At 67.1% G+C, this 57,671-nt stretch carries 43 protein-coding genes (1 of these 43 only partly in view); 17 read left to right on the plus strand and 26 right to left on the minus strand.

Annotated features, from left to right (window positions below; translation table 11 throughout):
- From HHL15_RS17055 to HHL15_RS17070, 4 genes are all read right to left on the minus strand, one after another.
- Positions 1-281, minus strand: partial view of a hypothetical protein gene (locus HHL15_RS17055; RefSeq protein ID WP_169147004.1) — the 5' portion only. 58 nt of this gene lie to the left of the window's left edge; 281 of the gene's 339 nt are visible here — the first part of the coding sequence; the start codon lies at positions 279-281; its stop codon lies beyond the left edge, outside the window.
- A 90-nt stretch (positions 282-371) separates the two neighbouring features.
- Positions 372-3,434, minus strand: a complete 3,063-nt coding sequence (locus HHL15_RS17060; RefSeq protein ID WP_169147005.1) for an efflux RND transporter permease subunit — start codon at positions 3,432-3,434, stop codon at positions 372-374.
- A complete protein-coding gene (locus HHL15_RS17065) occupies positions 3,434-4,567 on the minus strand; it encodes an efflux RND transporter periplasmic adaptor subunit (RefSeq protein WP_169147006.1) in 1,134 nt (377 codons plus the stop codon). The genes HHL15_RS17060 and HHL15_RS17065 overlap by 1 nt, the downstream gene beginning before the upstream one ends.
- A gap of 84 nt (positions 4,568-4,651) precedes the next feature.
- Positions 4,652-5,269, minus strand: a complete 618-nt coding sequence (locus tag HHL15_RS17070) for a TetR/AcrR family transcriptional regulator (RefSeq protein ID WP_169147007.1) — start codon at positions 5,267-5,269, stop codon at positions 4,652-4,654.
- Between the two features lie 91 nt (positions 5,270-5,360).
- Here HHL15_RS17070 and HHL15_RS17075 point away from each other — a divergent pair, with 91 nt between their 5' ends.
- The 3 genes from HHL15_RS17075 to HHL15_RS17085 all read left to right on the plus strand — a co-directional run bounded on the left by HHL15_RS17075 (position 5,361) and on the right by HHL15_RS17085 (position 8,388).
- On the plus strand, positions 5,361-6,851 hold the full coding sequence (locus tag HHL15_RS17075) for an efflux transporter outer membrane subunit (protein WP_169147008.1): 1,491 nt from the start codon (positions 5,361-5,363) through the stop codon (positions 6,849-6,851).
- A gap of 5 nt (positions 6,852-6,856) precedes the next feature.
- Positions 6,857-7,642, plus strand: coding sequence for an SDR family NAD(P)-dependent oxidoreductase (locus tag HHL15_RS17080; protein ID WP_169147009.1), 786 nt, complete (start codon positions 6,857-6,859; stop codon positions 7,640-7,642).
- 152 nt (positions 7,643-7,794) lie between these two features.
- Positions 7,795-8,388: an HD domain-containing protein gene (locus HHL15_RS17085; protein ID WP_169147010.1), complete on the plus strand. Its 594-nt coding sequence runs from the start codon at positions 7,795-7,797 to the stop codon at positions 8,386-8,388.
- Here HHL15_RS17085 and map read toward each other — a convergent pair.
- From map to HHL15_RS17105, 4 genes are all read right to left on the minus strand, one after another.
- The gene (gene map / locus HHL15_RS17090; RefSeq protein ID WP_169147011.1) at positions 8,374-9,180 is read right to left on the minus strand and encodes a type I methionyl aminopeptidase; all 807 of its coding nucleotides are present in this window, start codon (positions 9,178-9,180) and stop codon (positions 8,374-8,376) included. The two genes, HHL15_RS17085 and map, sit on opposite strands and share 15 nt — an antisense overlap.
- Positions 9,180-9,434 (minus strand): ParD-like family protein, encoded by a 255-nt coding sequence (locus tag HHL15_RS17095; protein WP_169147012.1) that lies wholly within the window; start codon positions 9,432-9,434, stop codon positions 9,180-9,182. Before HHL15_RS17095 ends, map begins: the two co-directional genes overlap by 1 nt.
- A gap of 115 nt (positions 9,435-9,549) precedes the next feature.
- On the minus strand, positions 9,550-11,205 hold the full coding sequence (locus tag HHL15_RS17100) for a flavin-containing monooxygenase (RefSeq protein WP_169147013.1): 1,656 nt from the start codon (positions 11,203-11,205) through the stop codon (positions 9,550-9,552).
- A gap of 281 nt (positions 11,206-11,486) precedes the next feature.
- On the minus strand, positions 11,487-13,196 hold the full coding sequence (locus HHL15_RS17105; RefSeq protein ID WP_169147014.1) for a sigma-54-dependent Fis family transcriptional regulator: 1,710 nt from the start codon (positions 13,194-13,196) through the stop codon (positions 11,487-11,489).
- A gap of 224 nt (positions 13,197-13,420) precedes the next feature.
- Here HHL15_RS17105 and HHL15_RS17110 point away from each other — a divergent pair, with 224 nt between their 5' ends.
- The 4 genes from HHL15_RS17110 to HHL15_RS17125 all read left to right on the plus strand — a co-directional run bounded on the left by HHL15_RS17110 (position 13,421) and on the right by HHL15_RS17125 (position 17,412).
- Positions 13,421-14,356, plus strand: coding sequence for an alpha/beta hydrolase (locus tag HHL15_RS17110; RefSeq protein WP_169147015.1), 936 nt, complete (start codon positions 13,421-13,423; stop codon positions 14,354-14,356).
- A 105-nt stretch (positions 14,357-14,461) separates the two neighbouring features.
- On the plus strand, positions 14,462-15,376 hold the full coding sequence (locus HHL15_RS17115) for a SphA family protein (RefSeq protein ID WP_169147016.1): 915 nt from the start codon (positions 14,462-14,464) through the stop codon (positions 15,374-15,376).
- A 378-nt stretch (positions 15,377-15,754) separates the two neighbouring features.
- Complete coding sequence (locus HHL15_RS17120) at positions 15,755-16,567, plus strand: amino acid kinase family protein (RefSeq protein ID WP_169147017.1); 813 nt, start codon at positions 15,755-15,757, stop codon at positions 16,565-16,567.
- An 11-nt stretch (positions 16,568-16,578) separates the two neighbouring features.
- Positions 16,579-17,412, plus strand: coding sequence for an amino acid kinase family protein (locus tag HHL15_RS17125; protein WP_169147018.1), 834 nt, complete (start codon positions 16,579-16,581; stop codon positions 17,410-17,412).
- 67 nt (positions 17,413-17,479) lie between these two features.
- Here the strand turns inward: HHL15_RS17125 and HHL15_RS17130 are convergent, their stop codons facing one another.
- The 7 genes from HHL15_RS17130 to HHL15_RS17160 form a co-directional block, all read right to left on the minus strand.
- On the minus strand, positions 17,480-18,931 hold the full coding sequence (locus HHL15_RS17130) for an O-linked N-acetylglucosamine transferase, SPINDLY family protein (RefSeq protein WP_169147019.1): 1,452 nt from the start codon (positions 18,929-18,931) through the stop codon (positions 17,480-17,482).
- Positions 18,932-18,979: 48 nt separating this feature from the next.
- A complete protein-coding gene (locus HHL15_RS17135) occupies positions 18,980-20,650 on the minus strand; it encodes a sigma-54-dependent Fis family transcriptional regulator (protein ID WP_169147020.1) in 1,671 nt (556 codons plus the stop codon).
- A 98-nt stretch (positions 20,651-20,748) separates the two neighbouring features.
- Entirely contained in the window at positions 20,749-21,765 is a 1,017-nt protein-coding gene (locus tag HHL15_RS17140) for a universal stress protein (protein WP_169147021.1), read from the minus strand.
- 9 nt (positions 21,766-21,774) lie between these two features.
- Positions 21,775-24,174 carry an efflux RND transporter permease subunit gene (locus HHL15_RS17145; RefSeq protein WP_169147022.1) on the minus strand — a complete coding sequence of 800 codons (2,400 nt, stop codon included), beginning with the start codon at positions 24,172-24,174 and terminating at the stop codon, positions 21,775-21,777.
- Entirely contained in the window at positions 24,171-25,346 is a 1,176-nt protein-coding gene (locus HHL15_RS17150; protein ID WP_169147023.1) for a WD40/YVTN/BNR-like repeat-containing protein, read from the minus strand. Before HHL15_RS17150 ends, HHL15_RS17145 begins: the two co-directional genes overlap by 4 nt.
- A gap of 171 nt (positions 25,347-25,517) precedes the next feature.
- Positions 25,518-26,867: a DUF1329 domain-containing protein gene (locus HHL15_RS17155; protein WP_169147024.1), complete on the minus strand. Its 1,350-nt coding sequence runs from the start codon at positions 26,865-26,867 to the stop codon at positions 25,518-25,520.
- A gap of 38 nt (positions 26,868-26,905) precedes the next feature.
- Positions 26,906-28,582 (minus strand): DUF1302 domain-containing protein, encoded by a 1,677-nt coding sequence (locus HHL15_RS17160; protein WP_169147059.1) that lies wholly within the window; start codon positions 28,580-28,582, stop codon positions 26,906-26,908.
- A 191-nt stretch (positions 28,583-28,773) separates the two neighbouring features.
- Here HHL15_RS17160 and HHL15_RS17165 point away from each other — a divergent pair, with 191 nt between their 5' ends.
- On the plus strand, positions 28,774-29,676 hold the full coding sequence (locus HHL15_RS17165; protein WP_169147025.1) for a LysR substrate-binding domain-containing protein: 903 nt from the start codon (positions 28,774-28,776) through the stop codon (positions 29,674-29,676).
- Between the two features lie 44 nt (positions 29,677-29,720).
- On the opposite strand, the gene HHL15_RS17170 is transcribed toward HHL15_RS17165, so the two are convergent.
- Positions 29,721-31,862: a PAS domain-containing hybrid sensor histidine kinase/response regulator gene (locus HHL15_RS17170; RefSeq protein WP_169147026.1), complete on the minus strand. Its 2,142-nt coding sequence runs from the start codon at positions 31,860-31,862 to the stop codon at positions 29,721-29,723.
- Positions 31,863-33,247: 1,385 nt separating this feature from the next.
- Between HHL15_RS17170 and HHL15_RS17175 the strand changes: the two genes are divergently transcribed.
- From HHL15_RS17175 to HHL15_RS17190, 4 genes are all read left to right on the plus strand, one after another.
- Complete coding sequence (locus HHL15_RS17175) at positions 33,248-35,746, plus strand: alkaline phosphatase D family protein (protein ID WP_169147027.1); 2,499 nt, start codon at positions 33,248-33,250, stop codon at positions 35,744-35,746.
- 231 nt (positions 35,747-35,977) lie between these two features.
- Positions 35,978-36,523 (plus strand): hypothetical protein, encoded by a 546-nt coding sequence (locus tag HHL15_RS17180; protein WP_169147028.1) that lies wholly within the window; start codon positions 35,978-35,980, stop codon positions 36,521-36,523.
- Positions 36,524-36,548: 25 nt separating this feature from the next.
- Positions 36,549-37,196, plus strand: a complete 648-nt coding sequence (locus tag HHL15_RS17185; protein WP_169147029.1) for a lysozyme inhibitor LprI family protein — start codon at positions 36,549-36,551, stop codon at positions 37,194-37,196.
- Positions 37,197-37,295: 99 nt separating this feature from the next.
- Positions 37,296-39,125 (plus strand): ExeM/NucH family extracellular endonuclease, encoded by a 1,830-nt coding sequence (locus tag HHL15_RS17190; RefSeq protein ID WP_169147030.1) that lies wholly within the window; start codon positions 37,296-37,298, stop codon positions 39,123-39,125.
- A gap of 12 nt (positions 39,126-39,137) precedes the next feature.
- Here the strand turns inward: HHL15_RS17190 and HHL15_RS17195 are convergent, their stop codons facing one another.
- A complete protein-coding gene (locus tag HHL15_RS17195; protein WP_169147031.1) occupies positions 39,138-39,575 on the minus strand; it encodes an RrF2 family transcriptional regulator in 438 nt (145 codons plus the stop codon).
- A 135-nt stretch (positions 39,576-39,710) separates the two neighbouring features.
- Between HHL15_RS17195 and HHL15_RS17200 the strand changes: the two genes are divergently transcribed.
- From HHL15_RS17200 to HHL15_RS17210, 3 genes are all read left to right on the plus strand, one after another.
- On the plus strand, positions 39,711-39,965 hold the full coding sequence (locus HHL15_RS17200; protein WP_235943457.1) for a hypothetical protein: 255 nt from the start codon (positions 39,711-39,713) through the stop codon (positions 39,963-39,965).
- Between the two features lie 42 nt (positions 39,966-40,007).
- Complete coding sequence (locus tag HHL15_RS17205) at positions 40,008-41,204, plus strand: globin domain-containing protein (RefSeq protein ID WP_169147032.1); 1,197 nt, start codon at positions 40,008-40,010, stop codon at positions 41,202-41,204.
- 134 nt (positions 41,205-41,338) lie between these two features.
- Positions 41,339-44,002 (plus strand): bifunctional acetate--CoA ligase family protein/GNAT family N-acetyltransferase, encoded by a 2,664-nt coding sequence (locus HHL15_RS17210; protein WP_169147033.1) that lies wholly within the window; start codon positions 41,339-41,341, stop codon positions 44,000-44,002.
- Positions 44,003-44,020: 18 nt separating this feature from the next.
- Here the strand turns inward: HHL15_RS17210 and HHL15_RS17215 are convergent, their stop codons facing one another.
- The gene (locus HHL15_RS17215; RefSeq protein WP_169147034.1) at positions 44,021-45,646 is read right to left on the minus strand and encodes a potassium channel family protein; all 1,626 of its coding nucleotides are present in this window, start codon (positions 45,644-45,646) and stop codon (positions 44,021-44,023) included.
- Positions 45,647-46,011: 365 nt separating this feature from the next.
- Between HHL15_RS17215 and HHL15_RS17220 the strand changes: the two genes are divergently transcribed.
- A complete protein-coding gene (locus HHL15_RS17220) occupies positions 46,012-47,910 on the plus strand; it encodes an IPTL-CTERM sorting domain-containing protein (protein WP_169147035.1) in 1,899 nt (632 codons plus the stop codon).
- A gap of 232 nt (positions 47,911-48,142) precedes the next feature.
- Here HHL15_RS17220 and HHL15_RS17225 read toward each other — a convergent pair whose 3' ends face one another.
- The 7 genes from HHL15_RS17225 to antA form a co-directional block, all read right to left on the minus strand.
- A complete protein-coding gene (locus HHL15_RS17225; RefSeq protein WP_169147036.1) occupies positions 48,143-49,087 on the minus strand; it encodes a SphA family protein in 945 nt (314 codons plus the stop codon).
- A gap of 44 nt (positions 49,088-49,131) precedes the next feature.
- On the minus strand, positions 49,132-49,668 hold the full coding sequence (locus HHL15_RS17230) for a flavin reductase family protein (protein ID WP_169147037.1): 537 nt from the start codon (positions 49,666-49,668) through the stop codon (positions 49,132-49,134).
- Between the two features lie 20 nt (positions 49,669-49,688).
- Positions 49,689-50,927, minus strand: a complete 1,239-nt coding sequence (locus HHL15_RS17235; protein WP_169147038.1) for a styrene monooxygenase/indole monooxygenase family protein — start codon at positions 50,925-50,927, stop codon at positions 49,689-49,691.
- Between the two features lie 98 nt (positions 50,928-51,025).
- Complete coding sequence (locus HHL15_RS17240; RefSeq protein ID WP_235943458.1) at positions 51,026-51,811, minus strand: SDR family oxidoreductase; 786 nt, start codon at positions 51,809-51,811, stop codon at positions 51,026-51,028.
- An 8-nt stretch (positions 51,812-51,819) separates the two neighbouring features.
- Positions 51,820-53,064, minus strand: coding sequence for a dienelactone hydrolase family protein (locus tag HHL15_RS17245; RefSeq protein ID WP_169147039.1), 1,245 nt, complete (start codon positions 53,062-53,064; stop codon positions 51,820-51,822).
- A gap of 112 nt (positions 53,065-53,176) precedes the next feature.
- Positions 53,177-53,668 (minus strand): anthranilate 1,2-dioxygenase small subunit, encoded by a 492-nt coding sequence (gene antB, locus HHL15_RS17250; protein WP_169147040.1) that lies wholly within the window; start codon positions 53,666-53,668, stop codon positions 53,177-53,179.
- Positions 53,665-55,083 carry an anthranilate 1,2-dioxygenase large subunit gene (gene antA / locus HHL15_RS17255; protein ID WP_169147041.1) on the minus strand — a complete coding sequence of 473 codons (1,419 nt, stop codon included), beginning with the start codon at positions 55,081-55,083 and terminating at the stop codon, positions 53,665-53,667. Before antA ends, antB begins: the two co-directional genes overlap by 4 nt.
- 209 nt (positions 55,084-55,292) lie before the next feature.
- Here antA and HHL15_RS17260 point away from each other — a divergent pair, with 209 nt between their 5' ends.
- Entirely contained in the window at positions 55,293-56,273 is a 981-nt protein-coding gene (locus HHL15_RS17260; protein ID WP_169147042.1) for an AraC family transcriptional regulator, read from the plus strand.
- 91 nt (positions 56,274-56,364) lie between these two features.
- On the opposite strand, the gene HHL15_RS17265 is transcribed toward HHL15_RS17260, so the two are convergent.
- Positions 56,365-57,390: an AraC family transcriptional regulator gene (locus HHL15_RS17265; protein WP_169147043.1), complete on the minus strand. Its 1,026-nt coding sequence runs from the start codon at positions 57,388-57,390 to the stop codon at positions 56,365-56,367.
- Between the last annotated feature and the right edge of the window lie 281 nt (positions 57,391-57,671).

Raw genomic sequence — 57,671 nt, forward strand, 5'->3', positions numbered from 1 at the left:
CCACCACGTCCTTTGACGTGGAGTAGTTGAGGCATGGAAGCCGCAGGCCACCGGTCGTCATGCATCATAGTGCTGGCCTGTTGGTGTGGATTGACTGGAGCAGGCGTTTCCGCCACGTGCTGCGATACCGTCGCATATACGATTGAAGGGACGATCATCTCCCGTGCCCGTTGGTGCGGATCGCCGCTTTCTGAGGCGCGGGCTATGCTTGCCGAATTGAGGCCTGCCAAAATGAGAAGGCCGATTGCACTTCTGTTCAGGGTGCTTTGATTAATATCCATTTCGATTCCTTTCTGAGAAATGAATCTGATCGAGATTCGGTTGATTGGGGGGGAGTAACGCGATATGAGTGGGGCGGGGGCACGCGCCAATCAGTGGTGCGCGTGAACGGGCCTGATCTTGAACCAGATGGAATACATGGCCGGCAGGAACACGAGCGTCAGGATCGTCCCGGCAAAGGTGCCACCTATCAGCGTATAGGCCAGCGTTCCCCAGAAAACCGAATGGGTGAGCGGGATGAACGCCAGCATCGCGGCGAGCGCGGTCAGGATGACCGGACGGGCACGCTGCACGGTGGCCTCGACGACGGCGTTGAAAGGCGCCAATCCCTCCTTCTCGTTGCTGCGGATCTGACCGATCAGGATCAGCGTGTTGCGCATCAGGATCCCGGATAGCGCGATCAGACCGACCAGCGCGTTGATACCGAACGGCTGCTGGAACAGCAGCAGGGTAGGCACGACGCCGATCAAGCCGAGCGGTGCGGTGGCGAATACCATCATCATCGCGGAGATCGAGCGGACCTGAAAAATGATCGTGATCAGGGTCAGGGCGATCATGATCGGGAACAGCGGCGCCAGGGCGCGGTTGGCCTTGCCGGATTCCTCGATGGAGCCTGCCATTTCGATCCGGTAGCCGGCCGGCAGTCTGGCAGCGATGGGCTGAATATCCTGCCACACGGCGCTGGATACATCCGGCGGCTGCAGGCCCTCGGCAATATCACCGCGCACGGTGATCGTCGGCGTGCGATCGCGGCGACGCAGGATGGGGTCTTCCATCCGCACGTCCACGCTGCCGACCTGCGACAGCGGAATCCGCTGGCCGGTGGCGCCGACCAGGTTGAAGTCGGCAATTCGGCCCGGATCAAGCCGCTTGCTTCCAGCCGATCTGGCCGTGATCTGGACCGAACGAATGTCTTCGCGCACATCGGTGACCGGGACGCCGTTCAACAGGAACTGAAGTTGCTGGGCCACATCGGTGGACGTCAAGCCGATGCTCTGCAGGCGATCCTGGTCGAGCGAAAAATGGAGTGTGGGCACGCGCTCGCCCCAGTCGGTGTTGACCGTTCTCATCTGGGCAGACGCCTGCATGACGCCACGCACCTCTCCCGCGATGTCACGCAGCTTGTCCGGATCCGGCCCCATCACGCGATAGGCCACGGGAAATGGCGAAGGCGGGCCGAACACGATCTGGGTCACGCGCACCCGCGCCTCGGGTGCCAACCCGTCGGCCACCGCCTGGCGCAGTCTGGACTTGAGGGCTTCCCGTTCCTTTTCATCCCCTGTGAGGATCACGATCTTGGCGAACGACGGATCGGGCAGTTCAGGTGACATCGCCAGGAAGAAGCGTGGAGCACCCTGGCCGATGTAGGACGTCACGACCCTGGCTTCCTGCTGCAGCGCAAGCCAGGCTTCGACCTTCGCCGTCGCCGTACTGGTTTGCTCGATTGAGGTGCCATACGGCATCTGCACCTCGACAAGGACTTCCGGCCGGTCCGAGGTCGGGAAGAACTGCTTGTTAACCACGCCCATGCCCAGGATCGCGACCACGAAAGCGCCGATCACGCTCGCCGCGACCAGCCATTTGCGCCGGATCACCCATTCCAGCAGCCGGCGGAAGCGCTCGTAGTTGGGCGTAGCGTAGATTGCCCCGTGCCCGCCCTCGTGCTTCTCGAAGTTCGGGAGCAGCTTCACGCCCAGGTAGGGTGTGAACACGACAGCAACGATCCACGATGCGATCAGGGCAATGCCGACGATCCAGAACATGTTGCTGGTGTACTCGCCGGCGGTCGACTTGGCGAAGCCATTCGGCATGAAGCCGATCGACGTCACCAACGTTCCGGCAAGCATGGGGGCGGCGGTGTGGCTCCAGGCATAGGCCGCGGCGCGGATGCGGTCGTAGCCCTCCTCCATCTTCACGACCATCATCTCGATGGCGATGATCGCGTCGTCGACCAGCAGCCCCAAGGCCAGGATCAAGGAGCCCAGCGTGATCCGGTCGAAGTTCTTGCCGGTGGCCGCCATGATGATGAAGACCACGGCCAGGGTCAGGGGCACCGCTGCCGCGACCACGATGCCGGCGCGCCAGCCCATGCTGAGGAAGCCGACCAGCATCACCACACCGAGGGCAACCAGGAACTTGACCATGAATTCGCCGACGGCGGAGTGGATATTGACCGACTGGTCCGTCACTTTGGCGAGGCTCATGCCGAGCGGCATCCCGGCGTTGATCATCGCCGCTTCCGCCTCCAGCGCCTGGCCGAGATCGAGGCCGTTCCACCCCTCTCGCATGACCACGCCGAGCAGCAAGGCCGGTTCGCCGTTGTTGCGGATCAGGAAGGTGGCCGGATCCTCGTAGCCCCGCTTCACCTCGGCGATGTCGCCGAGCTTCAGCGTACGGCCCCGCGCTGCGACCGGCGTATTGCGGATCGCCTCCAGATCGTCGATCGCGCCTTCCAGCCGGATGAAGACCTGCGGGCCCTTGGCTTCGATCGAACCGGCGGGCGTCATGACATTGCGGCTGTTGAGCGCGGCAAAGAGGTCGCGCGGGGACACGCCCAGCGTGGCGAGGCGGTCATGGGAGAACTCAACGAAGATCCGCTCGGCCTGCTCGCCGATGATGTTGACCTTCTTGACGCCGGGCACGTGCAACAAGCGCTGGCGCATGACCTCTGCATCACGCACCAGGTGCCGATGCGGCTCGCCCCTGGCTTTCAAGGCATACAGCGCAAAGGTCACGTCGGCATATTCGTCATTCACCATCGGACCGATGACGCCACGCGGCAGCCTGGCAGCTTCGTCGCCGAGTTTCTTGCGGGCTTGATAGAACTGCTCGGGGACCTCGGCGGGCGGTGCGCTATCGATGAGGTACACGGTGGTAAAAGCCAGCCCCGGTCGCGTGAAAGTCTCTGTCCGGTCATACCAGCGCAGTTCCTGCATGCGCTTTTCCAGGGGTTCCGCGACCAGTTCCTCCATCTCCTTGGCGGTCGCCCCGGGCCAGGCGGTGATCACGGTCATCTGCTTGATGGTAAAGGCGGGGTCCTCAGCCCGGCCCAGGGTCAGGAAGGCCACGACGCCGGCGATGAAGATCGCCAGCATCAAGAACAAGGTGACTGAGCGCTCGCGTACCGCGAGGGCAGAGAGGTTGAAGCCACTCATTACCGTTCCCCGCCGGTGGCCGCAGCCCTTGATGCGGCACGGCTATCAACCAGTCGAACCTGCTCGCCTTCGTGCAGCAGATGGGCACCGAGGACGACGACACGATCGCCCGCCGCAAGGCCACCGGCGATCGCCGCGGATTCGCCGCTGAGGCCTGCCACCTGCACGGCGCGCCAGGTAACCTGGGGCTCCTGCCCTTGACCCTCCTGCCCTTTGACCAGCCAGACGCCGGGCCCCTTGCCCAGATCGAAGAGCGCGCCGATCGGAACCTGCAGCGTCGGGCTGGAGCGGCTGCTTTGAATTTCGACGGAGACGGTCGAGCCGAGCGGTGCGTCAGCCAGGCGGCCATCCAGTACGTAGCGCGCCTCGAAGGTGCGTGTCTGAGGATTTGCGGCATCCGACAACTGACGCAGTTTCGCGGCGCCCGTCAACCCGCTGCCATACAAGGTCGCGCGCCCCGCAGAGCCGATCGCCGGACGCAGGCTTTCGGGGAGGGCAATGAGCGCTTCTCGACGCCCGGCATGCGCCACACGAACGACGACCTGGCCCGCACTGATGACCTGGCCCGGCTCGGCCATGGTGTCTACCACGACACCGTCCGAATCGGCGAGCAGGACGGCGTAGCCCGTTTCGTTGCGGGCAACGTCGGCCTGGGCCTGGGCCGCCCTGAGCTCCGCTCGCGCTGAATCGGCGGCCGCCTTGATCTTGTCGTAGGTCGAGGCCGACACCGCCCCGGCCGAAACAAGATCGCGGTATCTCGACTCATCCTCTGCAGTCTGCCGCGCGCGCGCCGTGGCGGCGGCAACGGCCTCATCGTGGGCACGCGTGGCGAGCCTCAAGTCGGTGGGGTCGATGCGCATCAGCGCCTGGCCGCGCTTGACGGCCTGCCCGGCATCGACCATGCGCTCCAGGATCTTGCCGGGAACGCGAAAACCCAAGTCGCTTTGCACCCGCGCCGCGACGATGCCGCTGAACGCGCGCTCGGTTTGGGCGGTGGTTGCCACCGGCGCGACCCCTACGAGGGGAGCCTGGGTCCGCGGATCGATTGAAGAAGTGGCGTCGCTGCACGCAGCCAGAACAAGGGGCAGCACACCGACGACGGCCAGGAAGGGAATATTGCGGCGCTGAAACATGACGACCTCCGAAAACGCGAAGGCCTTCATCCTCTATCTAGTGACCATTTCTGTCAATAGTCACAAATATAATCGTTACCCCACCTAGGGCGCCAGGCTGCGCAGGACCAGGTTGGAAAGCTGTACCGGCGCCTCCTCGGCCACATCGAGGTTGTACTGGAGCAGGAGCGGATTCACATAGGGCTTCATGACGAGATCTATCACGTGCACCGTTTCGTCAAGCGGGGTCTTGCGTTCGAACTCGCCGCTCTCCCGTCCTTCGCGAACCACCTCCGTCAGGATCTGCCGAATGCGCTCGCAGTAGGCCTGGGCAGACGGCCACCCCTCCCCGGCGGAGTACGCGGCGATGTCGTACAGCTTGCGATCGTTGAAGAACAGACTGACGCCTGTCGACGCCAAGGTCTTGAACATTCTGCGGAATTTTTCCGTCGGCGTGGTCGCGCCGGCCACCGCTTCTTCGACCGCCGCGACGATGGCGCTCAAGGTCTTGCTGCAGATGGCCTCGCCGATCGCCTGCTTGGAATCGAAGAATTTGTAGATATAAGCCTTGGAAAAGCCGATCGCCTTGGCCAGATCGGAGACCGTGGTCTTCTCGTAGCCGTAATGGCTGAAGTGCGTTTCAGCCGCCTCTACGATCTGGTCTCTGACGTTGTGGTCGGCAGGGCCGCGCATCTGGGGAATGGAAGACTCGATTTCGTTCATGAAAAACAATGCCTCGTATTTTACAGCTTGACAACAAGTGACCAAATTAGATTATAGTCACAACAACAATTCAATTTTCAGAGAGTTCTTCATGTTAGCCCATCCCCGCTCTGCAGCCCTTCTTATGACCGTTGGCGTTTTGTCGGGCTGCGCTGCTGGCCCCGACTACCGGCCGCCCTTGATCGAGCTGACATCCACCTTTCTCGGGCAGAAGGGCGTCGAGCAACGTCCGGTGCGAGGCAGGGCGGACCTCGGGCGCTGGTGGGCCGCCTTCGACGATGAATTGCTCGCGCACTACGTCTCCCTGGCCCTCGAACAGAATCTGGACATCGCTCAAGCGGCGGCGCGCGTCGCCCAATCTCGTGCGTCATTGCGCTACGCCGATGCAGCGTTGCTTCCCTCGGGCAAGGTGAGTGCGAGCGCTGGGCGGGGCTACCAGTCGGTCGAGACCCCGCTGGGGCAGGTGCTCAACGCCACGCCCGGCTTCGACCACTGGGGCAGCGCCTACGAGGCCAATCTCGGGGCGAGTTGGGAAATCGACTTGTTCGGCGGTCTGCAGCGCGGGCGGGAGGCTGCCCGTGCGGAATACGAGGCCTCCGAAGCCGGCGCCGAGGCGACACGGCTGACCATTGCCGCGCAGACCGCGGACGTGTACGTCACGATCCGGGGCCTGCAGGCGCGCATCGCGATTGCCCAACAGCAGGTGGAGACCCGACGCCGCTTGCTCGCCATGCTCCAACTCCAGTACGAGAAGGGGATCGCCGCCGAACTCCAGAGGAATCAGGCCGAGGGTTCCCTCACCCAGGCCGAGGCGCAGATCCCCATCCTCGAAGCCGGCCTCGATTCGGCGATGAACGCGCTGGACGTGCTGCTCGGCGTGCAGCCGGGAACCCACCGCATGGAACTGGCTCCGGTGAGGCCGATCCCCGCCGCGCCTGCCCTTGCCGAAACCGGCACACCGGGCGAGATGCTCCGGCGCCGGCCCGACCTCATTGCCGCCGAACGGCGCCTGGCTGTAGCCAATGCGCGCATCGGAGGGGCGGTCTCGGAGTACTACCCCAAGTTCTCGCTCAGCGCCCTGCTGGGCAGCGCCACCGCGATCTCGAGTGGCAAGCTCTTTACCGACGGCGCGAGCCAGGCCCAGGGCGTCCTCGGCTTGCGCTGGCGGCTGTTCGATTTCGGCCGCGTCGATGCGCAGATCGCGGCCGCACAGGGCCAGGAGGCGGAAGCCCTGGCGGCCTATCGGCTGGCGGTGTTGCGGGCAACCGAGGATGTCGAAAACGCCTTCTCCGCCCTCGTCAAACGCGAGGCCCAGGTCGACATCCTGACGCGAGGTGAATTCGCGCTCGCCAGAGCGCGCGAGAACTCGTTTGCGGCCTACCGGGGCGGTGTCGTCAGCCTGATCGAGGTGCTCGATGCCGACAGCAACCTCCTGCAGGCGCGCGACGCGAAGGCACAGGCGCAAACAGAGGCTGCCCGCGCCGCCATTGCCTCCTTCCGAGCCCTGGGCGGCGGATGGGATGCCCGGGATGCAGGCAACAAGCGCGTTTACAGCGCTCTTTCCACCACCAACCACAGGTAAGCAAAATGGCCACAACAGATCATTCATGGGTGCTCATCACGGGCGCCTCGAGCGGCTTCGGCGAAGAGTTCGCTCGCCAATATGCCGAGCAAGGCCACTCATTGGTCCTGGTGGCGCGCAGGCTGGACCGGTTGCAAGCACTCGCCGAGACGCTGTGCCGGCAGCATCGTGTCGAGGTCATCGTGGAACAGGTCGATCTCTCGGACATTGAAGCCGTCGTCCAACTGCATCGTCGTCTAGGTGAGAGAGGTATTGCAGTCGACATCCTGATCAACAACGCCGGCCATGGGCTGCAAGGCCCGTTCGTGGATAGTCCGCTGGACGCGGCGCAGGCAGTGGTGCAACTGGATGTGGCGAGCCTGACCGCGGTTACCCATGTCTTTGCACAGGACATGCGGGCGCGAGGACGCGGGAAGATCCTGCTGGTGGCCAGCCTGCTGGCCTACCAGGGCGTACAGAACTTCGCCGTCTATGCAGCCGCCAAGGCCTACGTATTACGTCTGGGCGAAGCACTTCATCGCGAACTCAAGCGCAATGGCGTCACCGTGACGACGCTCTGCCCCGGCATGTCGGATACCGGCTTCGCTGCCGCGGCGCAGCAAAAGATCACGCCCGCGTTAAAGCTGTTGATGATGCAGCCGGCCCCCGTCGTGCGCGCCGGTATCCGTGCCTTACAGGCCGCACGCATCAGCGTCGTTCCGGGGTGGGCGAACAAGGCCCTCGTGATCCTCACGTGGGCCACGCCTCGCTGGCTGCACCAGGCCTTTTTGTCGCACGCCATGAATGGATGACCGCAGGGCGCCGGCCAGGAGCTACCGTTCAAGGACAATCAGAGGCTAATGGGCGGCTTACCACCCGATTGGCGCCCGACTCCGGCTTTCAGGCCACACCAGCCCATTCTGCTAGACTCACCGGCCCCTCAATCCTCAAGAGCCCCCGCAAAGTGACCCCGTCCACCCTCGAACGGCAACTGGCTTTCCTCAGGGAAATCGATCGACTCAAGAGTGTCGTGCGCCTGTCCCCGCTCATCGACGGCTCGCGCCGCGAGAACAGTGCCGAGCATTCATGGCATCTTGCGATGTACGCCCTGGTGCTGGCCGAACATGCCGCCGGGACGGTGGACGTGCAGCGGGTGGTGAAGATGCTGTTGATCCACGACATCGTCGAGATCGACGCGGGTGATGTGCCCTTCCATGTGCCGGCAACCCACGCCGGGCAGGACGAGCGGGAGCGGCTGGCGGCCGAGCGGCTGTTCGGGCTGTTGCCGGAGGCGCAGGCGGCGGAGTTCCGCGAGCTGTGGTTCGAGTTCGAGGCCGCCGAAAGTGACGACGCGAAGTTTGCCAAGGCCCTCGACCGCTTCCAGCCCATGCTGCACAACGCTGCCACCGACGGCGGCACCTGGGTGGAATGCGCGGTGACGCTCGAGCAGGTCACCACCCGTTGCCGGCCGCCGATCGAGCGCGGAGCCCCTGCCCTGTGGGAGGCTGCGGCCGGGATGGCCGAGGCGCACTACCGGAAGCACTCACCGCAGGATTGATGGCGAGGGCGCAGCGGCACCCGAACCTGCTGATCGCAAGGTAAGCACCTCGCATCCCGCGGGCGTCACCGCGACCATGTGCTCCCATTGGGCGGACAGGGACCTGTCCTTTGTCACGACGGTCCATCCGTCGGGCAGTTGCCGGGTTTCACGCTTGCCGGCGTTGAGCATCGGCTCGATGGTGAAGATCATCCCCGGCTCCAGCTTCACCCCTTCCCCGCGCCGCCCGAAATGCAGTACTTGCGGTGCGTCGTGGTAGCGCCGGCCGATGCCATGCCCGCAGTATTCGCGCACCACGCTGAAGTGTTCCCGGTGCGCAACCGACTGGATGGCGTGCCCCACATCGCCGAGCGTCGCCCCGGGCCTGACCTGCCCGATCCCGGCCAGCAGTGCTTCGTAGGCCGTCTCCACCAGGCGCCGGGCCAGGATGCCCGGCTCGCCGACAAAGTACATGCGGCTGGTGTCGCCGAACCAGCCATCCTTGATGACGGCAACGTCGATGTTGATGATGTCGCCCTTCTTCAGGATCTTGTCGGGCGAGGGGATGCCGTGGCACACCACCTGATTGACGGAGGTGAGGATGGTCCTGGGATAGCCGTGGTAGCCCACGTTGGCTGGAATGGCGCCCTGGACATTGACGATGTGGTCGTGGCAGATCAGGTCGAGTGCTTCTGTGCTCACCCCCGGCACCACGTGGGCCTCGATCATGTCGAGGACCTCTGCGGCAAGCCGGCCGGCCCGTCGCGCCATCCCGATGTCTTCGGCGGAATTGATCGGAACGCCGTGCGCCATCACGGCTTCCCGGCCAGGGATGCGCCGGGCTTGCCGAACTCGCCGCTGACGGCCATGGCGATGTCCAGGCCCCCGGCAAGTTCGGCGCGGATCAACAGCTGGCAGATCTCCCGGTGATTCAACTCCGGATGCATCTCGGTCAGCATGCCGACCCGCATCCAGTGCTCTGCCTGTGCATTGATGGACCTGCTGAGTGCGTTCCCCGCCACGCGCAGATTCTCGTGCATCAGATCTGATATTTTTACGATACCCATCAACAAACTCCACATGAAACGTATACAAATCATATACGATTCATGTAGTCAAACGCTATCCGGGCAGAGGATCCCGGCGAGCGCTTTGCCTGGGTCCGTTGCCAGGCAGACCGGATCAGGACGACGGCGTCAGGGTGAAGCCCGCGTAATCCTCCGCGGCGCAGCGGCTGATGACCTCCTTGTAGTGCTTGCCGCCACCGAGATAGACCATGAAGACCCGTGGCTTGCCGGGGATGTTGGCGCCCAGGTACCAGGAGGTGGCCTCCGGCAGCAAGGTGGCATCGGCGAGCTCCTTGGTGTGCCGGATCCAGCGGTCCTCATCCTCCGTATTGGCGCTGATCGCGGTGTAGCCATGGGCATTCATGTAGGTGATGCAGTCGGCGATCCATTCGCAGTGCATCTCGATGCCCAGCGGCATGTTGAACAGGACCGACGGGCTCTGCGGGCCGGTGATGAAGAACATGTTCGGGAAGCCGTGGGCACCCAGGCCGTAGAGCGTGCGCGGGCCTGCCGACCAATAGTCCTGCAGGGGCCGGCCGCCGGCGCCGCGGATGTCCATCTTGAACATGGCGCCGGTGAAGGCATCGAAGCCGGTGGCGTAGATGAGGATGTCGAACGCGTGCTCGCCCCCGGTGGTGCGCAGCCCGGTGGGGAGGATTTCGTCGATGGGCTGCGTCCTGATGTCGACCAGCCGGACGTTGTCCCGGTTGAAGGTCTCGAAGTAGTGGGTTTCGCAGGGCTGGCGCTTGGTGCCGTAGGCCTGGCTCTCGGGCGGGCAGAGCAGCGCCGCCACGGCCGGGTCCTTGACGCGGGAGCGGATCTTCTCGCGGACGAAGTCCGCCGCGTACCGGTTGGCGGTGTGGTCGAACAAGGTGTCGCCATAGCAGCCTATCCACAGGCTGAAGCCGCCGTCCTCCCAGCAGGCTTCGTACTGCTTGCGGCGCTCTTCCGGGCTGTCGGCGAGGGCGGAGGGCTTGAGGCGCTCGAAGGGCACCCCGGCGAAGGATTCCCAGGCCTGCTGGCGCAGGGTGCGGTAGTTCGCCTTGACCTCGCGGTCGACCGCCGGGTCCATCGGTTCGTTGCGCAGGGGGGTGCCGTAGTTGGGCGTCCGCTGGAACACGGTCAGATGGGCGGCCTGCTCCGCGATGACGGGGATCGCCTGCATCGCCGTGGCGCCAGTGCCGATGATGCCGACCCGCTTGCCCGCAAAATTGACGCCCTCCTTCGGCCATTTGCCGGTGAATAGCACCTGCCCCTGGAAGCTGCCGTGGCCCTTGAACTTGGGGATATTGGCGTCCGACAGGGTACCCACGGCGGGGATGAAATAGCGGGCGACGACGGTTTCACCGCGGTCGGTGGTGATGATCCAGCGCTGTTCGGCTTCGTTGAAATGGGCGGAGCTGACGCGGGTGCCGAAGCTGATGTCCTTGTTGAGATCGAATTTCCGCGCGACGAATTCCAGGTATTCCAGGATCTCGGGCTGGGCGGCGTATTTCTCCGACCAGGTCCATTCCTGCTGCAATTCCTCGGAAAAGGAGAAGGAATAATGGTGGCTGGGAATGTCGCAGCGCGCGCCGGGATAGCGGTTCCAGTACCAGGTGCCCCCGACCCCGTCGGCGCTTTCGAATACCCGCGCCTTCAGCTTGAGCTTGTCCCTAAGGAGATGCAGCATGTAAAGCCCGGCAAAGCCGGCGCCAACGACAACCGCATCGGCAACGGAAGTGGTCTGGGTGCCCGAGAGGTTCGGGGCAGGGGTCTGGATCTGGGTCATGGATTTGTCTCCTGTCTTGTTGATCTGGCTTATTGGCCGGCGGCGGCGTTTCGCGGAAGAGACTCGATGCAAGTCATTTCTTCTCGAATTACCGCTCACCAGATCGGGCCGAATGGGGCCCGCAGGCCTTATTCAGCAATGCCTGTGCCAGGCACAACAATCACAAACAAAACAGGGATTTGCGGGAAATAAGCGCCCTCCTCCGGCGCGGCCCCTGCGGGCAATCTCATGAAAATATGAAGTGACCTCATGAAATGCTGAGGTCGGGCTCTGCGGGCCGCTCAATCCTCCTTGAGCTTCTCGAGGCGATAGGCCAGTTGCGCCCGCGTCATGCCGATCAGGCGGGCCGCGTGGGTCACGTTGTCCTTGGCCAGGGCCATGGCATTGCGGGTGATCGCGGATTCGAAATCCGTGATCGAGAAGCCCTCGTTGAGTAGCCGGACACTCAGTTCGTCGTAGGGTGAGCGGGGAGACGGGTTGTCCTGCTCCAGCCGGAGCCCGCCGGTCTGTGCGCTCAGCGTGTGGCCTGCGTCCTCGTCGGGAGGCGAGGTGAACAGCGAATCGATGTCGATCGTCCGGTTGTGGTCGGTCAGGATCACCCCGCGCTCGATCATGTTTTCGAGCTCGCGGATATTGCCCGGCCAGGCGTAGTTCTTCAGGGATCTCATGGCCCGGTCCGAAATGCCGAGGGTGGTCTTCTTGTACAGGGCGTGGAACTTGCCGAGAAAGTGCCTGGCCAGGAGGGGGATGTCCTCGGTGCGCTCGCGCAGGGGCGGAATGGTCACCGGATAGACGTTGAGGCGGTAGAACAGGTCGGCCCGGAACCTGCCCTTCCTGACGGCCTCCTTGAGGTCTTCATTGGTGGCGGCCACCACCCGCACATCGATCTTGCGGACGAAGCTGCCCCCCACCCGCTCCAGCTCGCCCTCCTGGAGCACTCTCAGCAAGGCCGCCTGGGCGCCCGGCGTCAGCTCGACCAGCTCGTCCAGGAAGATCGTGCCGCCATCGGCGCGTTCGAACTTGCCTTCGCGGCTGACGGTGGCGCCGGTGAAGGCGCCCCGCTCCACGCCAAAGAGCTCGGAGGCGATCAGGTCAGAGGGAATCGACGCGCAGTTCACCGCCACAAAGGGGCGCTCCGCGCGCTCCGAGAGGGCATGCAGGCTGCGGGCAAAGACCTCCTTGCCCACCCCTGTCTCGCCGAGCAGCAGCACCGAGGCGCGGCTCGCGGCCCCACGCTCGATGAGGTCCCTGGCCTTGAGGAAGCCCGGCGAGCGGCCGATGAAGCTGACCGCTCCGGCCGGCGCGGCGCGGCTTGCACGGACGGTCTCCTGGAGTTCGGAGACCTGCGTGCGCAGGGCCAGCAACTCCTCCGCCACCAGGTCCGGCTCGTAGAGTTTCTCGAGCTCCGCGCGGTCGCTCCACTCCTCGGCGGGCTTGCCGATGATGCGGCAGTGGGCCGAACCACAGCCCGCGCAGACCTCCTCCTTGAACAGGATCCGGCGGCCCATGTAGTAGCTGGTGAAGCCGCTGGAATAGCCGATCAGCGTCCAGCAGACCGGCTCGGCGGCAGTCCCGAAATGCTGGAGATGGGTCTCGGCCTCATAGGACTCGGTCCATTCGAAGCGGCCGATGAAGGCACCGCTGGACAGGTCGAAGGAGAGCTCCAGAGGCTCGACCTGCACCAGCCCCTTGATGCAGGCCAGGCGCGGCCCCACCAGGAAGGCGTCGGCCGTGGTGATCTCGGGCCGGAGCTTCCTGGCCAGCGCGGCGTCCTTGAAACCCGCATCGAAGCCGAAGCGCATCAACAGCCCGCGGGCCCGCTGCAGGCCGAGGGTCTCGATGAGCTCCTTGCGCAGCAGGCCCATTCCCGAGGCATGGAACAGCAGCATGCGCTGCTCGTTGAACCAGACTTTTCCGTGGGCCGGGTCGAAGCGCACCTGGGACAACAGGTCGCTATCCGAAGGATATTGGGGGCCGCTGCTCTTGCTCATTGCTTGCGCCTTTTTCTCGAGGGCTGCTTCAGCATTTCATGAATCCACTTCATCAAATTATTAAAAGCGGTGGTGCGTGACGGAGAGGATGGCTTCTCTGGATGCGCCGCAATAATGTGGCTTATGGCCGGATTAATATAGCTTTTCAAGATCTGGCGGGTCCAGTGGCACGGCCGTTGCTGATGTGGGGAGTGCCTTGCACATCACCACAGGAGACAAGAACAATGCCACTCGACCAAGCATCGACACAGATGCTGCAACAACTGGCGGAAATGGGCGCCCGGCCCTTTCACCAGATGCGCCCCGACGAAGCGAGGACATTTCTATCCGGATTCCGGCCGGCCTACGGGCCCGGCCCGGCCATGTGCCGGGTCGTGGAGGAGAGCATCACCACGGCAGGCGGACAGTGCACGCTGCGCATCCTGATTCCCGCCGAGGATATACGCGGTGTGATCGTCCATTGCCACGGCGGCGGCTGGGTCACGCTGTCCATTGACGACTACGACACCTTCGGGCGTACGCTGGCCGCGCAATCCCACTGCGCCGTGGCCCTGGTGGAATACCGGCTGGCACCGGAGCACCCTTTCCCCGCCGCGCTGGACGATTGCCAGGCCGCGCTGGACTTCATTGCCGATGCGCGCGGCCGACTATTCGGCCAGCCGGCCCTGCCCCTCATCGTGGCGGGCGACAGCGCGGGGGGCAACCTCGCGGCGGTACTGGCCAATCGCGCGGCGCGGGGCCGGGGCCCGGACCTCGCCATGCAGGTCCTGATCTACCCGGTCACCCAGGCCCGGCTCGATACGCCAAGCTATCTTGACCCCGACTTTCAATTGCTGCTCGGGCGGGAGGACATGGCCTGGTTCTGGCACCACTATCTCCCCGACGCCGATGCGCGCGAGCACCCGGACGCGTCTCCCCTCAACGAAGCGGATGTCTCGCGCCTCCCGCCCACCCTGATCGTCAGCGCCGAGATGGACGTGCTCAATTCGGACGCACAGGCCTATGCGGCCAGGCTCGAGGCCGCCGGCGTGCAGGTGAAGCACCGGCTATTCGAGGGGCAGATGCATGTCTTTGCCACCATGGTCAATGTGTTGCCAGCCAGCGCCGAGGCCATCCGCTTCATCGCGGACGAAATGGCCCGGGTTCTGGCTGCGTCCTGATTTCACCCGACATCGAATAGGCGGATTTGCCTCTGCCCGATACGGCATGCCTTGCGGCATTGGCCGGGGGCAGGCACACCCGAAAAAGAACAATTGGAGACGAAAATGAAAAAAAGCACGGTCGTATTTGCCGCACTGATCTCGCTGGGCCTCTCGGCAAGCCCCCGGCTCAGCACGGCGGCGGAAAACGGTGCCACCAACTGGCCCCTGGGAGTCAATACCATCCTGCCCGCGCTCCTGCCGCCGCCGGGGGGCACACAGTTCTACAGTTATACCGTCCGCTACAGCGCCAATACATTTGTGGACGGCAAGGGCAGATCGGCCATTCCGGGTTTCAGTCTGACCCAATATGCGCAGGCCCTGCGCTTCGTGCATACCTGGGATTACCAGACCGAAGGCGGCGTGCGCTTCAGCAGCGGGGCGATTCCGTCGGCGGATCACACCCGCCTGAGGATCGGCGGCACCCGGGACGAGGCCACCGGCTTCAACCAGATCTACCTGACCCCCTTGTACCTGACCTATTCGCCATCGCCCGCGCTGCACCTGCTGGCCGGCTTCAGCGGCTTCGTGCCGCTGGGCGATGCGGACAAGAACAGCCTGGCCAACACCACCAACAACTATCGCTCCTACGTGCAGGAGTTCGGCCTCACTTGGTTCGTGAGCCCGGCCTGGGAAGTCTCCTTGTCGCCCACCCTGTCGTTCAACGAGCGCAACAGGACTACCCGCTACCGCTCCGGCAATGTGCTCAACACGGATTTCAGCGTGGGCTACCGGCCTGCCTCGATGCCCCAATTGCAACTGTCGCTGGCCGGCTATCACACCTACCAGTTCTCCGACGACAGCGCCGAGGGCGGCCCGGTGGCAGGCGGCAACCGCCTCAGGAAGCTGGGGCTAGGCCCCCAGGTGTTCTACGCCTTCGACAAGGCCAGCGGCATCGTGGTGAAGGCCCTGCGGGAGGTGGAGGTGGAAAACGGCCCGAAGGGAAACTCCCTCTGGTTGCAATTCACGATGCCCCTGTGACGCCATCCGCCTGACGCGGAGATCCAATAGCCTCCTCAAGCACATCGTTCTCCCTCGATGTGTTGTTTCTTTGGCCGCCTCGTGCGGCCATTTTTTTCTGAATGACCCTTCGATAAAGCCAGGCGATATCACGATCACAAAAACAAATACGCTTTCAAGCGGGGGCTGGGCGCCTTCCTATACAGCGCTATTGGAAACGTGCGGTTGAATCTATATAGCGCTTTCGCCTACCCTCAATTCAACGATGCACATGTCAATAGTGCATTCGCCAATCACTGGATCGCTCCTCAATCGTATTTCCTCATATACCGGTCAGCCCGGGGGAGACGTGCGCGCGCGGAGCAGGATCAGCCAATCAAGACAACGAAAGGGACCCCAATGGCCAACACGACGGTGGAGCTCGAAGCGCTCCTCATGCAGCGCTCGCTGACCGACCCGCAGCTGCAGGCGGCAGCCGCCGCGGCGGAGGACTACCGGATCCTGCCGGATGCCACGGTGATCAAGATCGGCGGGCAGAGCATCATCGACCGCGGCCGGGCGGCGGTGTATCCGCTGGTGGATGAGATCGTGGCCGCCCGCCAGGCCCACAAGCTGCTCATCGGCACCGGTGCCGGCACGCGGGCACGCCACCTCTATTCGATCGCGGCAGGCCTCAACCTGCCGGCCGGCGTGCTGGCCCAGCTGGGCGCTTCGGTGGCCGACCAGAACGCGGTGATGCTCGGCCAACTGCTGGCCAAGCATGGCATCTCCGCGGTGGACGGCGCCGGGCTGGCGGCCGTGCCGCTCTACCTGGCCGAGGTCAATGCCGTCGTCTTCAGCGGCATGCCGCCCTACAAGCTGTGGATCCGCCCGGCGGCCGAAGGCGTCATCCCGCCCTATCGCACCGACGCGGGCTGCTTCCTGCTGGCCGAGCAGTTCGGCTGCAAGGCCATGATCTACGTGAAGGACGAGGACGGCCTGTTCACCGCCAACCCCAAGACCTCCAAGAACGCCACCTTCATTCCGAAAATCTCGGTCGATGAGATGAAGGCCAAGGGGCTGCAGGATTCCATCCTCGAATTCCCGGTGCTCGACCTGCTCAAGTCGGCACGACATGTCCACCAGGTGCAGATCGTCAATGGCCTCGTCCCTGGCAACCTGACCCGCGCGCTCGCCGGTGAGCACGTCGGCACCCTCATCACCGCTCGCTGAGAACAACCGCCATGGCTGACACCACCAACAGCATCAAGCACATCGCCTCGCCGCTGGCGCGCCAGACCCTCCAGGACGGCGCACTCACCCGCCCCGTCGCGGGCGTTCGCCCGATCCGCCTCCTGCCCTGGCTGCAGGTCGTCAAGATCGGCGGGCGCGCCATCATGGACCGGGGCCGCGACGTAATCGTGCCCATCGTCGATGAACTTCGCCGGCTGCTGCCCGAGCACCGCCTGCTGATCCTCACCGGCGCCGGCATCCGCGCCCGCCACCTGTACAGCGTCGGCCTCGACCTCGGCCTGCCGGTCGGCTCCCTGGCCCCCCTTGCCGCCAGCGAAGCCGGCCAGAACGGCCATATCCTGGCCTCGCTGCTGGCCCCCGAGGGCGTCTCCTACGTGGAGCACCCGACCATCGCCAACCAGCTGGCCATCCACCTGGCCGCCGCCCGCGCCGTGGTCGGCAGCGCCTTCCCGCCCTACCACCACCACGAGTTTCCCAACTCGCGCATCCCCCATCACCGGGCGGACACCGGCGCCTTCCTGCTGGCCGACGCCCTGGGCGCCGCAGGCCTGACCATCGTCGAAGACGTGGACGGGATCTACACCACCGACCCCAGGGGCCCCGACGGCGACAAGGCCCAGCTCCTGCGCGAGACCAGCGCCAGCGCACTGGCCCTGCACCAGGGCACCCTGCCGGTGGACCCGGCGCTCGTCGAGGTCATGGCTACGGCCCGCCACCTGGAGCGTGTGCAGGTCGTCAACGGCCTGGTGCCGGGCCGCCTCACCGCCGCCCTGCGTGGCGAGCATGTGGGCACCCTGATCCACACCGGCCTGAAACCGGCCTGATCTGCGGGGCGTACACGTGGGGCGGCTTCAGCCGCCCCTGCATCGCTCCTGACACCAGCAACCCGCGTCACCGCCCCACCGGATCACCCCCGTGGTCCGGATCATCGGCCATGTCGATGGCCGTCGGCGGCAGGCCCGCCTGATGGCGGGCCCACATGCGCTCATACATGGCTTCCAGGGCGCGGGTGTAGGCCAGCACATTGAAGAGCGCCGCGGCATGGCGGCTCTGTTCAAAGCGGTGGCGCAGCGCATGCAGGCGCGGGGCGTCAAGCGCCAGGGCACGTGCCAGGGCCGCATAGGCTTCCGGCGTGGTGGTGACGACCTCCGGCAGCCCTGCGGCCTGCAATAGCCCACCAGCCACGCGGGACGCAAAGGTGGCCCCCGCGCAGGTGACCAGCGGCACCCCCGCCCACAGTGCATCGCTGGCGGTGGTGTGGGCGTTGTAGGGCCAGGTGTCGAGCATCAGGTCGATCACCGGGAGCCGCGCCAGGTGCCCGGCCTGCGGCAGCCCTGGCGCAAAGATCAGCCGGTCCGGGAGCACGCCCCGGGCCATCGCCTCATTGCGCAGATTGCCCCTGGCGTGGGGGGCGTCCAGCAGCCACAGCACGCTGCCGGGCACGTCGAGCAGCAGGCTGCACCACACATCGAAGACCTGCGGCGTGAACTTCCAGGCCTGGTTGAAGCAGGCAAAGACAAAGCCCTCCTCCGGCAGACCGAGGGCCGCCCGCCCCGGCGGCGCGATGGTCGGGTCGATCACCCGGCCGTGGGGCTGATAGCTGTGCGGCATGCAGGCCAGCGCCTCGGAGTAATCGTCCGCTGAAGCCGCCGGTGTCACGAAGCGGTCGCTGATCAGGTAGTCCACGAAGCCCTGCCCCGAGGTGCCCGGATAGCCCAGAAAGCTCACCTGCACCGGCGCCGAACGGTGCGCCAGCAGCATTGTGCGGCTGCCCTCGGTATAGCCCTTGAGGTCGACCAGAATGTCCACCCCGTCGGCGCGGATCAGCTCGGCGGCCTCCATGTCGCTCAGCCCACCGATATCCCGGAACCGATGAAAGGCCAGGACCAGCCGCTCGCGCATGCCCTTGCCATCGTTCGCCCCGTGACTGTAGGCATACAGCTCCACGTGATCGGCGCTGTGGGCTTCCAGCATCTCCACCATCAGCAGGGCCGTCGCGTGCTGGTGGAAATCACCCGACAGGTAGCCGATCCTCAGCGGGCCGGGCGGCCGGGACACGCCTGGAACATCTGCCGCCAGTTCGCGACTTCCGCCCTCCGCATGAAAGCTCTCCAGCCGCGCCTTCAGCCAGCGGGTCGCACAGGCCCGCTGCGTGGCCGCATCGATACCCGGCATGGCCAGCAGCAGGAAGGGAGGCCACACCGCCCCATCCTCGTCCGCCAGATCGGCACGGACCCGGTCCGGCCACAGATCGAAGTCCTCCCATTCACACCAGGCGCGGGCCCGGACGTAGTGGCGGATCTGTCGGCTTGCCGACACGCTTTCGGGGGATTCGGTAGGCATGCACGGATGCAGCAAGATCCGGGCCGCTGGGCCATGCCGGCGAGCCCCCTATCCCTCCACCCCCTGCTTCAAGCGATACGCCAGCTGCCGCCGGGTGATCCCCAGCAGTTTCGCGGCATGGGTCAGGTTGCCGCCGGCCCTTTGCACGGCGAGTTCCAGCAGCCGGGCTTCGTGCTGCTCCAGGTCGAAGCCGTCCTGCAGGATGGCTTCGTAGAGGCGCTGGCGGGTGGCGTCGCCGGCATTGCCGACCTGGCCGGCGCGGTCGACTTCGGCGCCGAGGCTGTGCACCGGGGCGCCGCCGGCGAAGAGGTGGTCGATCTCGATGAGACCGCCGTTGGGGGCGAGGAGCACGCCCCGCTCCACCAGGTTCTGCAGTTCGCGCACGTTGCCCGGCCACGGGTAGGCCATCAGGGCCTGCATGGCGCGGTCGCTGAAGCCCTGGATCTGCTTGTGGTAGGGGGTTTCGTACTTCTTGACGAGGGCCGCGGCGAGCAGCGGGATGTCGCTGCGGCGCTCGCGCAGGGGCGGGATCACCACCGGGTAGGTGGCCAGGCGGTAGTACAGGTCGGCGCGGAAGCGGCCGGCGCGGATGGCTTCCTGCAGGTCCACGTTGGTGGCGGCGACGAGGCGCACGTCCACCTTGCGGGTCTGGTCATCGCCGAGGCGCTCGACCTCGCCGGTCTGCAGCACGCGCAGCAGCTTGACCTGGGCGGCCAGCGGCAGGTCACCCACCTCGTCGAGGAAGAGCGTGCCGCCGTGGGCGCGCTCGAAGCGGCCGGCGCGGGATTGCTGGGCGCCGGTGTAGGCGCCCTTCTGCACGCCGAAGAGTTCGGACTCGAGCAGGTCGTGGGGAATGGCGGCGCAGTTGACGGCGATGAAGGGCTGCTCGCTGCGGTCGCCGTGGTCGTGGATCCAGCGCGCGAACATCTCCTTGCCGACGCCGGTCTCGCCCAGCAGCAGCACGGTGATGGGGCTGGCCGCGGCCTTGCCGATGAGGTCGAAGGCACCCCGGAAGCCGGGCGAGGCACCGATCAGCTTGCCGCTGGTGCATTCGGTGCCGAGGCTGCGGCGCAGGCGGCGCAGCTCCTCGCGCATCTCGTCGAGCTGGCCCTGCAGGTCGTCGGGCTTGAAGTAGTCCAGGTAGGGGTCCTTGCCCCAGGCCTCGAGGGGCTTGCCGACGATGTGGCAGTGGGCGTCGCCACAGGCGGTGCAGGCGGTCTCCTTGAAGATCACCGGGCGGTTGAAGAACTGGGTGACGTAGCCGGAGGCATAGCCGACGATGCTCCAGCAAGCCGGGTCTTCACCGATGCCGAAGAGCTGCAGGTGGGAGTCGGCCTCCCAGGAGTTGTGCCAGTCCACCTCGCCGGCAAAGCTGCCGCGCTCCCAGTCCAGGTCGGACTTGACGATGGTGGCCTTGACCAGGCCTTCGAAGGCGTGGAGTTCGGGCCCGATGCGGAACACGTCGTAGGGGTCGCCGGCCCCCAGCAGCTTCTTGGCCAGCTCAGCGTCCTGCTGGCCGGAGGCGAAGCCCATGCGGATCAGCAGGCCCTTGGCCCGCTCGGCGCCGAGTGAGTCGAACAGCTCGCGGCGCAGGGCGCCCATGGCCCGGGCGTGGAGCAGCAGCATGCGGTTCTCGTCGAGCCAGATCTGCCCTTCGTCCACGTTGAAGCGCAGGCGCGAGCGCAGGTTGAACTGTTCTATGAGCTTCTGCTCGGCCATCGTGTCCCCGTTCTACGTTCTATTCAGCCTCCGGCCTCTGCGGGCCGGAGCGGATGCGTACTTTAACCCCGCACGCCCATGCGGGGGTGGGACGGGGCTCACGCAGGCGCAGTGTTCATCAGCTTGACGAACAGGCGCCTGAAGGCTTCGTCCTGTTCGCCCCCGACGCGCACGCCGGCGTTGTGGCGGAAGGCCTCGGCAATGGTCTGCCAGTCGGCGTCCTCCAGGTGCTGGCGGGCGGCGGGGAGGATGAGCTTCTCCTCGCAGCTCAGGTGGCGCCACTGGGCTTCGGCGAAGGCTTCGAGGGCCGCCGCCAGCTCGCCATGGCGGCTGGTGTCGCGGCGGGCGGCGGCGAGACGGGCTTCCACCGCCTGGATCTGCGCACTGCCTTCCCGGTGCTCGTCCTGCAGCTGGGCGATGAGGGCGGCGGATTCCGCATGGCGCAGGGCCAGGCGGGCGAACAGGAACTGCTCTTCCTTGGGGTGGTGGAGTACCTCGGGGAAGGCCTTGAGGTAGCCGACCATCTGCCCGACGAAGTCCAGGTCGGGCACGCCGCCCTGCCCGCGCAGCTGGGCGGCGGCGTCGCGCAGGCCACGGATCACCGCGGCGATGGCCCGGTGCTCGTCCTTGATGATGGCGACAGCCACATCGGCGGCGCTGCCGGCGGTGTTGGACTCAACGCTGGCCACCAGCACCGGCAGGGTGCTGTAGGCCAGTACCTTGTGGGTCTGCGAACCGACCACCAGGGCCTTGAGGCCCTTGCGCCCATGGGAGGCCATGAAGATCAGGTCGCAGCCGCGCTCGGCGGCCACGTCGAGGATCAGCTCGTAAGGGCGCGGGCCGGTGCGCACCACCGCTTCGCAGGGAATGCCGAAGGCCCCCGCCGCGGCCACGCCCTTGGCCAGGATGGCGCGGGCATCGCCGGCGGCGGCATCCAGGTAGTCCTGCGGTTCAAGGCTGCGCAACAGGGCGCCGTCGCCACTGGCACCCAGGTCTTCCCGGGCGGTGAAGAAGGTGATGCGGGCGCCCAGGCTGCGGGCGAAATCGACAGCCTGGGTGACCAGGCCGATGGACAGCGCCGAGCCGTCCAGGGGTACGAGCAGGTGCGAGTACATGGGGTTCTCCTAGACGGTGGCGACCTGCTTCGACTTGAGCAGGAAGTGCCCCAGGGCGGGCAGCAGGATCAGGGCGCCGAGCATGTTCCAGATGAACATGAAGGCCAGCAGGATGCCCATGTCAGCCTGGAACTTGATGGGCGACCAGGCCCAGGTGGCGACCGCGATGCCGAGGGTCACACCGGTGAGCACCACCACCTTGCCAGTGAAGGTGAGCGCCTTGTAATAGGCCTCGGACAGGCTCATGCCACCTTTCAGCCGGGCCAGGGTGACTGTCATGATGTACAGCGCGTAGTCCACGCCGATGCCCACGCCCAAGGCGATCACCGGCAGGGTCGCCACCTTGACGCCGATGTTGAGCCACACCATCAGGGCCTCGCACAGCACCGAGGTGAGCATCAACGGCAGCACCGCGCAGATCACCGCCCGCCAGGAGCGGAAGGTGATGAAGGCCAGCACGATCACCGCCAGGTACACCAGGCCGAGCATCTCCAGGTTGGCCTTCTTCACCACGATGTTGGTGGCGGCCTCGATGCCGGCGTTGCCGGCGGCGTTGAGGATGCGCAGCTCGTCGCTGCCATGGCGGGCGGCAAAGGCCTCCACGGTGCTCACCACGCTCGTCAGGGTGTCGGCCTTGTGGTCCTTGAGGTAGGCATACACCGTGAGCAGGTCGCAGTTCTGGTTGAACATCTCGCGCGGGGCGCGGGTGATGATGGCGTTGAGATTGTCCTGGGAGCGGGGGATCTCGAACCACTTGAGGCTGCCCTCGTTCATGCCCGCATTGGCCACCTTGGCCAGGCCGGCCAGCGAGCTGGTGGCCTCGACGCCGGGCAGCTGCTGCAGCTCGCGCTCCAGGGCATCCACGGTGGTGAGGGTGTCGTAGTGGGCGCAGGCGTACTGGGGCGTGCGCACCATCACCACATACACGTCGCTGCTGGCGGCGTAGTTGGCCACCACGTAGGCGTTGTCGCGGTTGTAGCGGGAGTCGGGGCGCAGCTCCGGGGCGCCCGGGTCGGTGTCGCCGATCTTCAGCTGGAAGCTCACCACCAGGCCGGCCAGGCCCATGGCGGTGGCGGCCAGCACGGCCACGCTGGCCCACTTGCGCTGGGTGAACAGATCCAGGAAGGCCCAGAAAGGATGCTTGGCGTGGCCGGCATCGGCGCCGTCGGCGATCTCATCGCGCAGGCTGCGGCGGGCCGCCTCGGGGCTGACCCCGGTATACGAGAGCAGGATGGGCAGCAGCACCAGGTTGGTGAAGATCAGCACCGCCACGCCGATGCTGGCGGTGACGGCGAGATCCTGGATCACCTGGATGTCGATCACCATCAGCACCGCGAAGCCCACCGCGTCGGCCAGCAGCGCCGTCATGCCGGCCAGGAAGAGGCGGCGGAAGGTGTAGCGGGCGGCCACCAGGCGGTGGGTGCCGCGGCCGATGTCCTGCATGATGCCGTTCATCTTCTGGGCGCCGTGGCTCATGCCGATGGCGAACACCAGGAAGGGCACCAGCACCGAATACGGGTCCAGCTCGTAGCCGAGGGTGGGCAGCAGGCCGAGCAGCCACACCACCGCGATCATCGAGCACAGCACCACCAGCAGGGTACTGCGCAGGCAGCGGGTGTACCAGAACAGCACCGCGGTACAGATGGCGATGGCGGCGGCGAAGAACAGCAGCACCTGCTGCAGGCCTTCGATCAGATCGCCGACCACCTTGGCGAAGCCGGTGACGTGGATCGCCACCTTGTCGGACTCGTACTTGGCGCGCAGGGTTTCGATGCGCTGGGAGAGCTCGTGGTAGTCGATGCGCGCGCCGGTTTCGGCCACCTTGTCCTGCAGCGGCACCAGCACGATGCTCGACTTGTAGTTGGCCGCCACCAGCTGGCCGATCTCACCGGAGCGTTCCACGTTGAGGCGTACCTGGGCCAGGCTGTCGGGCGAACCGTCGTAGTCGTCGGGCACCACCGGGCCACCGTCCAGGCCGTCCTCGGTAACGCCGGTCCAGCGCACCGAGGGGGCCCACAGGGACTTCATGTAGGGGCGGTCCACCCCGGGGTAGAGGAAGAGCTCATCGGAGATCTTCTTCACGGTGTCCAGGTAGTCCGGATCGAAGATGTCGCCCTGCTTCGCCTCCACGGCGATGCGCAGGCTGTTGCCCATGCCCGCCAGCTGGCCCCGGTTCTCGAGGAAGTTGACGATGTAGGGGTGCTTGGTCGGGATCATCTTCTCGAAGGCGGCATTCAGCGACAGGCCCAGGGCCTGGTAGCCGAGGACCACGCTGACGAGCGCGCACAGCACGACGATGATGAGCCGGTTGTTGAACAGGAGGCGCTCGGGCAGCGTGCCGGAGCGGGTGTCGAAGTCGGCCAGGTTGCGGATCACCAGGCCGTCGGGCAGATCGTGGGGGTGACTCATTTTTGTGCTTCCGCGTTGGAGGTGGCCGGAGTGGCAACAGCAGCCGGATTGGCTGCAGCGGCAAGGATGGCGGGATCGGCGCGGCTCACGCCGCGGGCGCCGGACACCACCAGGGCCCCGTCGGCGGCCTGGGCGAGGCTGGTGAGACCGGTGGGCAGGCCCCCGGCCAGCGGGGTGAAGCGGCTGGCGGCGGCGTCGCCGCGCAGCAGGCGGCCGCTTTCGTCGGCCAGCAGCACGGCACCATCGGCCAGCTTGAGGGCGGCGCTGAGGGTCACCGCCTGGGCCAGCTCGATGCGACTCCAGGTGGCGCCATCGTCACTGCTGCGCCACACGTTGCCGCGCAGGCCATAGGCCAGCAGGCCGCCGCCGGTCACTTCGAGGGCCCCGAAAAAGGTTCCGGTGTAGGGGGTGACGAGGCGCTGGAAGCTGGCGCCGCCATCGCCGGAGCGGATCAGGGTGCCCTGCTCACCGGCCAGCAGCAGGCGGCCGCCCTCCTCCCGCACGGCATAGAGGTGCTTGCCGCCGGGGTTGGGGATGCGGCCCACCAGGGACTGCCAGGTCTTGCCGCCGTCCCCGGTGGCCAGGGCCAGGCCGTAGGCACCGACGATCCAGCCGCGGCTGGCGTCAGCGAAGTGCAGGCCGAGGAAGGGTTTGTCGGGGCCGTCCTGCACCAGGGCTTCGGCTTCACGCAGCTGCTTGGCGGCTGCGGCATCGCCATCGGCTGCCTTGGCCCGGGCGGCGTCGGCCACCAGGGTGGCGGCCTTCATGCCGTCCAGCTGGAGCTGCCAGGTCTCGCCGCCGTCGACGCTGTGCAGCACCACGCCGCTGTGGCCTACCGCCCAGCCCAGGCTGTCGGAGATGAACTGGACCTGGGTCAGGGCCACGCTGACCGGCACCTGCTTCGCCTGCCGCCAGCTGCGGCCGTCGTCGTCGGAGAGCAGCACCAGGCCGCGCTCGCCCACCGACACCAGGCGCTTGCCGGCACGGCTGACCGAGAGCTGCAGGGAGCTGGCGGCCCGCACATTGGCCTGGGCCGGCTGGGCCAGCAGGTCGGGCACGGCACGGGAGGCGCCGTCGCCGCTGGCGGCAATGGCGGCAATGGCCGTCGCCACCGCAATGGCGGCACAGGAGAGGGTCGCAGCCAGGCGGCGACCGGAGAGGAAGGCTTGCATCGTCGAATACCTGAATCCGGGCTAGCGAAAGTGAGAACTCGGCGCGTGCCAGGAAATCGTGGCGGGCGGTTCGAGTTCGCTCCGGGAAGCGCAGCCGTACAGGGGTACGGCGAGCCTCGCAGGCGCGAAATCGAACCGCGCAGCAGATTTATTGGCGCGCTTCAGCGGGCGTCAGCGGGCGGCTTCGGCAGCCACCGCGTCGCCGGTGAAGTAGGTTTCCTTCTTGCGCGGCACGATCTTGAAGTCTTCGTCGTTGAGGGCCTGGATCACGCTCATGGTGCCGGCCTGCAGGTTGAAGACGGTGGCGGTCTTCATGATGGTGCCGGGCAGCGAGGGCACCACGAAGGGGGTGATCTGGCTGGTGCGCCACAGCTTGCCCTCGGCGTCGTAGCCGTCCACCTGGCTGATCAGCCAGGTGTCCTCGTCGAGGTAGTAGCGGCGCTTCGGCACGGCATGGCGCTTGCCGGCCGCCACGGTGGCCTCGACCACCCAGACGCGGTGCTTTTCCCAGCGCACGAGGTCGGGGTTGAGGTGGTGCTTGCCGATCGCGTCGTCCAGCTTGGCCCCGACGAAACCGTTGTTGTTGTAAGGGATGAGCATTTCCTTCTTGCCGATCAGCTTCCACTGGAAGCGGTCGAGGGCGCCGAAGAAGCCCTGCACTTCGTCGAAGTAGTTGGCACCGGAGGCGACGAAGTCCGGGGTGTCGTAGGACACCGTGGGGGCACGCCGCACCCGGCGCTGGCCCACCAGGTACTGCCAGGCCTGGCGCGACTGCTTCATGTCGATGCTGTCGCGGATCACCAGGGACTCGCCGGCCTTGAACGGGGGCTCCAGGGTGTTGAAGCGGAACATGGCGTACTCGCCGGACCAGCTCTCGGGGGTGGCGTCCTTGTAGTACTGGGGGTACTGGAAGGCGATCTCGTTGCGGGTGGCCAGGGTCTTGCTGCCATCCGCGTTGCCGACGATGTTCTTGAAGCGGTACTCGATGGACTCGGCCTCGAGGCGCATCAGGAAGTTCCACATCACCTCGACGCCGTCCTTGGGGATCGGGAAGGGGGTGCCGCCGATGCAGCCCTCGAGGGAGTAGCCGCCGTCCTTGGTCTTGCAGCGGGTGGCGTTCTTGAAGGCGTTGTCGTACACCTCCTGGGGCGCCGCGGCGGTGCGGTGGCTGGGGTAGACGTCCAGGCGGAAGCTGTCCGGGTACTTGGCCAGCAGGGCCTTGGCTCCGTCGGAGAGCAGCTCGGCGTACTGGGCGGCGTTCTTGGCGGTGACCTGGTACAGCGGCTTCTCGTCGCTGAAGATCTGGGTCGGGATGACGCCCAGCTTCTTGCCCGGCAGGGGCTTGGTGATGCCGCCGCTCCAGGCGGGGATGCTGCCGTCCTTGTTGGCGGCCTTCTCACCGCCCAGCGGGGTGAGGGTGGACTTGAGCCTGGCGGCCTCGTCGGCGCTGACGGCAGCCTGGGCGGTAGGGCCGGCCAGCAGGGCAGCCAGCGTGGCGGCGATGAAGGTGATCTTGTTCATGTGAGTCTCCAGCAGATTTCGGTTCGGTCCTGGGCGGATCAGAAGGTGCGCTGCAGCGAGAGGGAGACGAAGTCCCGGTCGCCGTGGAAGTTCTGGTACGACAGCTCGGGCACGGCCGTGCCGTAGCGCACCACCGAGCCGGCCGAGCCGATGTAGTGGGTGTAGTTGAGGCCGGCCTGCCAGGTCTTCTGGTAGTCCGCCTTCACGCCGATGCTGAGGTTGCCGCCGTGCTCCGCCGGGAACAGGGCGCCGTTCACTGAGGAGCGGCCGCTGATGCCGTAGGCGAGGCCGATCGGCACCTGCAGGTCCACGCCGGGCATGACCTGGAAGTACTCGGGCTGGAAGATGAACTGCAGGGCGCTGGCGTCCTTGGTGGCCAGCGGGTCGAGCTGGCCGGCGTTGTCGCTGATCGCCAGGCGGCGGTTGTAGGCGAACTCGCCGAGGAAGGAGGCGCCCTCCCACAGGGCGCTGGCGCCCAGCACGCTGATCGCCGACACATTGAGGTGCATCGTCTTGCCCACCGGGAAGGCGGCGCGGCTCTTGCCGTTGGAGGCGATGCCGGTGATCACCGCGTTGCCGGAGGCCACCAGGGGCATGTTGTCGCGGAAGGAGAGCTCCGCCGCCACGTTGGTCTCGCCCACCAGGGTGCTGATGCTGGCGCCCACGGTGCGGATGTTCTCGGCGTACACCATCACGTAGTCGCCCACGCTGCCGGGCTGCACATTGACGCCGGGGCGGGCGTAGAACTGGGGCATCTTGTCGTGGAACTGGGCGGCGTAGAAGCCGTATTCCGTGTCGCCGGACTTGAGCTTGACCTGGAAGCCGCCCTGACCGGAATTGCGCGGCTCGATGTCGCGGCCGCGGAAGACCACCGCGCCCGGGCCGAGGATCAGCGACTCGCCGCCCGCATCCACGAAGTCGGCAAAGCTGAAGTAGCTGCCCGCCGCCGGCAGGCGCGACTTGCGCCATTCCAGCTGGTAGTAGGCGCCTACCGACAGGGTCGGGCTGAGCTGCACCTGGGTGGACAGCTGCCCCACCGGGCGGGCGATCTCCTTGAACTGGGAGTTGGGCACCGACAAGGCCTTGACCAGATCCAGCGGGGTCTGGGCGCCGGCGATGCCGTTGTTGCCGAAGAACAGGCTCTCGCCGTAGAGCTGGGTGAAGCGGCCGGCCTTCACATTGACGTTGAGGTCGCCGGGGGTCAGGTTGGCGTAGCCGAAGATGTCCATCAGCTCGGCCTTGCGCCCGTGCAGCTGCTCGGTGGCCTTGGCGAACTCACCGGCCTGCACCGAGCGGGTATTGACCAGCGCGCCGCCCAGGGCACCGCGGTTGTCATTGCCGCGGTTGTAAACGTCGTCGTACCAGGCTGCGCCGCTGACCCGGAAGCCGAAGTCCTTGCGGTAGCGGAATTCGAATTCGGAGAGCAGGTCGAGGCGGTTGGAGATCAGGCCCTTGCCGAAATTCTGGTCGCCGTCGTTGGTGTTGGCCTGAGGGCCGATGGAGTTGTCGGCCACCTTCGGATCCACGCTGCGCACGCGGAAGGCGTTGCTGTACTTGACGGTGTTGTCCCACGACATCGTCACGTCCGGGTTGCCCGAGTCGATCTGGAATGCGGCAGCCGGGCCGCTCGCCAGCACCGCCAGCGCGGCGGCTACCGCCACCGGCGTACGACGCAGGCTGGCACGGCAGGGCGCGCCTTGTGCGCAGAAACGCATGTTCATGTCTTCCTCCTCTTTCGTGTGTATCTCGCGTTTTGTTGCCCGTCTGGCGCCTGGAACGCAGCGGGTTGGAGCGCAAGTTATCGACTCGGAGGATTACCGTCCAATACCATTATTTCCCCTGCTTGATACCTCCAGGGTATGATCCAGCCCGCGCGCCAGCCGGGCGCCCGCACCAGGAGACCCCCATGGACTTGCGCCACCTGCGCTACTTCGTTGCCGTGGCGGAGGAAGAGAACATCGGCCGTGCCGCCGCCCGCCTGCACATCTCCCAGCCGCCCCTGACCCGCCAGATCCAGCAGCTGGAAGAGGAGCTCGGCGTCACCCTGTTCATCCGCACCCCGCGGGGCATGGAGCTGACCCAGGCCGGCGAGCTCTTCCTGGCCGAGGCGCGCAACATCCGCGCCCTGGTCGAGCAGGCGACCGAACGCACCCAGCGGGCCGGCCAGGGCAAGCTCGGACGCCTCGACGTGGGCATCTTCGGCTCGGCCATCCTCGACGCCATCCCCAAGCTGCTGCTGGCCTTCCGCAACCGCTACCCGGACGTCAAGGTGGTGCTCCACACCATGACCAAGGCCGAGCAGATCGAAGCCCTGCGCCAGCGCCGCATCACCGTCGGCTTCAACCGCATGCTGGCGCCGCTGGACGACATCGGGGTCCGCCAGGTGAGCACCGAAGGCCTGCTGGTGGCCGTCCAGGCCGACCATCCGCTGGCCCATCAGCCGGTGGTGCGCTTCGCCGAACTGGCCGCCCACCCGATGATCCTGTTCCCCACCGGGGCCCGCCCCAGCTTCATCGACAAGGTGATCGGCTGGGCCACGGAGAGCGGCTTCCAGCCCCGCATCTCGCAGGAGGTGGGCGACGCGGTGACCGGCGTGGCCCTGGTGGCCAGCGGCTTCGGCGTGTGCCTGGTGCCGGACTCGGCGACCACCCTGCAGTTTCCCGGCGTGGTCTATCGCGCCCTGTCCGACACGCCGCCGAATTTCTTCGTGGACTTGAGCTGCATCTACCGGAAGGACGACCAATCCCCGCTGCTGGCGGCCTTCATGGAGGCGGTGGATGCCTTCCGCAAGGGGGATCGCAAACGCTGAGCGCCGCCCGGCCCAGCCTCAAGGCAGGCCGGCGCGGCCTGCCCTCATGCCCTGGACAGCCACTTCAGCAACCGGCCATAGAAATGCGCCGGGGCCACCGGCTTGGCGATGAAATCATCCATGCCCGCCTCCAGGCAGCGCTGGCGGTCCTGGTCAAAGGAATTGGCCGTCATCGCCAGGATGGGCACCCGCCGGCCGGCCGGCAGCTGACGGATGCGCCGGGTGGCCTCGAGGCCATCCATGCGGGGCATCTGCACATCCATCAGGATCAGGGCGTAGTCATGGGCAGCGGCACGCTCCAGCGCTTCCCTGCCATCGGCCGCGTGATCGCTCAGCAGGCCGACCTCGTCGAGCAAGGCCATGGCCACCTCCCGGTTAACCGGCTCGTCCTCGGCCAGCAGCACCCGCCTGCCGGCATGCTGCGCGCGCAGGATCGCCTCGGCGTCCGCCGGGGGCGGCGGCTCCACCTGCTCCGCAGCCGCCTTGCCCAGGCGGGCCGTGAGCCAGAAGGTGCTGCCCGCCCCGAGGCTGCTGTGCGCCCCCGCCTCGCCCCCCATGAGCTGGGCGATCTGGCGGGTGATGGCAAGGCCCAGGCCGGTGCCGCCGTACTTCCGCGCAAGGGAGTTGTCGGCCTGCTCGAAGGCTGCAAACAGGCGCGGCAGGGCTTCCGGCGGAATGCCGATGCCGCTGTCGGTCACCTCGAAGCGCAGGTACACCTCATCCGGCCCCTCCTCCAGCACCTGCACCGTCACGGTGATGCCGCCGGTCTCGGTGAACTTGACCGCGTTGGAGAGGTAGTTGAGCAAGGCCTGCTGGAGACGCAGCCGGTCTCCGCGCAGGACGGCCGGCAGCGGCGGCACCCGGGCCTGCAGGCTCAAGCCCTTGGCCTGGGCGCTGCCGGCGACCATGGCGAGGGCGCTGTCGAGCACCTCCTCCAGGCGGATCGCCGACACCTCCAGCTGGAGCTTGCCGGATTCGATCTTGGACAGATCCAGGATGGCGTTGATGACCTCCAGCAGATGCTTGCCGGCCGCCTCCACCTTGCCCACCTTGCCCGCCTGCTCCGGGCTCAGCCTACTGCGCCTCAGCACATGGGCCATGCCGATGATCGCGTTGAGCGGGGTGCGGATCTCGTGGCTCATGTTGGCCAGGAAGGCGCTCTTGGCAATGCTGGCGCTCTCGGCCACCTCCTTGGCGAAGCGTAGCTCGCGGGTCTGCTCGTCGATACGCTCCTGCAGGTGGTGGCGATGCCGCTCCAGCTCCTCTTCGTTGTGCTTGCGCTGGGTGATGTCGGTGTGGGTCCCGCACATGCGCAGGGGCCTGCCCTCGCCATCCCGCTCCATCACGCTGGCCTGGTCCAGGATCCAGCGGATGCCGCCATCCTTGTGCAGCATGCGGTATTCAACCCGATGGACATTCGAACGCCCCTCCACCACCGACTGGATGGACTCCCAGGCGAGCTGGCGGTCCTCCGGGTGGATGAAGTCCGTCCACTGCTGGGTGGTGTGCTGGATCTCCTCGTGGGCATAGCCCAGCATCGCCGCCCACTGGGCATTGCGGAAGACTTCGCCGGTGGCGATGTTCCAGTCCCAGAAGCCCAGCTCCGAGCCTTCCAGCACAAAGCGCAGCTGCCGCTCGCTGCTGGCCAGGGCCCGCTCCGACGCCTTGCGCGCGGAGATGTCCTGGAAGGTCACGCCGCACTGGCGCAGCCCCGACTGGTAGGCCGACACGGCGTAGAACACGCCCAGCAGGTCGGAGCCCTGCTCGAACTGCACCGGGACGCCGCTCAGGGCAACCTGCCCATAGGTGCCGATCCAGTCGAAGGAATCCTTCTCGATGCCCGGCAGGACGTCCCTCAGGCGGCGCCCCACCACCTCCGCCACGGTCAGGCCGGTGGTGCGCTCAAAGCCGGCGTTGGCAGCCAGGATGAGCAGATCGACAGGCGCACCCTCCCCATCGAGCACCACCTCGAAGAGGACGAAGCCCGCGTGCATGTTCTCGAACAGGGAGCGATAGCGCCGCTCGGACTCCGCCAGCCCGCCCGTCGCCGCCGACACCCCGCTGGCGCAGGGCTTACTCACACCGGGCTCGCTGACGCCGGGCTCAACAACGCAGCCCCGCTGATCGCCCCCTCCTTCCGGGGCATCGGGAGGCGCGGCGCAGGCATGGGGCGTACTGGCAGTCATTCGGACACGGGGGCACGGCGGATGGTGATGTTGCATTCTTTCACAGTTATCCCGACACCCATACGCCCCCGTCCGCCGGATCGGGAACCCCGTCACGACGGAATCGATCCCCCGTGCCCGGGCCCTCGCCGGCCCCACGCCATCGAAGCCCGGACTTGCAGGCGTTCAAAGCAGGGATGGATGGCGCCGAGCCGGACATGGACAAGTCCACAGGCGGGCTTGACAGGTCCATGTGGACGGACTTGCAGGGGCAGCTTTAGCTGCCTGTTTGTGCCTTTGCTGGGTGGCGTTCCTTTGTTTTACGTTGGATTGGCCGGGATTTCGCCCCGGCGGGCGACCCCTTTCTTTGCGTCGCCAAAGAAAGGGGGAAAGAAAGGCGACCCGGCTTCCCCGGTCGTCCGCTGCGCGGACGACTCCCCTGCGCTGCTCGCATCGGGCGGCCGGCGCGGAACTCGTCGGCTGCGCCTCCTCAGACAGCCGCGCCGGAAAGCCCCGCCCGATACTCCGCTGCTCGGCGGGTCAGAACGGGCTTTCAACAGACACCGAGCCTCTACGGAAAGACCTGTGGATGCGAGACCTTGGGGTTTTGCTCTTTACCCTGAAAGCCAACCCCGGTTTCAGCAAAGGCTCGGTGTTTGCGAAAAGCCCGTTCCGACCCGCCGAGCAGCGGAACGGCAGGCGGGGAAGTCCGGCGCGGCTGTCTGAGCCCGCAGGGCGAGTTCCGCGCCGGCCGCCTGGCGTGAGCAGCGCAGGGGAGTCATTCGCGCAGCGAATGACCGGCGAGGCGGGTCGCCTTTCTTGCTTACTTCTTTGGCGAAGCAAAGAAGTGAGTCGCCCGCCGGGGCGAAATCCCGGCCAATCCAACCCAAAACAACGGAAAGCCGCCCAGCAAAGGCACAAACAAGCAGGCCCCCGTCCAGCCCTGGACGCCCCCCCTCCAGGCCCTGACAAAATCCGTCCAACTCTGGACAAAATTCCCCAAAGCCTGGACCCCGCCCGTCCAGCCCTCGACAAATCCCATCCACCGCTACACAAAATTCATCCAGCCCTGGACCAAAATCACCCAGCCCCTGAGCGCCCCCGTCCACACCTGCACAAAAATCACCCAGCCGTGGACACCCCGCGTCCAGGCCTGGGTGATTTTCGTCAGCACCTGGACCTCCGCCGTGCATTCTTTGGCGACGCAAGGAAAGGGGTCGCCCGTCGGGGGCGGAGGCGGGGTTTCGCGGAGCACGGCTCCGCGCCGCCGCAGAGCAAGCTGTCATGGTGCGGGGAGTTCCTGCCCGGGGAGCGCGAGCCGGGCTGACGCTCCCCGGCGGCGCAACACCGCCCTGTAACCTCGCCTGACCATACTGGGCCGCTCGAATGTCTTGGAGCGCTGCCCGATGGATCGTCGTACTTTTCTGCGCAATAGCGGTTTCCTGAGCGTCTCGGTGGCCCTTGGTGGCCTGGCCGGCTGTGGCGGCGGCGGGAGCGACCTGCCGCCCCTGGCCAGCGGTGGCAACTGGAAGTTCCCGCAGAGTGTCGCCTCCGGCGATCCCTCTCCCGAAGGCGCGGTGCTGTGGACCCGGGTGGTGCCCGCCGACGCGGACGACGTGGCCACGGCGACTGGTGCGGGGGACGTGAGCATCCGCCTGATCGTCACCGACGCCGACAACAAGGGCGCCCTCGGCAGCAACGCCGCGCTGGCCGGCCGCCTGCTGGTGGACAGCCGGATCCCGGTGCATGCCCGCTACGACCACAGCCTGCGCAACCGGGTCACCGGCCTGGCGCCGGCCACCACCTACTACTACCAGTTCCAGGCCGGCGAGGTGCGCTCGCGGGTCGGCCGCTTCCGCACCGCCCCGGCCCGCGGCGCCAGCGTGGACCAGTTGCGCCTGATCTTCATGAGCTGCCAGGACTGGAGCGTCAATCACTGGGGCGGCTTCGATCACATCGCCAGGAACGAGGACGCCGAGCTGATCGTGCACCTCGGCGACTACATCTACGAGACCGTCGGCGAGGCCTTCCAGACCGGCGCGGTGGAGTCCCGCCACGGCGCCCTGGTGCTGCCCGACGGCGCCTTCAAGAAAGGCAGCAGCGGCGCGAAATACGCCAACACCCTGGCCGACTACCGCTACCTGTACAAGCGCTACCGGACCGACCCGCGCCTGCAGGCGGTGCATGAGCGCTTCGCCTTCGTGGCCACCTGGGACGACCACGAGTTCTCCGACGACTGCTGGGGCGACGCCACCACCTACGACAACGGCAGCTACGACGCGGCCACCGGCAAGGCCGACAACACCCGCCAGACCAGCCGCCGCCGCGCCGCCAACCAGGCCTGGTTCGAGTTCATGCCGGCCGACGTGAAGCTGGACGAGCAGACCACCGGCTTCGAGACCCTGCGCCTGTACCGGGACATCCAATGGGGCAGGCTGGCCCATCTGGTGGTGACCGACCAGCGCACCTACCGCGCCGACCACATCGTGCCGGAGGCCCTGGTCAACCCGGCCAGCGGCGCGCCCCTGGGCGAGATCGGCGCCCGCTACGTGGTGCCCCAGACCACCCGCGACACCTTCGAGAGCCTGAAGATGGCCGGCGCCAGCGCCGACGACAAGCTGTCCGGCGTGTCCATCCTCGGGCGCAGCCAGCGGGAGTGGTGGAAGAGCACCCTGGCCGCCTCCCCCGCCACCTGGAAGCTGTGGTGCAACGAGGTGTCCCTGCTGCGCATGCAGCTGGACGGCACCGATGCCATCGCCACCCTGTTCGCGCTGCAATCCGTATCCACCCTGGCCGGCAACATCGAGGCGGCCCTGGCATCCACAGGTGGCAATGCCGCCGTGGCCAGCGCAGTCGTGGCGGCGATGACGGCAGGCGCCAGCCAGGCCAGCGCGGTGGCCGGCGCCACCGCCATTGCGAGCGCGGCGGCGGGTTCCGGCAACCCGGTCGCCGCCGGGATGGCGGCCGGCCTCAGCCAGACCCAGGCGGGCATCGCCGCCGCGGCCTTCGGCGCCGCAGCGGCCGCCTCCGGCAGCACCGCCCAGGTCGCCGCCGGGGCCCAGACCATCGCCTTCGGCTACATCAAGCCCGACATCCAGGCCCGGGGCGCCACCTCCAGCTTCGTGCAGGCCTCCGGCAAGGCCGCGGCGCTGCAGGGCTTCTTCACCCGCTTCCTGTTCAACTGCGACCAGTGGGACGGCTACAACGCCGAGCGCAAGGACTTGATGGCCCACCTCAAGTCCGCCGGCATCAGGAACGTGGTGGCCCTCACCGGCGACCTGCACTGCTTCGACGCCGGCGTGGTGATGGACGACCATGACGCCGCCAGCCCCCAGCCGGTGATGGTGGACCTAGTCACCGCCGGGATGAGCTCCGAATCCCTGTTCACCTTCTACGCCGACGCCGTCGGCGCGGTGAGCCCGGACCTCGCCACCCTCATCTACTACCCCCTGTCCGTGCCGGTGAGCGGGGTGGGCACCCTCAACCTGCGCTTCAACCTCTTCGACTACACCATGGCCGGCCACCCGCCGACCCTCGACAGCCTCGCCGAACAGGCCCGTGTGCGCGTGCGCAGCGGTCTCGCCGCCCTCGGCGTTCCCGAGGCCGCGCTGGACGCCACCACCTCGGCCGTCCTCGCCGGCCTCAAGGCCGACCCGGCCTTCTCCACCCAGCTCCTCGGCCTCGCCCAGCAACTGGCCGGCATCTCGAAGAACCCGTGGATCAAGTGGGCCAGCACCGACGCCCAGGGCTACGGCGTGGTGACCATCACCCCCGACGGCCTCAGCTGCGTGTTCAAGACCCTCAACCGGCTGGCCGGCAACCAGGCCCCGGCGAACGTCATCGCCCGCACACTCACCGCCAGCATCCCGGTGAATGCGGCTGCGGTGACGATGAGCGGAGACTGAAGCCACAGGTGGACTCCCGGAGCCTGGATCGACAGGCTCCGGGAGTCTGCAAGAGTGAAACAGTTCATAGGAGGGATGCAGGCCAAGTGTGACCATCCAGGCCAATGCAGATGGAATTCTGCGGCACTGGGGACCGAGTCCCACACAACATGAACCCACTGCTGGTATTGCCCGTCTCCCCGGAGGATCTGCGGCCAGTATCACCCTTCAACCAGACGAGTCCGTGCCCCAGTGAAAAAGCCTGAGCTCCCGGCCCGGAGGGAGCCTCCGGAATCTTCGCGGGCGGGCCGCATCGGGGCAGCGCTCCGATCCGCGCTCCGCGTTTTTCTGTGGTCGGCAGGTGTCCTCGTCGTCCTTCTGATCGCTGCTACCGTCCTCTCCACCCTGGTCATCCTGAAGCTGGGCGAAGGGCTGTGCGACAACACCCCGATTGCGGAATACCCGTCCCCGGAAGGCAGGCGCCGCGTCCTTGTGTTTGAACGCAGTTGTGGCGCAACGACGGGTTTCAGCACCCAGGCATCCCTTCTCGACGCCGACGAAGATCTGGACTCCGGGTCCGGAAACCTGTTCATATCCGACACGGATCACGGCGCGGCGCCAAGCGGGCCTGGCGGAGGGCCTGAACTCTCCGTCGAATGGAAGGACGAGAGATCGCTCGTGCTGGTGCACGACTCCCGGGTGCGTGTGTTCAAGAGCGAGCAGCGCCTGGACGGCGTTCATGTTTCCTATCGACACACCCCCCGCTGGGGCGCCCCGGACACGACGACGTCTCCATGAAGCAACGGACTTGAGCATGAGGATCATGACGAGAAAAGCACTGTTTCCTGCGCTAGCGGCCCTTGCCTGCGCGCTGCCCTTCTCCGGCCCGGCCTTCGCCGAGGGCCCCACGTTCAACTGTGCCAGGGCACAGGGTGAAGTCGAGAAGCTGATCTGCAGCGATCCGGCCCTGGCAGCCTTCGACCGCAAGCTCGATGCGGTCTACAAGGCGGCGCTGGCGAAAGCCCCCGGGAAGCTCGCTGCCCAGTTGCGTGCCGAGCAGCGTGGGTGGGTCAAGGGCCGGAACGACTGCTGGAAGGCCAACGGGCAGCAGACCTGGATCACCGCGACCTGGACCGTCGATACGGTGAGGGCCTGTGTCGATGCCCAGTACCGGCTCCGCACGTCCGGGCTGCAGGCGCTCTGGCGGCTGGTGGCGGCGCAGACCGTCTCCCATGCCTGCCAGGGCAATCCAGCCAATGAGGTGGTGGCCAGCTTCTTCGACACCGATCCGGCAACAATACGGCTGGAGCGCGGGGACCGCAGCGTGACGCTGTGGCAGGTGGGCGCGGCGAACGCCGGCCATTACGAGGGCCAGAACATCAGCCTCGTCCACCAGGACAAGATCGTGAAGGTGAGCTGGCTGGACACCGGCACCGGCAAGACCGACGAACTGCAGTGCACGGCGCGATAGGTCCGCGGAGGCAGGTACGGGCGCCGGCCATGGCATTGCCAATCAGCATAAAAATGGATGAGGATGGAACCTCGTTGCACTCATCCATCCTGAGCCTCCATGCCCATCGCCGATCACCTGGCGGCAGCCCTTCTCGCCACCGGCCTCACCCATGCCACCGGTGGCATGGCGCAGGCCGCCCCGCCTCTAGTTCCCATCCCGGCCATCCAGGGCACCGGTAGTGCCAGCCCGCACCTGGGCGAAACCCTCACCACCGGCGGTGTGGTGACGGCAATCTTCCCCGGCCTCAAGGGTTTCTTCCTGCAAGATCCGACAGGCGATGGTGATCCGGCCACCTCCGACGGGATCTTCGTGTATGTGGACGCCCCCATCATGCCGGCAGGCGTGGCCGTCGGCGCCCACATCCGCCTGGCGGGAACAGTGGCTGAGTTCAATGGCCTCACCGAACTGATCCACCCCGGCGCCGTTACCGTGCGGGGCGGCAGCGCGCCCCCACGCCCGGTGGACGTGTCCTTGCCGGAGCCCGCCTGGGGAGGACTGGAGCGCTACGAGGGGATGCGGGTGCGCATCGTGTCCCCCATGACGGTGGTCCAGAACTCACTCCTCGGCCGCTATGGCCAGCTGAGCCTGTCGGCCGGGGGGCGCCTCGAGAGGGCCACCAACCGCCATCCCCCCGGGTCACCGAGGGCCATCGCCCTGGCCGCGGCAAACCAGCGCGGCCTGCTGGTGCTGGACGACGGCGCCTCCCGGCAGAATCCGGACCCGCCCCCTTACCTGGACGAAGGCGGCACCCTGCGCACGGGCGACACGGTGCGGGGCCATCTGGTGGGCATCCTCGACCAGGGGCTGGCCGGGAACGGCACGCCTGCCACCACCGGCTACCGCCTCCACCCGACCACGACACCGGCGTTCTATCACCGCAACCCGCGTCCGCCCTCACCGGCCCGGGTCGGTGGCACACACAAGGTGGCGAGCTTCAATGTGCACAACTACTTCAATGGCGATGGCCGCGGCGGCGGCTTCCCCACCCCCCGCGGCGCGACCACGGCCGCCGGCTTCGAACGCCAACGGCTGAAGATCATCAGCGCCCTGGCCGCCATCGACGCAGACGTGGTCGGCCTGGTGGAGATCGAGAATGACGGCGACGGCAAGGACAGCGCCTTGCAAGACCTGGTCAGCGGACTCAACGCCGTCATGGGCGCCGGCACCTATGCGGCCGTGGCCGATCCGGTCGAGGGTACGGGTACGGATGCAATCCGGGTCGCCCTGATCCATAAGCCGGACCGCCTCAAGCCGGTGGGAGCGGCGCGCTCCGACCCCGCCCCGGTCAACAACCGGCCGCCGCTGGCCCAGACCTTTGCCACGCCGTCGGGCGAGCGGCTCACCGTGATCGTCAATCACTTCAAGTCAAAGAACTGCGGGAGCGCCAGCGGCCCCGACCTGGACCAGGGTAAGGGCCAGGGCTGCTACAACGCGCGCCGCATGGCGCAGGCACGTCAGCTGAGCGCCTTTGCGGCGCAGATCCAATCGGCATCAGGCAGCCGGAACGTGCTCCTGATCGGCGACCTCAATGCCTACGGCCAGGAAGATCCGGTCAGGCAGCTCAGCGCCGCCGGCTTTAACGACCTGCTGGCCGGGCGCCGGCAACTGCAGTACTCCTATGTGTTCAATGGCGAGGCCGGCTACCTGGATCACGCCCTGGCCAGTGCGTCCCTGGCCCCCCGGGTCAGCGGGGTCGCCCACTGGCACATCAACGCGGACGAGCCGGCCCTCCTCGACGACAGGCAGGCGGAGTGCTTCGACTGCCCACCTGGCCCTGGCGCCGGGACGCCCTATCGCTCTTCGGATCATGATCCCCTGCTGCTCGGCCTGAACCTCACCGGGCGGGCAGGCGCCCCTGCGGCGCGACCGCAGCGCCGCCACCCCTGAAGCACGCAGACCTCAGGCCACCCGCTTCAACACATGCAGCAACTGGTGCTGGGCCGGCCCCAGCACCTCTGCCAGGGTCACCCGGTCGAGGGACTCGAAGAAGGCCTCCAGGGCATCGTTGAGCACCCCCTTCAGCCGGCAGGTGGAGGTGAGCAGACAGCGGCTGGTATCGGTGAAGCACTCCACCAGGGCCAGGTCGGTCTCCATCCTGCGCACCACCTCGCCGACCCTGATCTCCGTTGGCCGGCGGGCCAGGCGCATGCCGCCCCCCTTGCCCCGGACGCCCTCAACAAAGCCATTGCGGATGAGTTGATTGACGACCTTCATCATGTGGCTGCGGGACACCTCGAAGCGCTCCGAAACCTCCTGGATGGTGACCAGGCGCTGTTCGTTGGCGGCCAGGTAGATCAGGGCGCGCAAGGCGTAATCGGTGTGCTGGGTGATGTGCATGGTGGCTCCTTTCAGGGTGCCTGCGGGGCTTCAACCCTTCCATTATAAGGGGAATTTTTTAAGATTCATTTTAATTGACTCTTTAAAAGATGCACCTTAAAGTCCACTTAACCCGATCACAGAACGGAGATGAAGATGGACCCCACAGAGAACCCCAGCCCTTTCCCCAACCCCGGCAAGGTCTTGTTCACCGGACGCTCGATGATGCTCATCGCCGGGCTCGGCATGCTCGCCTCGACCCTGGTCGCCTATCCCTTCGCCGAGCGCTTCAGCCTTGGCACGCAGATCGCCGGACACCTGGCCCTGCCGATCTCGGCGGCCTTCTTCAAGCTCGGCTACGTGATCCGGCTGGCCGCCCACCACGCCCTTGGCAACCTCCAGGCGGGCTGATCCGCCCGTAGGCTTGCGCTCCACCACACAAAGGAAACGCCCATGTTGTCCCTCACCGCCCGCCCGCTGATCGAGGCCACCGTGCCCGTACTGCTCGCCCACGGCGAAGCCATCACCCGCCATTTCTACGAACGCATGTTCAGCCACCATCCGGAGCTGAAGAACCTCTTCAACATGGGCAACCAGGCCACCGGCGACCAGGCCCAGGCCCTGGCCGGATCGGTGTATGCCTTCGCCTCCCACATGGACAAGCCGGCGATCATCGGGCCAGTGCTCGACCGCATCGCCCACAAGCACGTCAGCCTGGGCATCACCCCGGCCCAATACACCATCGTCGGCCGGCACCTGCTGGCCTCCCTTGGCGAAGTGCTGGGCGCCGCCATCACCCCCGACATCGCCGCCGCCTGGGACGAGGTGTACTGGCTGATGGCCACCGAGCTGGTCGCCCGCGAAGCGCGCCTCTACCAGGCCCGCGACTGGCAAGCCGGCCAGGACTGGCCGGAAATGCAGGTGGTGGACCGGGAAGAGGCCGCCGATGGCATCGTCGCCCTGCGCCTGCGCCCGGCCGACGGCAGCCTGCCGGCCGGCTTCATCCCGGGCCAGTACATCAGCGTGGCCTTGCCCATCCCCGCCAGCGGGCTGATCCAGGTACGCCAGTACAGCCTGTCCGACGCTCCCGGCGGCGAGACCTGGCGGATCACCATCAAGCGCGTCCCGCATGGCGAGGGTGCCCCGCCGGGCGCAGTGTCCGGCCAACTCAATGACGTGATCCGGGTTGGCGACACGCTGCGGGTCGGCCCGCCGGCCGGGGATTTCCAGCTCGCCGACGGCGACCGGCCGGTGGTGCTGCTGAGCGCCGGCGTGGGCATCACCCCGATGCTGGCCATGCTCCGCCACCTGGCCGCCACCCAGCCGGCACGCCCGGTCGTGTTTGGCTACGCCACCACCGACCGCCTGCACTTCCCCCACCGTGACGAGGTGCATGCAGCCCTCGGCGCGCTGCAGCAGGCCCGCCAGCACCTGTGGCTGGAGACACCGGACGAAGCCGAAACCGGCGCCCTCACCGGACGCATGGACCTGGACCGGGTGGAAGCGCTGCCCGACGACGCCGACGTCTACCTGTGCGGCCCCCTGCCCTTCATGCAGTTGCAGCGGCGCGCCCTGGTGGCCCGGGGCATCCCGCGGGAGCGCATCCACTACGAAGTCTTCGGCCCCGACCTGTTCGGCGAGCTGGAGTAGGCCCCACTCTCCGCGTCCACTCCCGGCCCCCGCGCCGGGAGGGCGCCACGGGCCAAATACGATACAACTCAATATATTTTCCCCGCAAAAATGTTATACATCGCAACTACCGAGTAACCCATCCGAGGGCTGCGATGCCGACCCGCCATTCCCTGGCCACCCTGTTCGAACCCGCCTCCATCGCCGTGATCGGTGCCTCCGAAGAGGCCCGCTCGGTGGGCCGGGTGATCTTCTCCAACCTGCGTGAGGCCGGCTTCCGCGGCCCCCTGCATGCGGTCAATCCCAAGCATCAGACGGTCTTCAGCCAGCCCTGCCATGCCTCGGTGGAGGACATCGGCGGGCGCGTGGACCTGGCCGTGATCGCCGCTCCGGCGCGGGCCCTGCATGCCATCGTCGAGCAGTGCGGCCGCAGCGGGGTGCGCAACGCGGTGATCGTCACCGCCACCGGCCCGGGTGGCGACGCCCTGGAGAAGCGCCTGCTCGACACCGCCCGCGAGACCGGCCTGCGCTTGCTCGGGCCGGGCAGCCTGGGCATCCTGCGGCCGGACATCGGCCTCAACGCAGCCCTCACCCGCATTGCCGTGGGCAAGGGCGACCTGGCCCTGGTGTCGCAGTCCGGCGCCATGTGCTCGGTGGTGCTGGACTGGGCGGCCACCAACCAGGTCGGCTTCTCGTCGGTGATCTCCCTCAGCTCCACCCTGGACGTGGATTTCGGCGAGACCCTCGACTACCTGGTGCACGACCCGCGCACCCGCCACATCCTGCTCTACGTGGATCACGTGCGCCACGCCCGGCGCTTCATGAGCGCCCTGCGCTCGGCGGCCCGGATCAAGCCGATCATCCTGCTCAAGGCCGGCCGCCACGAGGACGACGGCCCCACCGGCAGCGCCTGCGTGGCCGATGCGGTGTTCGACGCGGCGATGCGGCGTGCCGGGGTGGTGCGGGTCCAGCACATCGGCCAGCTGTTCTTCGCCGCCAAGGCCCTGGCCTCCGGCTTCCGCCCGCGTGAAGCGCCGCTGACCATCGTCACCAACGGCGGCGGGCCCGGCGCCATGGCCGCCGACCGGGCCGGCGACCTGGGCATTCCGCTGGCTGCCCTGTCGGACGACAGCCTGGCCAGACTGGGCCGCCTGATCGCCGGCGAACGGCGCCCCGGCAACCCCCTCGACCTGGGCGGCGACGCCTCGCCGGAGCGCTATCGCGACACCCTGCGCCTGCTGGCCGAAGACCCGGCGGTAGACAACGTGCTGGTCATGCTGTCACCCCACGCCATGACCGATCCGCTGGAGGTCGCCCGCAGCCTCATCGAAGTGGCCGCCGACTCGCGCCTTTGCCTATGTGCCTGCTGGATGGGCGGCGGCCAGGTGGCCGAGGGCCGCAGCCTGCTGGAGCAGGCCGGCCTGCCGGTGTTCCGCTCGCCGGACACCGCCATCGAGCTGTTCCACAACATCTCCCGCTTCTACCGCAACCAGAACCTCCTGCTGCAGGCCGCCGGGCGCACCACCGGCAACGGCCGCAATGGCCCGGCGGGCGCCCGGCTGCTGGTGGAGGCCCTGCTCGGCCAGCGCCGCACGGTGCTGTCCAGCCCCGAATCCAAGACCCTGCTGCGCAGCTTCGGGGTGCCGGTGACTCCGGGCACCCTGGCCCGGGACGCCACCGAGGCCCTCTTCGCGGCGGAGCAGACCGGCTTTCCGGTGGTCATGAAGATCGACTCGCCCGACCTGCCGCGCAAGGCCGACGCCGGCGGGGTGCGCCTCAACCTGGGCGCCGCCGAATCAGTGTGGAGCGCCTTCCATGACATCCTCGCCACCGTGCGCGCCGGCCACCCGGAGGCCCGCATCAACGGCGTGTCCCTGGAGCCCTACCTGCACCGCCCCCACGGCCGCGAACTGCGCCTGTCGGTCTTCCGCGACCCGGTGTTCGGACCGGTCATCGGACTCGGCACCGGTGGTTCGCGGATGGGCCGCAGCGACGAGCAGGCCCTCGCCCTGCCCCCCCTCAACCCGGTGCTGGCCAGCGACCTGATCGACTCCTCCGCGGTGGCCCGCCTGCTCGGCCCGCTGGGCGAGCTGCCGGCCGCCGACCGGCAGGCCCTGGAGGATGTGCTGATCGCCGTGTCCGGCCTGGTCTGCGAACTGCCCTGGCTGAAGAGCCTGGAGATCGATCCGCTGATCGTGGACGAAGCGGGCGCCATCGTCGCCGACGCCCGCATGGTCATCGATCAGGGCCTGCCCGCCGGCAGCGACCGCTACGCCCACATGGCGATCCATCCCTACCCGGCCCACCTCCAGCAGGACTGGAAGATGCCCGACGGCCGCATCGTGCGGGTCCGCCCGATCCGCCCCGAGGACGCCGACCTGGTGCAGATCTTCTTCGACAGCCTGAGCCCGGAGACCCGCTACTTCCGCTTCATGGAGGAGATCGACAGCCTCCCGCCGAGCCTGATCGCTCGCTTCACGCAGATAGACTACGATCGGGAGATGGCCCTGATGGCCACCACCACGGTGGACGGCGCCGAGCGCCTGATCGGCGGCGCCCGCTACGCGCTGGCGCCGGACGGCGAGGCGGTGGAGTTCGCCCTGGTGGTCGGCGATGACTGGCAACGCTACGGACTCGGCCGTCGCCTGATGGGCGCCCTGATCGACTGCGCCCGGGCCCATGGTTATCGCACCATGGTCGGCGACGTGCTCGGCAACAACCCCAAGATGCTGCGCCTGATGCAGGCCCTCGGTTTCACCATCGGCCCGCACCCCGAGGAAAGCGGGCTGCGCCGGGTCAGCAAGGCCCTGCATGGCTGACCCTGGCGGGCCCCGCAGCTAGAACGCCTGGCGATAGCGCTCCAGGCTGTTGAGGGAACCGCACAGAAAGAGCACATCGTCCGGGCGGATCGCAAAGTCGTCACTGAAGGTCACGATGACCTCCTGGCCACGCTCCACCGCCACGATCTTTGCGCCGGTGCGCTCCAGCGCCTCGCTGCGCCAGGGGTGAATGCCAGCCAGCGCGCCAGCCTCCATGCGGCTGAACTTGATGCGGCTCTCGAGGCCCAGGGTCTGCTCGTCGAGCAGGTGATGGGCCAGGATCTGCCCGGCCACCTCACCCACCGAGATCGCGAAATCGGCCCCGGCACGGTACAGGCGGCCGGTGTTGGTGGCGCGCAGCACGCGCACGATGAGGGGCACCTGGGGCGCAAACTCGCGCACCGCGGCGGTGGCAAAGACCGACTCGCCATCGTCGCTGAGGGCCAGAATCACCGCGCTGGCCTCATGTACGCCGGCCTGCACCAGGGTGGCGTGCTCGAGAATGTTGCCGACCACATCCACCCCGGCCGCCGCAGCCCGGTCGATGGTCACGCAGTGCTCGCCGGCATCGCGCAGGATCTCGCGCACCTTGTGCCCCACCGCCCCGAAGCCGGCCACCACGATGGGGCCGGAACGGCGGATCGGCATGGCCATGCGCTCCACCTCCTCGAGCCCACGCGGGGCCCCGACCAGCACCAGGATGGCACCGGGCTCGACCACCGTGTCCGGCCCCTTGGAGGTGGTGAATACGCCGCCCCGCCAGGCGCCGATCACCGCCACGCCATGGGTCTCGCGCAAGCGCAGGTCGCCCAGACGGCGGCCGGCCAGGGAGCTGTTGGGGCGCACCCGGAACTCCCCCATGCCCACTTTCTCGCCGAGCAGGTGCATGCCCTCGGCCGGCGGGCTGATGCGCACGCTGGCCCGTGAGGCCAGGGCCGCCCCCAGCACATGGGAGGGCGTGAACACGTCGGTGGCGCCGATCTGCAACATTGGCGCGCGGTACAGCGGCTCGTCGGCCAGGGCAAACAGCGGCCCGGTGAAGCCCAGCTCACGCACGATCAGAGTGCAGGTGGCATTGCGGTGATCCCCCCCGTTGGCCACCACCGCGCGGGCCTCGCACACCCGCGCCAGCACGCTGGAATCCTCCGCCAGCTGACCGAACACCACGTCATGGCCCCGGTCGCGCAGGTGGCGGGCCTGAGCCAGATCCTCCTCGAAGATCACAAAGGGCGTGGCGGTGCGCTTGAAGTCCTCGAGCAGGGGCTCGATGACCAAGCCATAGCGATAGAACAACACCTTGCCCTCCATCTTGGGCAGCACGTTCGGCAAGCGCACTTCAAAGCGCTCTTCGAAATAAGGCAGCACGAAGACCGGAAAGATCAGGAACACCAGGAACTGACCCATGAACTGGCCGAGGATCACGAACAGCGCCACCAGCGGATGGTTCCAATGGTTGTCGCCGCCATAGCCCGTGGTGGTGAGGGTTTCGGACGCCCACTGGATACTCTCGAGGAAGGTCCGCGGGGTCCCCTCGAGGTGCTCCATGCCCAGCATGTAGATCACGCCCAGCAGCAGCACAGTGGCAGGCAGCACGGCCAGCAGAGCCAGCAGGCGCCGGGTGGATCGCTTGAGTCGGGAAAACATGGATGGTGGCGGGCGGAGAAAACCCTGCTCATGGTGAGGACTTTCCCAGTATCGAGGGCCCCGGGAAGAGGGTCAAGAGCGCGGGAGGCATCGGCAAAGGTGGGTCTGCTCCGTGCACAAATGCCATCAAGACACAAAATTACCCAAATTTGCCACAAGCCTTCGTCCTTTCATCACTTAAGCTCCGGCCTTGTGTAACGAATTGTCATTTGCACCGGCTCAAGCAGCAATGGCGGCGCCACTGCATGACGATCGAACAGAAAACGAAACCGGCGGCAACGCACTCCCATCAATCATTGCATTCCAGACTTTCCATGCTCATCACCGAATCGAAACCCGAACCGGGCGCCCCGTTCGCGTCAGGCTTGCACCGTACTTTCCGAAAACCCTGGCACACCGCACTGGTAGTCGCCGGGCTGGCCCTCAGCCACGCCGCCTTGGCGGCACCGCCCACGCTCAGCTGCAACTCGAACGCCAGCACCCTGAACACCGGCTACAACCTTGCCACCAACGGGATCCTGCCCGATGGCAGCCCCGACGCTCACTGGGAGGTGTCGGAGATGCAGCCGCCCGCCGGCATCGTTCAGCCGCCGCCCGCGACGGTCAACTGGGGGCCCGCGTATGTAGGCAACCTCGTCCCGGTGGCCTGGGCAGCCAGCCCCTTCGGCAACGCCAACTGGATCAGCCGTGAAGGCGCCAGCGTCGACAAGACGAGCCCGACCGGAGACTGGTATTACCGCTACCAGTTCTACCTGGACCCGGCCGTCACCCCGTCCACCTTTGCCCTGTCCATGAATTTCAATTCGGACAACAGCGTGGCGGAGGTCTATGTCAATGGCGTGGCGCAAAGCGGGCAGACCACCGGCCTGCCGCAGCCCGGCGGCTACACCGGGATGGGCTATGCCAGCGCCCAGGCGGCCAGCACCCTGCTCAACCACAACTGGCAGACCGGCCTCAACACCCTCGTCGTACAGATCCAGAGCGGCGCCAACTACGAGGGCTTCATGGCCCAGATGGTGGCCAACGCAGTGTGCGACAGCACGCCCCAGATCAACGTAAGCAAGACCACCCCCTCCACCACCATCGTAGCCGGTGCCACCATCGACTACACCATCGTGGTGAGCAACGTGGGCACCGCGGCGGCCACCAACGTCGCCGTCTCCGATCCGCTGCCCGCGGGCTTCAGCAGCGCCACCTGGTCATGTGTGGCCACCGGCGGCGCCGTGTGCAGCCCCAGCGGCAGCGGCGGCATCACCGACACGATCACCAGCCTGCCCGTCGGCAGCAAAGCCACCTACACCTTGCACGGGGTCGTCAGCAATTCACCGCCGTCGTCCATCGTCAACACGGCCAGCGTCACCCCGCCGGGCGGCGCAGTGTGCGCCCCGAGCGGCAGCGCCCCGCCGTGTACCAGCTCGGCCAGCGTGCCCCCGCCCCCGCCCCAGGTGAGCTTCACCAAGACAGCCAACGTGGCGAGCGCCTCACCGGGTGGAACGGTCCGTTACACCCTCACCCTGCGCAATACCGGCTCGGTGTCCGCCAACGGAACCGTGGTCAGTGATCCGCTGCCCACTGGTGCGGCCTCGATGAGCTGGACCTGCAGCGCCAGCGGCACCAGCTGCCCGGCGGCCAGCGGCAGCGGCGCGCTCAGCCAGACCATCGCCTCCCTGCCCACCGGCGCGATCGTCACCTACACCGTCACCGCCATCCTGAGCAACTCGGCGGTTGTCGGCAGCACAGTCACCAACACTGCCAGTGCCACGCCCCCGGGCGGCGGCACCTGCGCCCCGGGCAACACCGCCAGCCCGTGCTCCGCCAGTGCCGTCACCACCGTAGCCAGTACGGTGCAGGCCGGCAACGACGCGGGCGTGGTCACGGCGGGCAGCAGCAGCACCGCAGTGCCGAACGTGCTTGCCAACGACTCGAACCTGGGCAGCAGCAACCCGTCGCTGGCTGCGGTGACCCTGACGCAGTTGAGCTCCACCCATGCAGGCATCGTCCTCAACACGGGCACCGGTGCCGTCACTGTGGGTGCATCGGTGCCAGCCGGCAACTACACCCTCAGCTACCGGGTCTGCGACCGCGCTCCCACGCCCAACTGCGCCACCGCGACGGTGAGCATCACCGTGACGGGTGCCGGCGGCGCCGGTGGTGGAGGCTCCGGCATAACCGGTATCCCGACCCTCGGTGAATGGGGGCTGATCCTGTTGAGCAGCCTGCTGCTCGGCTTCGGGATGCGCGCCCGCCGCAACACCGGGCACTGAGCCCCCGCCCCCCGTGGGGCAAGGCCGTCCGGACGCCGCCGCAAGGCGGCGTTTTTCATCGCCGGGCCGTCCCAAGATGAAAAGCACCCCCTCGGGGGGCAGCGAGCCGCGCAGCGGGGAGCGTGGGGGTATTTTTAATTGCATGCCGGCCATGGACGGCAGAAGGGGCTGCAAAACAAGGGCCTGCACATCGCAGGCCCCGAACCAGGACTTCCCGGCCAATCCGGCCCGGTCAGAAGTGGTGGATGTAGCGCAGCTGCAGCCGCGACCCCTCGGGGCGGTTCTTCACGTCCTGCTCGAAGTAGGTGTTGAACACCAGGTGATCGTCCTGCGAGAAGCTGTACATCGCCCCCGGCCCGATCGCCCAGACCTTCTCCTTGCGCCCCGCCACCGCGTGCCCATCCACCTTGGTGTCGGTGAGCTGGTTCAGCCAGTAGCCCGCCAGGCCCAGGCGCAGCTGCGGCGTCACCGCGTACTCGGTGGCGAAGTTGGCATGCACGGCCTGACCGGCCTGCACGGAGGACACATCGCCAAAGGCCAGGGACGGCGAATGGTTCTTGAAGTTGTACAGGTAGTGGGCGCGCAGCGAGGCGCTCCACTTCGGCGAGAACCACCAGGTGGCGGCCCAGTAGGGGTTGAAGGACCAGTTGTTGTTGCCAGGGTTCACCGCCTTGCCTTCGCTGTACTTGCCGGTGGGCATGTTCACCTGCAGCTCGATGCGATGCACGAACTTCGGCCCCGCGGCGCCCATCACCGGGTCGAACTGGATGAAGGGCCCGACCAGCAGGTCGCCCACCCCGCTCTGCCCCTTGAGGGCCGCGTTGCCGATGCCGTCATCCACGCTCATCCGGGTCACCACCGGCAGCACGGCGTTGAGGCCCAGGCTGGCATCGCCCCAGCGCAGGCCGGACAGGTAACTGAGCTGGGTCACCGCGACCTGGTAGCTCAGGTCGGTCTTGGGCAGGCCGAGCGTGTTGCCCTTGTCGTCCTTCAGGCTGTCGGAGCGGTAGTCGAGGAAATACTGCTGGATGTACAGCCCCGGGCCAGCGGGCAGGCCGCCGTCCAGGAAGCTGGTGAGGCCGAGGTTGACCACCGGCAGGTCGTAGGCCTGGGCGCTGCCCATGCCGGCAGCCAGGCACAGGCAGGCAGCGGCACGGATGGATCGTGTCTTCTTCATGTCGGATTCTCTCTATGGGTTTGAAAAGACGGGGCCCGGCGCACTCAGGCCTGCAGGTCCGGATGGGGGATGGCGACCCGGTAGCTGCCCGCGTGGAAGAGCAGCGGCTCGCCCCCTTCCTGGCCGAACTGCTCGATCTCGCCGATGAAGATCAGGTGGTCGCCGCCGTCGTACTGCTGGCGGTTGCGGCACACCAGGGTGGCCACGGCACCTTCCAGCAGGGGCACGCCGGCCGGGCCCTCGCGGTGGTCGAGGCCAGCGAACTTGTCCTCCGCCGGCCGCGCGAAGCGGTTCGACAGGCTGTGCTGGTCACGCCCCAGCACGTGGATCGCAAAGTGCGAGGCGGCCTGGAAGTCCGCCAGGCTGGGCGCCGAGCGGGCCAGGCTCCACAGGATCAGCGGCGGCTCCAGGGACACCGAGGAGAAGGAGTTGGCGGTCATCCCCACCTTGCGACCGTCGGCCGCGCGGGTGGTGATCACGGTGACACCGGTGGCGTACTGGCCGAGCAGGCTGCGCAGGGCCCTCGCATCGCACTCGCGGGCGTCGCACAGCACTGAGGGGAGCTTTTCGGGCGCGTTCATGGTGGCGGGCTCCATGGTGCTCAGGCGGCCAGCGGCAGGGTGCGCTCGATCAGCTTCTCGCACTGCTCGGCATCGAACCACCAGGGCACGAAGCGGCGCGGATCGTCGAAGCCGTTGGCGATCAGGTGGGCCAGCTCGGGGGACTGGGCGGCCGTGGCGAGCGCCTTGAGGAGGTGCGGCGGCGGCGGCAGCAGCATGCTGTTGGTCCAGGCCACCACGTGCTGGGCGTAGCTCCAGAAGCGCTCGAAGGTGGCGTTCATCCAGTCGGGGCTGAAGGCCTGGTCGCCGCGGGCCAGGATGGCATCCATGTAGATGCGGCTGCACTTGGTGGCGTTGTTGGAGCCCTGGCCGGTGATCGGGTCGTTCACCGCCACCGCGTCGCCCATGCCGAACACGTGACGGCCCGACGGAAGGGTCAGCACCGGCTTGCGGATGGTCGGCGCGAAGCGGCCGGACAGGAAGCCCTTGTCGTCGGTGAGGGCGATGTTGCGGCAGCGCTCGGCCTCCCAGGGCAGGTAGCGATTGACGATCTCGAGGCTGCGTTCGAGGTGCTGCTCCGGCGAGCTGACTCCTTGCCAGCAGTCCATCGGGCCGCCGGGGATGCCCTCGAAGACCATGATCTCGCAAGGGCCGCTGAGGGTCAGGGCCGGGAACACGAAGTACTCGCCGACGCCGGGGATCAGGTTGAAGGCCACCCGCGAATAGGGCTCGACCGGGGTCATGCCGGTCACGTAGGAGAGGGCCAGGGCGCGCTGGGGCTGGGCGAAGCGGCTGCGCTCGGCGTCGCGGGTGAAGAGGTTGACGATCTCGCCCTTGCCGGCAGCCAGCAGAACCAGGTCGTGGCTGGCGCTCAGTTCCTCCAGCTCGGCCACGCCCACGTCCTGCAGGCGCACTTCGCCGCCGCGGCGCTCCACCTCCTCGAGCCAGCGCGGAAACTTGACCCGCTGATCCACCGACTGGGCCACCTTCTCGAGGCGGGCGCTCCAGGAGAACAGCTTGTTGCCCGGCTGCTCCGGGTGGGGCACGGTGAGGCCGATACCTTCCACCGGCGGGCAGCTCTCCTCCCAGAAGTTGAGGCCCAGCTCCCGCTCGATCTCGAGGGAGGCATCGAACATGCACTGGCTGGATGTCACCTTGCCGGCACGGATCTCCTCGCCGCTGCGGTTGGTGGTGACGGTGACTTGATAGCCCTTGGCAAGCAGACCGAGGGCAAGTTGCAGACCGGACTGGCCGGCTCCGACGATGGCGATGCGACGCATGATGAACCTCCTTGGGGATGGACGGGGTGCAGCTCCCCCTCCGGCACGGCTGGCCGGATAGGGGGTGTTACTGGGTTGTTATCGGGCTGGGGCCGGGCCTACCCGGCCAGGCGCGGGATCGCGGGCTGGTTGCCCTCCGGCCCCATCGCCGAATAGCCGCCATCGACGGCGTAGTCGGCGCCGGTGACGAAGCTGGCTTCGGGCGAGCACAGGAAGACCACCACGTTGGCCACCTCGGCCGGGTCGCCGAGGCGCCCCAGCAGGTGGTAGTCGGCGGCCACCTTGTCAGCCCTGGCCCGGTCGCCGCCGCTCACTTCGGCGATCACCCGCGACCAGGTCCAGCCCGGCGACACGGCATTGACGCGGATGCCGTCGGGCGCCAGGTCCATGGCCATGCAACGGGTCAGCTGACGCATGGCGGCCTTCGACACCGGGTAGATCCAGCGACCCGTCTGGGCCACGCCGGCCGAGATGGAGGTGAAGTTCACCACTGCGCCGCGCCGCGCCTTGAGGTCTTCATGCACGGCCTGGGTCAGGGCCACTGCCGACACCAGGTTGATGTCCAGCGCCCGCAGCCAGTCCTGACGGGGCGAGGCAAAGCCATCATCGGTGTAGGTGCAGGCCAGGTTGATCAGCAGGTCCACCCCACCGAAGTGCTGGCGTACCGCGGCCACGGCCGCAGCCAGGGCCGCGTCGTCGGTGAGGTCCACCGCCTGGAAGAAGCCGGCACCGCCCAGCTCATCCGCCACCCGGGCGCCGGCCGGGTCGATGTCGAAGATCGCCACGCGGGCGCCGGCCTCGACGAGGCCACGGGCCACCGCCGCGCCGATGAGGGTGGCGCCACCGCTGACGATGGCGATCTTGTCCTGAAGTCTTTTCATCATCGAGCTCCTCAGACGATGGGCTTGCCTTCGCTGGTCGGCCAGCTCGGCATCAGGGTGTTGGAAGGCAGGCTCTCGTCGAGCAGCTTGCGGGCGGTGTCCACGCCGGCCACCGGCAGGCCGGCGGGGTCGAGCAGGCCGACCTGCACCAGCACGCTGGCCTGGTCCCAGTAGATGTGCTCGTGGTAGAGCTTGGGCCCGCGGAACTTGACCACCCCGAGCATGGGAATCTCCACGTACTTGCCGGTGGGCGCCACGCCCGGCAGCAGCCAGTCGATCTCGCGGTCGTGGGTGAAGCTCATGATGAACTCATCCACCACCTGGGACGCCCCCACCGTGCGCGAGATCGGGGTCAGGCGCATGTCGGCCGGATTGTTGTGGATGAAGTGGTAGCGGTAGAAGCGGCTCAGATCCTTGCTGCCCACCCCGCCGGTCATGGTCGGGATGTGGTTCACATAGGGCTGGTCCACCATGGTGGCCATGGTGGCGGGCACGTCGCGGGTGTCGAACTCGTGGCGGATGTGCTCCTCCCACAGGGCCGACAGGTTGTAGTCGGGGCCCAGCACCCGGCGCAGGGTGGCGATGCTGCGCTCGTGGGCGAGCAGCGCGGAGGGCTTGTCGTAGTGGGCGCCGGCCGGCCGGGCGAAGGCGTGGCCGACACCGGGGTATACGTAGGCCTCGGTGCGCGGCAGGCGGGCCAGGGCCTGGACGATGGCCTCGCGGGCCGGCGGCGGGCAGAAGTCGTCCAGCTCGGGGATGTGCAGGACCAGCCGGCCGCGCAGGCCTTCGAGTTCGCCCAGGGCGTTCTCGATGCCCACCCCGTAGTAGGCCACCGCACAGGCCACTTCGGGCAGGCGGCAGGCCGCCAGGTAGGCCAGCTTGCCACCCAGGCAGTAGCCCACCACGCCCAGCGCGTCACCGCTGCATTCGGGCAGGCCGCGCAGGTGAGTCAGGCTGGCCTGGATGTCATCCACTCCGAGGTTCTCGTTGAAGTCTTTGTACAGGGCGAAGGCTCGGGCAAAGTCCTCCTGCTCGTAGCCCAGCTCCACACCCGGCTCCTGGCGCCAGAAGAGGTCCGGCACCAGCACGGTGTAGCCCTCTTCGGCGAGGTGGTCGGCCACGGCCCGCATGGCCGCATTGACGCCGAAGATCTCCTGGCACAGGACGATGCCCGGCCCGCTGCCATCGACGGAAGCCGTCAGGTAGGCGGCGAACGTACCGTCCTTGGACGGCACCTGGATGTAACGACCTTTCATTCTTTTCTCCTTTGGGGTGGTACTGCCCTGCCTATTCTGGGCAGGTGTCCAACAGCCTTCTATCCGGCCAGTGCAGCTCCTGTCCGGCCTGCGCAGAAAGCTGCAGCAGGGCTCACAGGTGGTAGAAATCGAGCACCGAGTTGATGGTGTCGTTGAGCAGCAGCACGTGCTTGCGGGTGATCTTCCAGTCCTCGCCCTGGCGGCGCAGGTGGTAGGTGACGTGCCCGAAGAGCTGCTCGGCCTTGCCCAGCCGGTAGTAGAGGGTGTTCCAGTTGGCCTTCACCTCCAGCTGGCCGTCGTCCAGCGGCCGGATGCGCACATTGCCGGTCTCGTGCAGGGTCCGCGGCATCGGCGTCGAGGCGGCCGACTTGCCGGTGCGGATGCGGTACACCCGGTCTTCCAGGCCGGAGCGGTTGGCGTAGTAGATCAGCGACATGCCGCGCTTCGGGTCTGTGGTATAGCGATGCTCGGAGTCCCACTGGGGCACGTGGTATTCGGACTGCTCGTCGAACAGGTCCAGGTAGGTATCCCAGTCCTGGGCGTCGCACAGGGCGGCCTTGCGGAACAGGAACTGCTCGATCTCGTAGTGCAGCTGCGGGTTCATGCCTGCTCCTCCCTATGTGCCTGCGTCTTATGTGCCTGCGTCCTATGTGCCCGGGCCTTGCGCTCGAGGCCCGCCAGCAGGAAGCGCTGCCAGTGGGCGTGCTGGTTGACGTAGAGGCCTTCGTGGGTGAACTCGGTGCCGGTCAGCACCGGCTTGATGCCCAGGGCCTCGGTGTTGGCGGTGGGGCCTTCGGCCCACTTGCCGTGGCCACGGGAGATGTCGCTCCAGCGCTCGAGGCGGGCCTGGAAGCCGCGCTGGGCTTCGCGGAACTCCACCAGGTCGTCCGGCGTGCCCATGCCCGACACGTTGAAGAAGTCCTCGAACTGGCGGATGCGGCTTTCCCGGTCGGCGTCCGACTCGCCCTTCACGCCGATGCACTGGCTGATCACCTCGGTCTTGTTCCAGGCCACCGGCCGCACAATGCGGATCTGGGAGCTGATCTGGTCCATGAAGAACAGGCTGGGATAAATGTTGAGGTTGCGCAGCCGGTGCATCATCCACTCGGCCTTCTGCTGGCCGTGCTCCGCCACCAGGCGCGGCATCACGCTGGCGTAGCCGGGGCGCACGCGGGGGTTCGGCATGTCGCTGAAGAGCACGCTGTGGCCATTGCGGAAGGAGAACCAGCCGTCGTCGGTCTCCGCGTCGCCGGCGCCGAGCTTGCTGTAGTCCAGGGTGTCGCTGGCGGCACCCTTGTCGGCATTGACCTGCTGGCGGTGCTGCACGGTGGCCACGTAGTTGTAGTGCACGGTGCTCACGTGATAGCCGTCCAGGCCGTTCTCGTTCTGCAGCTTCCAGTTGCCGTCGAAGGTGTAGCTGGAACGGCCAGGCAGCACCTCCAGCTCGCCGGTGGGCGACTGGGCGACCATCATGTCGAAGAAGATGCGGGCGTCGCCGAGGAAGTCCACCAGGCTGTCCTGCCCCTCGGTGTCCAGGCTGATGAAGACGAAGCCCTTGTAGCTCTCGATGCGGGCCTTCTTGAGGCCACGCGTGCTCTTGTCGAAATCCTCCGGGTATTCGGAGGGCGCCTTGACCTTCACCAGGCGGCCGTCGGTCTTGTAGGTCCAGGCGTGGAAGGGGCAGGTGAAGGAGGCCTGGCGGCCCTTGCAGACGCGGGTCAGGGTGGCGCCGCGGTGGGCACAGGCATTGATCAGGGCATGCAGCTGGCCGTCGCCGTCGCGGGTGATGATCATCGGCTGGCGGCCGGCGTTCATGCTGATGAAATCGTTGGCCGCCGGGATCTCGCTCTCGTGGCAGGCATAGATCCAGTTCTTCTCGAAGATCAGCTCCATCTCGAGATCGAACAGCTCCGGCTCGGTGAACATGTCCCGGGCGATCCGGTAGATACCTTCGGCCGGCCGGAAATCCAGGCAACCGGAAACGTATTCGCGCCAGTCCGCAATACTTTTCGCGTTCATTGAGTTGTCCTTTGTGTTGGGGGGGTGCGAAGCCATTGAACTCCGCGGCCACCCGGCCAACTAGCCAGAAACTCTTCAAACGCGATCCACTTTTTTACACATTGGCCGGACACTGCAGCCCAAGGGGAAAGGCGTTGCACTCTGCGGCTAGAAAGCCCTCCGGCGAGCTCCCAGAATGGACAGCAAGACGATCCCGAGGAGATCCTGCCATGCCCCCCAGCCCGCCCGAACTACACGCCGTCCACAACGGGCTCGACGACGCCCGCAGCTGGATGTCCCGCATCTGCGGCCCCCACCAGCTCGAATCGCGACGCGCCGGAAAACTCCACTTCGTCCATGAAGCCGTGCGCCTGCCCGGCCTGTCCACGGTGCTCGGGCAGATCCGCTACGGTACCGACGTGACCATCGGCATCGAGCGCGGCATGCAGCTCGACGCCTACAGCCTGAGCCTGCCCCTGGAGGGGCGCCAGGTGCTGCGCAGCCGCGGCGAGAAAAGGGAATCCGACCCCGGCACGGGGCTGGTGGTGTCGCCCTTCGCCGATCAGGAGCTGGACATGGCCGGCGCCTGCCACAAGCTGCAGGTGGCGATCCGCCGGGATTCGGCGCGGCAGGTGCTGGAAAGCCTGCTCCACCGCCCAGCCGGCGAAGCGCTGCTGTTCGACCCGCAGATGGACCTGCGGCAGGGCGCGGTGGCCGCCTGGTGGCGCATGGCCCAGCGCCTGTTCGACGACTGGAGCACCCTGGGGCCACTCTACCTGCTGCCCAGCCTGTCGCGCGACATGGAGTTCCTGCTGATCAAGGCCCTGCTGCTGGCCCAGCCGAACAACTATTCGGCCGAGCTGCACGAAGAAGCCATGCCGCACTGCCCCGAGTACGTGCGACGGGCCTGCCGCTTCATCGTGGACAACGCCCGGCAGGACCTGCGCCTGGAGGATATCGAGGCCGTGGCCGGGGTGTCACGGCGCAAGCTCTACGACACCTTCCGCAGCCATACGGGCTTCACCCCGATGGCCTTCCTGAAGCACTGCCGCCTGGAAGGCGCCCGCGCCGCCCTGCTCCGCGCCACACCCCGGGCCAATGTGTCGAGCGTGGCCCTGGACTGGGGCTTCAATCACTTCGGACGCTTCGCCAGCGAATACCGCACGCGCTACGGCGAGTCACCCTCCGAGACCCTGGGCAAGCGGAACTGAGCGCCCCGGGGCGGGCGGCGCCCTGGCCAGCGCCAGCTCGGCGGGGCCCAGCCGGCATCAGCCGGCCCGGTGAATCAGGCGGGGCAGTGAATCAGTTGGGACGGTAACGCAGGGTGGCCGACGGCGACTCGCCAAAGCGCCGCTTGTACTCCTGGGCGAAGCGCCCGAGGTGGCTGAAGCCCCAGCGGAAGGCTACGTCGGTGACCGAGGCATGCTCGCGGCTGGCCAGCTCCTGGCGCACCTTGTCGAGGCGGAGGTTGCGCAGGTAGGTCATCGGGCTGGCGCCACGGAAATTGCGGAAGCCGGAGAACAGCGTCCGCACGCTGACCCCCGTGTGCTCGGCCAGCATCTCGATGCTGAGGGGCTCGTTGAGATGGGCGCGGATGTACTCCTCGGCCCGCTTCACGTAATACGGCGAGGCGCCCTTGTCCGCATTGCCCGCCAGCAGGTCGCTGAGCGTGCTGGGCACACCGTAGAGCAGCGCGTTGATCAGGGTGGACTCGAACTGCTTGAGCACCAGAGGCTGGTGGATGGGGTGATCCTCCCGCCCGATGGCATCCACCAGCACCCCCAGCAGCTGGGCGAAATAAGCTCCGCCGCTGCGGGTCAGGTCGAGCTCCGGGCAGAACTCGGGCGCCCGGTCACAGGCCTCCCCCAGGTGCTGGCGGCAGTGGAAGACCACGTCATCGCGGTCGATGCGCAACACGATCTGCGGCGAATCGGGCTGCCAGCGCATGCTCAGGGGCAGCCCCGGCGAGATCAGCGAGGCCAGGCCGGGCCCCGACTCGAAACGATGGCCACCGCACTGGATCGCGGCGCCGCCGCGGATCGGCATCTGGACCAGGTAGAAGTTCTCCAGCCGGCCGGGGTCGATACGCACCTCGGTACCGTACTCTAGGCGGCTCAGGGACAGGCGGCCGCGCCGCACGTGATGCATGCTGGCGCTGACGCTCTCGCCCGGGCGCACCGGCGTCAGGTCGTGAGGCTTGAACACCTTGCCCACCTCTTCGCGGACACCGTCGGTGCCGTTCAGCAAAAAGAGCTGGGTTTCCGGTGCGAACAGCGCCATCTCGCCAATACGGCCGCTTCCCGGCAACGCGGGTTGATCCAGTTGCATCGTGTCCTCCTGCACAATTCCAAGGCATTACGCACCGCAATGTTCACGAAGGACTGCAGTATCCGGATAGCCCTTGCGGTATCCGGATGCTTCGTGCGCATTTCGGCCATTCAAGACGGATTCGTTCCTGTACACGCTGTTTCAGCAATAAGCAGGCCAAATCGATTGGGCCCGGATTCCTGTACGCGCTCCCACCAGGCGGGGGGCGGCCGGTTCCAGGGCCTCGTTGTATTGACTTGAATGGTGTCTCCTGCCGGGCCGCCGCGGGCGATTCGGGAAAA

It is taken from the genome of Zoogloea dura, from assembly GCF_012927165.1.
Lineage (GTDB): Bacteria > Pseudomonadota > Gammaproteobacteria > Burkholderiales > Rhodocyclaceae > Zoogloea > Zoogloea dura.

What these genes read in the sequence shown, in the direction of transcription:
- HHL15_RS17215 (WP_169147034.1), bottom strand. Translation starts at nt 45,646, where the DNA reads ATGTTTTCCCGACTCAAGCGATCCACCCGGCGCCTGCTGGCTCTGCTG.
- HHL15_RS17210 (WP_169147033.1), top strand. Translation starts at nt 41,339, where the DNA reads ATGCCGACCCGCCATTCCCTGGCCACCCTGTTCGAACCCGCCTCCATC.
- HHL15_RS17060 (WP_169147005.1), bottom strand. Translation starts at nt 3,434, where the DNA reads ATGAGTGGCTTCAACCTCTCTGCCCTCGCGGTACGCGAGCGCTCAGTC.
- antA (WP_169147041.1), bottom strand. Translation starts at nt 55,083, where the DNA reads ATGAACGCGAAAAGTATTGCGGACTGGCGCGAATACGTTTCCGGTTGC.
- HHL15_RS17190 (WP_169147030.1), top strand. Translation starts at nt 37,296, where the DNA reads ATGCCCATCGCCGATCACCTGGCGGCAGCCCTTCTCGCCACCGGCCTC.
- HHL15_RS17165 (WP_169147025.1), top strand. Translation starts at nt 28,774, where the DNA reads ATGGACTTGCGCCACCTGCGCTACTTCGTTGCCGTGGCGGAGGAAGAG.
- HHL15_RS17230 (WP_169147037.1), bottom strand. Translation starts at nt 49,668, where the DNA reads ATGAACGCGCCCGAAAAGCTCCCCTCAGTGCTGTGCGACGCCCGCGAG.
- HHL15_RS17095 (WP_169147012.1), bottom strand. Translation starts at nt 9,434, where the DNA reads ATGGGTATCGTAAAAATATCAGATCTGATGCACGAGAATCTGCGCGTG.
- HHL15_RS17125 (WP_169147018.1), top strand. Translation starts at nt 16,579, where the DNA reads ATGGCTGACACCACCAACAGCATCAAGCACATCGCCTCGCCGCTGGCG.
- HHL15_RS17150 (WP_169147023.1), bottom strand. Translation starts at nt 25,346, where the DNA reads ATGCAAGCCTTCCTCTCCGGTCGCCGCCTGGCTGCGACCCTCTCCTGT.
- map (WP_169147011.1), bottom strand. Translation starts at nt 9,180, where the DNA reads ATGGCGCACGGCGTTCCGATCAATTCCGCCGAAGACATCGGGATGGCG.
- HHL15_RS17100 (WP_169147013.1), bottom strand. Translation starts at nt 11,205, where the DNA reads ATGACCCAGATCCAGACCCCTGCCCCGAACCTCTCGGGCACCCAGACC.
- HHL15_RS17170 (WP_169147026.1), bottom strand. Translation starts at nt 31,862, where the DNA reads ATGACTGCCAGTACGCCCCATGCCTGCGCCGCGCCTCCCGATGCCCCG.
- HHL15_RS17205 (WP_169147032.1), top strand. Translation starts at nt 40,008, where the DNA reads ATGTTGTCCCTCACCGCCCGCCCGCTGATCGAGGCCACCGTGCCCGTA.
- HHL15_RS17240 (WP_235943458.1), bottom strand. Translation starts at nt 51,811, where the DNA reads ATGATGAAAAGACTTCAGGACAAGATCGCCATCGTCAGCGGTGGCGCC.
- HHL15_RS17225 (WP_169147036.1), bottom strand. Translation starts at nt 49,087, where the DNA reads ATGAAGAAGACACGATCCATCCGTGCCGCTGCCTGCCTGTGCCTGGCT.
- HHL15_RS17200 (WP_235943457.1), top strand. Translation starts at nt 39,711, where the DNA reads ATGGACCCCACAGAGAACCCCAGCCCTTTCCCCAACCCCGGCAAGGTC.
- HHL15_RS17105 (WP_169147014.1), bottom strand. Translation starts at nt 13,196, where the DNA reads ATGAGCAAGAGCAGCGGCCCCCAATATCCTTCGGATAGCGACCTGTTG.
- HHL15_RS17110 (WP_169147015.1), top strand. Translation starts at nt 13,421, where the DNA reads ATGCCACTCGACCAAGCATCGACACAGATGCTGCAACAACTGGCGGAA.
- HHL15_RS17080 (WP_169147009.1), top strand. Translation starts at nt 6,857, where the DNA reads ATGGCCACAACAGATCATTCATGGGTGCTCATCACGGGCGCCTCGAGC.
- HHL15_RS17155 (WP_169147024.1), bottom strand. Translation starts at nt 26,867, where the DNA reads ATGAACAAGATCACCTTCATCGCCGCCACGCTGGCTGCCCTGCTGGCC.
- antB (WP_169147040.1), bottom strand. Translation starts at nt 53,668, where the DNA reads ATGAACCCGCAGCTGCACTACGAGATCGAGCAGTTCCTGTTCCGCAAG.
- HHL15_RS17115 (WP_169147016.1), top strand. Translation starts at nt 14,462, where the DNA reads ATGAAAAAAAGCACGGTCGTATTTGCCGCACTGATCTCGCTGGGCCTC.
- HHL15_RS17120 (WP_169147017.1), top strand. Translation starts at nt 15,755, where the DNA reads ATGGCCAACACGACGGTGGAGCTCGAAGCGCTCCTCATGCAGCGCTCG.
- HHL15_RS17130 (WP_169147019.1), bottom strand. Translation starts at nt 18,931, where the DNA reads ATGCCTACCGAATCCCCCGAAAGCGTGTCGGCAAGCCGACAGATCCGC.
- HHL15_RS17245 (WP_169147039.1), bottom strand. Translation starts at nt 53,064, where the DNA reads ATGAAAGGTCGTTACATCCAGGTGCCGTCCAAGGACGGTACGTTCGCC.
- HHL15_RS17135 (WP_169147020.1), bottom strand. Translation starts at nt 20,650, where the DNA reads ATGGCCGAGCAGAAGCTCATAGAACAGTTCAACCTGCGCTCGCGCCTG.
- HHL15_RS17185 (WP_169147029.1), top strand. Translation starts at nt 36,549, where the DNA reads ATGACGAGAAAAGCACTGTTTCCTGCGCTAGCGGCCCTTGCCTGCGCG.
- HHL15_RS17075 (WP_169147008.1), top strand. Translation starts at nt 5,361, where the DNA reads ATGTTAGCCCATCCCCGCTCTGCAGCCCTTCTTATGACCGTTGGCGTT.
- HHL15_RS17260 (WP_169147042.1), top strand. Translation starts at nt 55,293, where the DNA reads ATGCCCCCCAGCCCGCCCGAACTACACGCCGTCCACAACGGGCTCGAC.
- HHL15_RS17070 (WP_169147007.1), bottom strand. Translation starts at nt 5,269, where the DNA reads ATGAACGAAATCGAGTCTTCCATTCCCCAGATGCGCGGCCCTGCCGAC.
- HHL15_RS17195 (WP_169147031.1), bottom strand. Translation starts at nt 39,575, where the DNA reads ATGCACATCACCCAGCACACCGATTACGCCTTGCGCGCCCTGATCTAC.
- HHL15_RS17235 (WP_169147038.1), bottom strand. Translation starts at nt 50,927, where the DNA reads ATGCGTCGCATCGCCATCGTCGGAGCCGGCCAGTCCGGTCTGCAACTT.
- HHL15_RS17265 (WP_169147043.1), bottom strand. Translation starts at nt 57,390, where the DNA reads ATGCAACTGGATCAACCCGCGTTGCCGGGAAGCGGCCGTATTGGCGAG.
- HHL15_RS17065 (WP_169147006.1), bottom strand. Translation starts at nt 4,567, where the DNA reads ATGTTTCAGCGCCGCAATATTCCCTTCCTGGCCGTCGTCGGTGTGCTG.
- HHL15_RS17140 (WP_169147021.1), bottom strand. Translation starts at nt 21,765, where the DNA reads ATGTACTCGCACCTGCTCGTACCCCTGGACGGCTCGGCGCTGTCCATC.
- HHL15_RS17145 (WP_169147022.1), bottom strand. Translation starts at nt 24,174, where the DNA reads ATGAGTCACCCCCACGATCTGCCCGACGGCCTGGTGATCCGCAACCTG.
- HHL15_RS17175 (WP_169147027.1), top strand. Translation starts at nt 33,248, where the DNA reads ATGGATCGTCGTACTTTTCTGCGCAATAGCGGTTTCCTGAGCGTCTCG.
- HHL15_RS17160 (WP_169147059.1), bottom strand. Translation starts at nt 28,582, where the DNA reads ATGCGTTTCTGCGCACAAGGCGCGCCCTGCCGTGCCAGCCTGCGTCGT.